The organism is Mycolicibacterium aubagnense (assembly GCF_010730955.1).
Classification (GTDB): Bacteria; Actinomycetota; Actinomycetes; order Mycobacteriales; family Mycobacteriaceae; genus Mycobacterium; species Mycobacterium aubagnense.
In genome coordinates, this window is the sequence record NZ_AP022577.1 from 1,202,372 (window position 1) to 1,258,138 (window position 55,767).

56 protein-coding genes (2 of these 56 only partly in view) are annotated in these 55,767 nt (G+C 66.3%); 25 read left to right on the forward strand and 31 right to left on the reverse strand.

Annotation, left to right across the window (positions count from 1 at the left end):
* A protein-coding gene (locus G6N59_RS05935; RefSeq protein ID WP_170212412.1) for a LysR family substrate-binding domain-containing protein crosses the window boundary here: on the reverse strand, positions 1 to 74 show its beginning. 652 nt of this gene lie to the left of the window's left edge; only the first 74 of its 726 coding nucleotides appear in the window; it begins with the start codon at positions 72 to 74; its stop codon lies beyond the left edge, outside the window.
* 30 nt (positions 75 to 104) lie between these two features.
* On the opposite strand from G6N59_RS05935, the gene G6N59_RS05940 reads away from it, so the two are divergent.
* The 3 genes from G6N59_RS05940 (at position 105) to G6N59_RS05950 (ending at position 1,985) form a co-directional block, all read left to right on the forward strand.
* The gene (locus G6N59_RS05940; RefSeq protein ID WP_138231235.1) at positions 105 to 491 is read left to right on the forward strand and encodes a DUF5997 family protein; all 387 of its coding nucleotides are present in this window, start codon (positions 105 to 107) and stop codon (positions 489 to 491) included.
* 62 nt (positions 492 to 553) lie between these two features.
* A complete protein-coding gene (locus G6N59_RS05945) occupies positions 554 to 1,435 on the forward strand; it encodes an exodeoxyribonuclease III (protein WP_138231236.1) in 882 nt (293 codons plus the stop codon).
* Positions 1,436 to 1,568: 133 nt separating this feature from the next.
* The gene (locus tag G6N59_RS05950) at positions 1,569 to 1,985 is read left to right on the forward strand and encodes a VOC family protein (protein ID WP_138231237.1); all 417 of its coding nucleotides are present in this window, start codon (positions 1,569 to 1,571) and stop codon (positions 1,983 to 1,985) included.
* 24 nt (positions 1,986 to 2,009) lie between these two features.
* Here G6N59_RS05950 and G6N59_RS05955 read toward each other — a convergent pair whose 3' ends face one another.
* The 12 genes from G6N59_RS05955 to G6N59_RS06010 form a co-directional block, all read right to left on the reverse strand.
* On the reverse strand, positions 2,010 to 3,146 hold the full coding sequence (locus G6N59_RS05955; protein ID WP_138231406.1) for a threonine synthase: 1,137 nt from the start codon (positions 3,144 to 3,146) through the stop codon (positions 2,010 to 2,012).
* A gap of 2 nt (positions 3,147 to 3,148) precedes the next feature.
* The gene (locus G6N59_RS05960; RefSeq protein ID WP_138231238.1) at positions 3,149 to 3,904 is read right to left on the reverse strand and encodes an NUMOD3 domain-containing DNA-binding protein; all 756 of its coding nucleotides are present in this window, start codon (positions 3,902 to 3,904) and stop codon (positions 3,149 to 3,151) included.
* Positions 3,905 to 3,929: 25 nt separating this feature from the next.
* Positions 3,930 to 6,098: a class 1b ribonucleoside-diphosphate reductase subunit alpha gene (gene nrdE, locus G6N59_RS05965; protein ID WP_138231239.1), complete on the reverse strand. Its 2,169-nt coding sequence runs from the start codon at positions 6,096 to 6,098 to the stop codon at positions 3,930 to 3,932.
* Complete coding sequence (gene nrdI, locus G6N59_RS05970; protein WP_138231240.1) at positions 6,065 to 6,517, reverse strand: class Ib ribonucleoside-diphosphate reductase assembly flavoprotein NrdI; 453 nt, start codon at positions 6,515 to 6,517, stop codon at positions 6,065 to 6,067. The genes nrdE and nrdI overlap by 34 nt, the downstream gene beginning before the upstream one ends.
* A 31-nt stretch (positions 6,518 to 6,548) precedes the next feature.
* Entirely contained in the window at positions 6,549 to 6,788 is a 240-nt protein-coding gene (gene nrdH / locus G6N59_RS05975) for a glutaredoxin-like protein NrdH (protein ID WP_020104016.1), read from the reverse strand.
* A 527-nt stretch (positions 6,789 to 7,315) separates the two neighbouring features.
* Positions 7,316 to 7,645: a hypothetical protein gene (locus tag G6N59_RS05980; RefSeq protein ID WP_138231407.1), complete on the reverse strand. Its 330-nt coding sequence runs from the start codon at positions 7,643 to 7,645 to the stop codon at positions 7,316 to 7,318.
* A gap of 35 nt (positions 7,646 to 7,680) precedes the next feature.
* A complete protein-coding gene (locus G6N59_RS05985; RefSeq protein ID WP_138231241.1) occupies positions 7,681 to 8,613 on the reverse strand; it encodes a metallophosphoesterase family protein in 933 nt (310 codons plus the stop codon).
* On the reverse strand, positions 8,610 to 9,086 hold the full coding sequence (locus G6N59_RS05990) for a cupredoxin domain-containing protein (RefSeq protein WP_234884295.1): 477 nt from the start codon (positions 9,084 to 9,086) through the stop codon (positions 8,610 to 8,612). The genes G6N59_RS05985 and G6N59_RS05990 overlap by 4 nt, the downstream gene beginning before the upstream one ends.
* 76 nt (positions 9,087 to 9,162) lie before the next feature.
* Positions 9,163 to 9,870 (reverse strand): Rieske (2Fe-2S) protein, encoded by a 708-nt coding sequence (locus G6N59_RS05995; RefSeq protein WP_138231242.1) that lies wholly within the window; start codon positions 9,868 to 9,870, stop codon positions 9,163 to 9,165.
* Positions 9,867 to 10,424, reverse strand: coding sequence for an RNA polymerase sigma factor (locus G6N59_RS06000; RefSeq protein WP_138231243.1), 558 nt, complete (start codon positions 10,422 to 10,424; stop codon positions 9,867 to 9,869). Before G6N59_RS06000 ends, G6N59_RS05995 begins: the two co-directional genes overlap by 4 nt.
* A gap of 95 nt (positions 10,425 to 10,519) precedes the next feature.
* Positions 10,520 to 11,803: a PucR family transcriptional regulator gene (locus G6N59_RS06005; protein ID WP_138231244.1), complete on the reverse strand. Its 1,284-nt coding sequence runs from the start codon at positions 11,801 to 11,803 to the stop codon at positions 10,520 to 10,522.
* A gap of 179 nt (positions 11,804 to 11,982) precedes the next feature.
* A complete protein-coding gene (locus G6N59_RS06010) occupies positions 11,983 to 12,522 on the reverse strand; it encodes an NADPH-dependent FMN reductase (RefSeq protein WP_138231245.1) in 540 nt (179 codons plus the stop codon).
* 149 nt (positions 12,523 to 12,671) lie between these two features.
* Between G6N59_RS06010 and G6N59_RS06015 the strand changes: the two genes are divergently transcribed.
* Genes G6N59_RS06015 through G6N59_RS06025 form a run of 3 tightly spaced genes read left to right on the forward strand, consistent with a single transcriptional unit; the run spans position 12,672 to position 15,452 of the window.
* On the forward strand, positions 12,672 to 13,262 hold the full coding sequence (locus tag G6N59_RS06015; RefSeq protein ID WP_170212416.1) for a TetR/AcrR family transcriptional regulator: 591 nt from the start codon (positions 12,672 to 12,674) through the stop codon (positions 13,260 to 13,262).
* 1 nt (position 13,263) lies between these two features.
* Entirely contained in the window at positions 13,264 to 14,298 is a 1,035-nt protein-coding gene (locus G6N59_RS06020; RefSeq protein WP_138231247.1) for a DNA polymerase IV, read from the forward strand.
* A complete protein-coding gene (locus G6N59_RS06025) occupies positions 14,292 to 15,452 on the forward strand; it encodes an AAA family ATPase (protein ID WP_138231248.1) in 1,161 nt (386 codons plus the stop codon). Before G6N59_RS06020 ends, G6N59_RS06025 begins: the two co-directional genes overlap by 7 nt.
* A gap of 18 nt (positions 15,453 to 15,470) precedes the next feature.
* Here G6N59_RS06025 and G6N59_RS06030 read toward each other — a convergent pair whose 3' ends face one another.
* Positions 15,471 to 16,328, reverse strand: coding sequence for an SDR family oxidoreductase (locus G6N59_RS06030; protein WP_138231249.1), 858 nt, complete (start codon positions 16,326 to 16,328; stop codon positions 15,471 to 15,473).
* Positions 16,329 to 16,355: 27 nt separating this feature from the next.
* Positions 16,356 to 16,988 (reverse strand): TetR/AcrR family transcriptional regulator, encoded by a 633-nt coding sequence (locus G6N59_RS06035; protein WP_138231250.1) that lies wholly within the window; start codon positions 16,986 to 16,988, stop codon positions 16,356 to 16,358.
* Between the two features lie 117 nt (positions 16,989 to 17,105).
* On the opposite strand from G6N59_RS06035, the gene G6N59_RS06040 reads away from it, so the two are divergent.
* Positions 17,106 to 18,587: a cytochrome P450 gene (locus G6N59_RS06040; protein WP_138231251.1), complete on the forward strand. Its 1,482-nt coding sequence runs from the start codon at positions 17,106 to 17,108 to the stop codon at positions 18,585 to 18,587.
* Between the two features lie 66 nt (positions 18,588 to 18,653).
* Here the strand turns inward: G6N59_RS06040 and G6N59_RS06045 are convergent, their stop codons facing one another.
* The 3 genes from G6N59_RS06045 to G6N59_RS06055 all read right to left on the reverse strand — a co-directional run bounded on the left by G6N59_RS06045 (position 18,654) and on the right by G6N59_RS06055 (position 21,074).
* A complete protein-coding gene (locus tag G6N59_RS06045; protein WP_138231252.1) occupies positions 18,654 to 19,136 on the reverse strand; it encodes a 2-isopropylmalate synthase in 483 nt (160 codons plus the stop codon).
* A 154-nt stretch (positions 19,137 to 19,290) separates the two neighbouring features.
* Positions 19,291 to 20,091 carry a Fic/DOC family protein gene (locus G6N59_RS06050; protein WP_138231253.1) on the reverse strand — a complete coding sequence of 267 codons (801 nt, stop codon included), beginning with the start codon at positions 20,089 to 20,091 and terminating at the stop codon, positions 19,291 to 19,293.
* Positions 20,091 to 21,074, reverse strand: coding sequence for a putative nucleotidyltransferase substrate binding domain-containing protein (locus G6N59_RS06055; RefSeq protein WP_138231254.1), 984 nt, complete (start codon positions 21,072 to 21,074; stop codon positions 20,091 to 20,093). Before G6N59_RS06055 ends, G6N59_RS06050 begins: the two co-directional genes overlap by 1 nt.
* A 106-nt stretch (positions 21,075 to 21,180) precedes the next feature.
* Here G6N59_RS06055 and G6N59_RS06060 point away from each other — a divergent pair, with 106 nt between their 5' ends.
* A complete protein-coding gene (locus G6N59_RS06060; protein WP_138231255.1) occupies positions 21,181 to 21,930 on the forward strand; it encodes a sulfite exporter TauE/SafE family protein in 750 nt (249 codons plus the stop codon).
* On the opposite strand, the gene G6N59_RS06065 is transcribed toward G6N59_RS06060, so the two are convergent.
* Complete coding sequence (locus G6N59_RS06065; protein ID WP_138231256.1) at positions 21,921 to 22,973, reverse strand: phosphotransferase family protein; 1,053 nt, start codon at positions 22,971 to 22,973, stop codon at positions 21,921 to 21,923. The genes G6N59_RS06060 and G6N59_RS06065 overlap by 10 nt on opposite strands.
* Positions 22,974 to 23,074: 101 nt before the next feature.
* On the opposite strand from G6N59_RS06065, the gene G6N59_RS06070 reads away from it, so the two are divergent.
* From G6N59_RS06070 to G6N59_RS06090, 5 genes are all read left to right on the forward strand, one after another.
* Positions 23,075 to 24,613, forward strand: coding sequence for a molybdopterin-dependent oxidoreductase (locus G6N59_RS06070; protein ID WP_138231257.1), 1,539 nt, complete (start codon positions 23,075 to 23,077; stop codon positions 24,611 to 24,613).
* 113 nt (positions 24,614 to 24,726) lie between these two features.
* A complete protein-coding gene (locus G6N59_RS06075; RefSeq protein ID WP_138231258.1) occupies positions 24,727 to 26,262 on the forward strand; it encodes an ATP-dependent DNA ligase in 1,536 nt (511 codons plus the stop codon).
* Positions 26,263 to 26,307: 45 nt separating this feature from the next.
* Positions 26,308 to 28,602, forward strand: coding sequence for a carbon starvation CstA family protein (locus G6N59_RS06080; RefSeq protein ID WP_138231259.1), 2,295 nt, complete (start codon positions 26,308 to 26,310; stop codon positions 28,600 to 28,602).
* Positions 28,602 to 28,739, forward strand: a complete 138-nt coding sequence (locus G6N59_RS06085; protein ID WP_138231260.1) for a CstA-like transporter-associated (seleno)protein — start codon at positions 28,602 to 28,604, stop codon at positions 28,737 to 28,739. The genes G6N59_RS06080 and G6N59_RS06085 overlap by 1 nt, the downstream gene beginning before the upstream one ends.
* A gap of 135 nt (positions 28,740 to 28,874) precedes the next feature.
* Positions 28,875 to 30,572 carry a medium-chain acyl-CoA ligase Mig gene (locus G6N59_RS06090; RefSeq protein ID WP_407665823.1) on the forward strand — a complete coding sequence of 566 codons (1,698 nt, stop codon included), beginning with the start codon at positions 28,875 to 28,877 and terminating at the stop codon, positions 30,570 to 30,572.
* A gap of 36 nt (positions 30,573 to 30,608) precedes the next feature.
* On the opposite strand, the gene G6N59_RS06095 is transcribed toward G6N59_RS06090, so the two are convergent.
* Both G6N59_RS06095 and sigI read right to left on the reverse strand, forming a co-directional pair.
* The gene (locus G6N59_RS06095; RefSeq protein WP_138231262.1) at positions 30,609 to 30,977 is read right to left on the reverse strand and encodes a SpoIIAA family protein; all 369 of its coding nucleotides are present in this window, start codon (positions 30,975 to 30,977) and stop codon (positions 30,609 to 30,611) included.
* Between the two features lie 109 nt (positions 30,978 to 31,086).
* The gene (gene sigI, locus G6N59_RS06100) at positions 31,087 to 31,944 is read right to left on the reverse strand and encodes an RNA polymerase sigma factor SigI (RefSeq protein WP_138231263.1); all 858 of its coding nucleotides are present in this window, start codon (positions 31,942 to 31,944) and stop codon (positions 31,087 to 31,089) included.
* 91 nt (positions 31,945 to 32,035) lie between these two features.
* Between sigI and G6N59_RS06105 the strand changes: the two genes are divergently transcribed.
* Together G6N59_RS06105 and G6N59_RS06110 are read left to right on the forward strand one after the other, a co-directional pair.
* Positions 32,036 to 32,887: an NmrA family NAD(P)-binding protein gene (locus G6N59_RS06105; RefSeq protein WP_138231264.1), complete on the forward strand. Its 852-nt coding sequence runs from the start codon at positions 32,036 to 32,038 to the stop codon at positions 32,885 to 32,887.
* The gene (locus G6N59_RS06110) at positions 32,880 to 33,338 is read left to right on the forward strand and encodes a nitroreductase/quinone reductase family protein (RefSeq protein WP_163911019.1); all 459 of its coding nucleotides are present in this window, start codon (positions 32,880 to 32,882) and stop codon (positions 33,336 to 33,338) included. The genes G6N59_RS06105 and G6N59_RS06110 overlap by 8 nt, the downstream gene beginning before the upstream one ends.
* A 38-nt stretch (positions 33,339 to 33,376) precedes the next feature.
* Here G6N59_RS06110 and G6N59_RS06115 read toward each other — a convergent pair whose 3' ends face one another.
* From G6N59_RS06115 to fabG, 5 genes are all read right to left on the reverse strand, one after another.
* A complete protein-coding gene (locus G6N59_RS06115) occupies positions 33,377 to 34,714 on the reverse strand; it encodes an MFS transporter (RefSeq protein WP_138231265.1) in 1,338 nt (445 codons plus the stop codon).
* 153 nt (positions 34,715 to 34,867) lie between these two features.
* Positions 34,868 to 35,551, reverse strand: coding sequence for a GntR family transcriptional regulator (locus G6N59_RS06120; RefSeq protein ID WP_138231266.1), 684 nt, complete (start codon positions 35,549 to 35,551; stop codon positions 34,868 to 34,870).
* Complete coding sequence (locus G6N59_RS06125; protein ID WP_138231267.1) at positions 35,535 to 36,728, reverse strand: acyl-CoA dehydrogenase family protein; 1,194 nt, start codon at positions 36,726 to 36,728, stop codon at positions 35,535 to 35,537. Before G6N59_RS06125 ends, G6N59_RS06120 begins: the two co-directional genes overlap by 17 nt.
* Positions 36,725 to 37,954, reverse strand: a complete 1,230-nt coding sequence (locus G6N59_RS06130; protein WP_138231268.1) for an acetyl-CoA C-acetyltransferase — start codon at positions 37,952 to 37,954, stop codon at positions 36,725 to 36,727. Before G6N59_RS06130 ends, G6N59_RS06125 begins: the two co-directional genes overlap by 4 nt.
* On the reverse strand, positions 37,955 to 38,701 hold the full coding sequence (fabG, locus tag G6N59_RS06135; RefSeq protein WP_163911926.1) for a 3-oxoacyl-ACP reductase FabG: 747 nt from the start codon (positions 38,699 to 38,701) through the stop codon (positions 37,955 to 37,957).
* A 133-nt stretch (positions 38,702 to 38,834) separates the two neighbouring features.
* Here fabG and G6N59_RS06140 point away from each other — a divergent pair, with 133 nt between their 5' ends.
* The gene (locus G6N59_RS06140; RefSeq protein ID WP_138231269.1) at positions 38,835 to 40,037 is read left to right on the forward strand and encodes an acyl-CoA dehydrogenase family protein; all 1,203 of its coding nucleotides are present in this window, start codon (positions 38,835 to 38,837) and stop codon (positions 40,035 to 40,037) included.
* Between the two features lie 40 nt (positions 40,038 to 40,077).
* On the opposite strand, the gene G6N59_RS06145 is transcribed toward G6N59_RS06140, so the two are convergent.
* Positions 40,078 to 40,530, reverse strand: coding sequence for a MaoC family dehydratase (locus tag G6N59_RS06145; protein ID WP_138231270.1), 453 nt, complete (start codon positions 40,528 to 40,530; stop codon positions 40,078 to 40,080).
* 380 nt (positions 40,531 to 40,910) lie between these two features.
* Here G6N59_RS06145 and G6N59_RS06150 point away from each other — a divergent pair, with 380 nt between their 5' ends.
* From G6N59_RS06150 to G6N59_RS06160, 3 genes are read left to right on the forward strand one after another with little or no spacing between them, the layout of a single operon-like run.
* Entirely contained in the window at positions 40,911 to 41,627 is a 717-nt protein-coding gene (locus tag G6N59_RS06150) for a hypothetical protein (protein ID WP_138231271.1), read from the forward strand.
* Positions 41,627 to 43,756: an Rv1355c family protein gene (locus G6N59_RS06155; RefSeq protein WP_138231272.1), complete on the forward strand. Its 2,130-nt coding sequence runs from the start codon at positions 41,627 to 41,629 to the stop codon at positions 43,754 to 43,756. The genes G6N59_RS06150 and G6N59_RS06155 overlap by 1 nt, the downstream gene beginning before the upstream one ends.
* 12 nt (positions 43,757 to 43,768) lie before the next feature.
* Positions 43,769 to 45,658, forward strand: coding sequence for a putative bifunctional diguanylate cyclase/phosphodiesterase (locus G6N59_RS06160; protein WP_138231273.1), 1,890 nt, complete (start codon positions 43,769 to 43,771; stop codon positions 45,656 to 45,658).
* Positions 45,659 to 45,670: 12 nt separating this feature from the next.
* Here the strand turns inward: G6N59_RS06160 and G6N59_RS06165 are convergent, their stop codons facing one another.
* A complete protein-coding gene (locus G6N59_RS06165; RefSeq protein WP_138231274.1) occupies positions 45,671 to 46,582 on the reverse strand; it encodes a hypothetical protein in 912 nt (303 codons plus the stop codon).
* A 187-nt stretch (positions 46,583 to 46,769) separates the two neighbouring features.
* Between G6N59_RS06165 and G6N59_RS06170 the strand changes: the two genes are divergently transcribed.
* The 3 genes from G6N59_RS06170 (at position 46,770) to G6N59_RS06180 (ending at position 49,864) form a co-directional block, all read left to right on the forward strand.
* A complete protein-coding gene (locus G6N59_RS06170) occupies positions 46,770 to 47,435 on the forward strand; it encodes a ScbR family autoregulator-binding transcription factor (RefSeq protein WP_138231275.1) in 666 nt (221 codons plus the stop codon).
* 71 nt (positions 47,436 to 47,506) lie between these two features.
* Complete coding sequence (locus G6N59_RS06175; RefSeq protein WP_138231276.1) at positions 47,507 to 48,739, forward strand: acyl-CoA dehydrogenase family protein; 1,233 nt, start codon at positions 47,507 to 47,509, stop codon at positions 48,737 to 48,739.
* On the forward strand, positions 48,740 to 49,864 hold the full coding sequence (locus G6N59_RS06180; protein WP_138231277.1) for an acyl-CoA dehydrogenase family protein: 1,125 nt from the start codon (positions 48,740 to 48,742) through the stop codon (positions 49,862 to 49,864).
* 53 nt (positions 49,865 to 49,917) lie between these two features.
* Here the strand turns inward: G6N59_RS06180 and G6N59_RS06185 are convergent, their stop codons facing one another.
* Positions 49,918 to 51,180: an amidohydrolase family protein gene (locus G6N59_RS06185; protein ID WP_138231278.1), complete on the reverse strand. Its 1,263-nt coding sequence runs from the start codon at positions 51,178 to 51,180 to the stop codon at positions 49,918 to 49,920.
* A gap of 50 nt (positions 51,181 to 51,230) precedes the next feature.
* On the opposite strand from G6N59_RS06185, the gene G6N59_RS06190 reads away from it, so the two are divergent.
* The gene (locus tag G6N59_RS06190) at positions 51,231 to 52,091 is read left to right on the forward strand and encodes an AraC family transcriptional regulator (protein WP_179970279.1); all 861 of its coding nucleotides are present in this window, start codon (positions 51,231 to 51,233) and stop codon (positions 52,089 to 52,091) included.
* A 9-nt stretch (positions 52,092 to 52,100) separates the two neighbouring features.
* On the opposite strand, the gene G6N59_RS06195 is transcribed toward G6N59_RS06190, so the two are convergent.
* Positions 52,101 to 52,742: a nucleoside/nucleotide kinase family protein gene (locus G6N59_RS06195; protein WP_138231279.1), complete on the reverse strand. Its 642-nt coding sequence runs from the start codon at positions 52,740 to 52,742 to the stop codon at positions 52,101 to 52,103.
* 287 nt (positions 52,743 to 53,029) lie between these two features.
* Here G6N59_RS06195 and G6N59_RS06200 point away from each other — a divergent pair, with 287 nt between their 5' ends.
* Positions 53,030 to 54,472, forward strand: coding sequence for an AMP-binding protein (locus G6N59_RS06200; RefSeq protein WP_163911929.1), 1,443 nt, complete (start codon positions 53,030 to 53,032; stop codon positions 54,470 to 54,472).
* Positions 54,473 to 54,487: 15 nt separating this feature from the next.
* Here G6N59_RS06200 and G6N59_RS06205 read toward each other — a convergent pair whose 3' ends face one another.
* Complete coding sequence (locus tag G6N59_RS06205; RefSeq protein ID WP_138231280.1) at positions 54,488 to 55,255, reverse strand: DUF2127 domain-containing protein; 768 nt, start codon at positions 55,253 to 55,255, stop codon at positions 54,488 to 54,490.
* Positions 55,256 to 55,498: 243 nt separating this feature from the next.
* On the opposite strand from G6N59_RS06205, the gene G6N59_RS06210 reads away from it, so the two are divergent.
* Positions 55,499 to 55,767, forward strand: partial view of a response regulator transcription factor gene (locus G6N59_RS06210; protein WP_138231413.1) — the 5' end (the start) only. Its footprint extends 433 nt past the window's final position; the window shows 269 of its 702 coding nt (coding positions 1–269); its start codon is at positions 55,499 to 55,501; its stop codon lies beyond the right edge, outside the window.

Genomic DNA, 55,767 nt, shown 5'->3' on the forward strand with positions numbered 1-55,767 from the left:
CGCGCCCACTTCGCGGGCGTCCCGCCGGGGACGTAGCCGAGAGTCAGGGAGAGCGTCGAATAGGACGGTGCCACGGCCGTCAGGCTACCGATAGGCTGATGCCCATGAGCAGGCCCAACGCACAGTCCATGAAACCCGCCACCGCGGCGAAGAAGCTGGACGTGTACTTGCCCGCGACGCCTGCGGAGTTCCAGGAGAACGCGATCACCCGCGCCGAGCTCGCCGCGCTGCAGGCCGACCCGCCGGAGTGGCTCAAAGACCTCCGCAAGAACGGGCCGCACCCCAAGAACCTGGTGGCGGCCAAGCTGGGCATCTCGATCGCCGGCCTCGCCCGCGGTGGCGTCGAGAAGGCACTGACCACCGAACAGATCGAGCAGCTGCTCGAAGAATTGCCCGACTGGCTGGTCATCGAACGTGAGAGCTACCAGCAGGTGTTGCGCGAACAGCGGCGTGTCAAAGCGCTGCACGCAGATCAGGCGCGCGAAGCGTGACGGGCCGGTAGCCACGGGTCCGTCACCGAACGACCGTCGACGCCTCTGCTTCGGTAGACCCGATGGCTGACACTCCAAACCCTTCGCTGGGCATCGCCACGTTCAACGTCAACGGGATCCGGGCGGCACGCCGTCGCGGCTTCGACGCCTGGCTCGCCGGGCGGGGGCTCGACGTGGTGGCCCTGCAGGAGTTGCGCTGCCCACCCGAGGAGGTCGGCGCGTTCGACGGTTATCGCGCGGCAATCGACTGCGGCTCGATCCCGGGCCGCAACGGCGTCGCGATCCTGACCCGCGAAGCACCGGCGGACGTGCGGACCTGGGCCTCACACCCGCCGCGCACCCGGGGCCTCGGGGCCCATGCGCACGAGGGACGGTACCTCGAGGTCGACCTCGCGGACCGTCCGCTTACGGTGGCGTGCCTCTACCTGCCAAAGGGCGGCCTGCCCGCGCACCTGCAGCGGCCCGGCACCATGCGCGACACCCCTGACGGCGGCGCCAAGTATGACCGGAAGATGCGCTTCCTCGATGCGTTCGCGCGTGAACTGAGCCGGAACCGCCGGGCGGCGCTCGCGGCCGGCCGCGAGTTCCTGCTGCTCGGCGACCTGAACCTGGCTCATCTTCCGCACGACGTGACCAATTGGCGGCCCGCACAGAAAATGGAGGGCTTCCTCCCCGAGGAACGCGCCTGGCTGGACGCACAGATTGGGCCGCGCACGCTCGTCGACGTGGTCCGGACGCTGCACGGCGATCGCCCTGGGCCGCTGTCCTGGTGGAGTTGGGCCGGCGAGTCGTTCGTCAAAGACGTGGGCTGGCGGATCGATCACCACCTCGCCACGCCGCGGCTCGCGCGGACCGCCGTTTCGGTGACCGTCGACAAGGAACCCGAACCCGGCGCGCGGCTGTCCGACCACGCGCCCGTGGTCGTACGGTATGCGTTCCCCTGAACGCCGGTTGCAGATCCGGAAGGGTCGTCGACATCGGACCCTCTTCACGCCCGCGATGAGTTGTGCGCGGGCCGGCTGTCTACCCCTGTGACGGCACCCGCGTCCGGGCGCCGCGGACCACAGGAGTTGCCCGATGCACCGCATGATCTTCGTGAATCTGCCCGTCGCCAACATCGAACGGTCGCGGAAGTTCTTCGCCGGCCTCGGCTATTCGTTCAACGAGACCTTCAGCAATGACAGTTGCGTGACGCTGGTGCTGGGCGCGAACCAGTTCACGATGCTGACGCAGCGCGACGTCTTCGACTCCCTGCACCCGGCCGAGACCGCCGACGCGTCGAAGACGAAGGAGTGCGTCGTCTGCTTGGGCGTCGAGAGCCGCGAGTGTGTGGACAAGCTTGTCGACGATGCCCTCGCCGCCGGGGCCACGGAGGGCGACACCGACGACGAAGACGTCATGTACGGCCGGAGCTACCACGACCTGGACGGCCACTCCTGGCAGATCTTTTCGTTGGCACCCATCGCGGTCGGAGCCTCCGAAGCACACGGCTGAGCGCGTCTCCACGCCCGACTTTCGTCACACCGTGGCGAGCAGGTGACCGGCTTTCAGCCCCGATCCGGTGAGAACGGCGACGATCGTGTCCGCCGTGTCGATCTCTCCGGCCGTTCGGAGCCGGCGTAGTGCGGGTACAATCTGGGCGCTGGTGGGCTCGACGAACAGCCCGAGGCGGGCGAGTTCACCCACCGCGGGTAGTAACTCGTCCTCCGGCACCGCGACGGCCGCCCCACCGCTGCCCCGGATCGCTTGCAGGACTTCACGATCGCGCACGGGCTTGGCAATGGCCGTCCCCTCGGCCGAAGTCGTCGACCAGCTCTGTTCGAGGACCTCTTGGCGCCCCTGCTCCATGGCCGTGACCAGCGGGCAGCAATTCCGCGGTTGGCTGACGAGGATTCGCGGCACCCGGTCGATCGCGCCGGCTCGGTGCAGCTCGCCGAATCCGATGGCGCAACCGAGGACGAGACTGCCGGCGCCGGCGGGAACGAGAACCGCAGTGGGAGCGCGGAATCCGAGGTCCTCCCAGATTTCGTAGGCGATCAGCTTGACGCCCTGCAGGAAGTGCGGATGCCAGTTATGGCTTGCGTAGAAACAGGTTTCAGCTCGACGCACGGCCTCGTCGGCCACCGCCTGCCGGGTACCGGAGACCAATTCGATATTGGCTCCGTGCAGCCGACTCTGGATGATCTTGTTCGACGAGGTGGCAGCGGGCACCAGGATATTGGCTTCGATCCCCGCCGTCGCGCAGTACGCGGCGACCGAGGATCCGCCGTTGCCGCTGGAATCCTCGAGTACCCGGTCTATCCCCTGGTGACGTACGGCGGTCACCATCACGGACACGCCGCGATCCTTGAAACTGCCGGTCGGGTTCATCGACTCAACCTTCAGGCCGACGTCGATGCCGTCGAAGGTCCGGGTGATCAGCGGTGTCCGGCCCTCACCGAGGGTCACCGGGTCGATGTGCGCCAAGGGATTGGGCAGGGCCGAGCGGTACCGCCACTGGGAGTTGATGGCGGTGTCAATCTGCTGCCGACCGATGCCGGAAAGCGGTTCGAAGACCAGCGGGGTGCCGTCGTCACCACGCCATCGGGGTTGGTCAGCGGGATACCGCCGGCCGGTGCGGTCGATCAGGATCGGTCCGTGCGAGCTCGCGGGCACACTCAACTCGAGTCTTCAATGCAGTACTGGCAGGTGTCTTTCTTGATTCCCCGATTTGTGTGATAGCGCGTATGTGCACTACGTCGACTCGACGGCATAGGCCGGCCTTTTCGAACCGCTGACATCTTGGCGCGTGTTTCGTCGCTAGCAGTGCGGCCGAAGTTGGGGTTTCCAGCTCCCTTCCGCTTTTCAGAGAGCTTGGCCTTGGCCTCTTCCGACATCACATGGCCGAAACTCGGATGGTCAGCACCAAACTTCCCGTAATTCGGATTGGCAGCACCAACGTTCCTGCCCTTGCGTTCAACTGACCACTTCGCCCGTTGTTCGGTGGAGTGTTCCCTCTGATAGAACGGGTTCTCGTCGCCGAATCGGCTGGGAACCTTGCGACCGGTCGATCGGATCCTCGCTGCCTCCCGCATCTCCGCGGTCCACACAACACCCGTCGGTCCGAGTCCACCGTCCGCGAGGTTCAGCAGTGGATGCCCCTCCTGGCGAAGAAGAGATATCCACGCAATCTCGGCCTCGCCAAGCTCGTCGAGTCCATCGGTCCAGTCCAGCGGGTCCACAGCCACATCGTCGCGCTGCTGCTTACGCAACCAGTCATAGAACGGCGTCTTTGTCCCGGCGTCAGCAACTTTCAGATGCTGCCGCAGCCGCACCTGTGCGGTTTTCGTCGTGAGGCCGACATAGCGATAAACGGACTCCGACCGGAGCCTGACCCCATAGATCAGGCCTCCGGTCGGAGTTCTGGCAGTCATGAATCCCGCTATCAGCAACCAAGTATCACAACATGCAGCTGACGCAATTCTCCACGGCCGTGCCTTCCAAGGCCATCTGCCGCAGGCGGATGTAGTACAGCGTCTTGATACCCTTGCGCCAGGCGTAGATCTGCGCCTTGTTGACGTCACGCGTGCTGGCGGTGTCCTTGAAGAACAGCGTCAACGAAAGCCCCTGGTCCACATGCTGAGTGGCCGCGGCGTACGTGTCGATGATCTTTTCGTAGCCGATCTCGTACGCGTCCTGGTAGTACTCCAGGTTGTCGTTGGTGAGATACGGCGCCGGGTAGTAAACCCGGCCGATCTTGCCTTCCTTGCGGATCTCGATCTTCGACGCCACCGGGTGGATCGAGCTGGTCGAGTGGTTGATGTACGAGATCGAGCCCGTCGGCGGGACCGCCTGCAGGTTCTGGTTGTAGATGCCGTGGGCCTGCACCGACTCCTTCAGCGAACGCCAATCGTCCTGCGTCGGAATGTGAATGCCGGCATCGGCGAAGATCTGACGGACCTTGTCGGTCTTCGGCTCCCACACCTGGTCGGTGTACTTGTCGAAGAACTCACCCGAGGCGTACTTCGACTTCTCGAACCCACCGAACTTCGTACCGCGTTCGATCGCAATGAGATTCGATGCGCGCAGCGCGTGGAAAAGCACCGTGTAGAAGTAGATGTTGGTGAAGTCGATGCCCTCGTCCGAGCCGTAGTAAATCTGCTCCCGGGCCAGGTAGCCGTGCAGGTTCATCTGGCCTAGGCCGATGGCGTGCGAGTCGTTGTTGCCCTGCTCGATCGACGGCACCGACCAGATGTGCGTCTGGTCCGACACCGCGGTCAGCGCCCGGATCGACACCTCGATGGTCTGCGCGAAGTCGGGCGAATCCATGGCCTTCGCGATGTTCAGCGAGCCCAGGTTGCACGAAATGTCCTTGCCGACCTTGGCGTAGGACAGGTCGTCGTTGTACAGCGACGGCGTCGAGACCTGCAAGATTTCCGAGCACAGGTTCGAGTGGGTGATCTTGCCATCAATGGGATTAGCTCTGTTGACGGTATCCTCGTACATGATGTACGGGTAGCCCGACTCGAACTGCAGCTCGGCGAGGGTCTGGAAGAACTCGCGGGCCTTGATCTTGGTCTTGCGGATGGCACCGTTGTCGACCATCTCGTAGTACTTTTCGGTGACGTTGATGTCGGCGAACGGCAGCCCGTAGACCTTCTCCACGTCGTACGGCGAGAAGAGGTACATGTCCTCGTTCTTCTTCGCCAGTTCGAACGTGATGTCCGGGATCACGACACCGAGCGAGAGGGTCTTGATCCGGATCTTCTCGTCGGCGTTCTCGCGCTTGGTGTCGAGGAAGCGGTAGATGTCGGGGTGGTGCGCGTGCAGGTACACCGCGCCGGCGCCCTGGCGAGCACCGAGCTGGTTGGCGTAGGAGAACGAGTCCTCCAGCAGCTTCATGATCGGGATGACGCCGGAGGACTGGTTCTCGATGTTCTTGATCGGCGCGCCGTGCTCGCGAATGTTGCTGAGCAGCAACGCAACTCCACCGCCGCGCTTGGACAGCTGCAGCGCCGAGTTGATGGAGCGGCCGATGGACTCCATGTTGTCCTCGATGCGCAGCAGGAAGCACGACACGGGTTCGCCGCGCTGCTTCTTGCCCGAGTTGAGGAACGTCGGGGTGGCCGGCTGGAAGCGGCCGTCGATGATCTCGTCGACCAGCTTCTCGGCCAGCTCGGTGTCACCGGCGGCCAGGGTGAGGGCCACCATGACGACGCGGTCCTCGAACCGCTCCAGGTAGCGCTTACCGTCGAAGGTCTTCAGCGTGTAGCTGGTGTAGTACTTGAACGCGCCCAAAAACGTTGGGAACCGAAACTTCTTGGCGAAGGCCCGGTCCAGCAGCTGCTTGACGAAGTTGCGGCTGTACTGGTCGAGCACCTCGCGCTCGTAGTAATCCTTCTCGATCAGGTAATCGAGCTTCTCGTCCTGAGAGTGGAAGAACACCGTGTTCTGGTTTACGTGCTGCAGGAAGTACTCCCGCGCCGCGAGCACGTCCTTGTCGAACTGGATCTTGCCGTCCGCGTCGTACAAGTTGAGCATCGCGTTGAGAGCGTGGTAGTCGCTCTCACCGGGCAGCGCGTGTGCCGTGGCGGCTACCGGTTCTGCAGCTGTGACGGTTGGTGGCACGAGAGTTCCTCCCAGAAGTGTTCCAAACCCTCGCGGACGGCAGCGACGTCGTCAGGGGTTCCCATAAGTTCGAAGCGGTAAAGGTACGGAACGCCGCACTTGCGGGAGACCACATTGCCCGCGTAGGCGAATTCAGCACCAAAGTTGTTGTTGCCCGCAGCGATAACGCCACGGATCAACGACCTGTTGTGTTCGTTGTTGAGAAAGGCGATGACCTGCTTCGGTACGTAGCCACCGTCGTCGACGTCCGGGGTGGCCCGTCCGCCGCCGTAGGTCGGCAACACGAGGACGTAGGGCTCATCGATGAGCCCGTCCTCGATACGTCCATGAACCGGGATGCGAATAGCCGGGATACCCAGCTTCTGAACGAAGCGGTGGGTGTTCTCCGACACGCTGGAGAAGTAGACGAGATTGCTCACTGTTCCTTCTCCTCCCCCGGTTGGTTGGTTTCTAGGCGGTGACCGCCACGGTGCTGAGCGCCTTGATCCGGTCCGGGCGGAAGCCCGACCAGTGCTCGCTGTCGGTCACGACGACCGGGGCCTGCAGGTAGCCGAGCGCCAGCACGTACTCACGAGCTTCGTCGTCGATGCTGATGTCGACCTTCTCGTAAGCGATGCCCGCCTTGTCCAGCGCCTTGTAGGTGGCGTTGCACTGCACACATGCCGGCTTGGTGTACACGGTGACGGTCATCTCGGTGCGACTCCTCTTTGAAGGCCTGGAAGCTGAACTGAACATGGCTGGCAACTGACGGGGTATCGCTTTCCGCTGATGTCCCCATCCGGATCAGCGGCCCGGCAATCCCTGAAATTCCCGCATCTCCGGTCGTCCTGAGCCGCGCGGTCAGTGCGTCGGAGAAACCCTGAGAATTCCCGTCCGACCGACTTTTCCGGCCCCGGCCGACCCTCGATGTGTTGGGGCCTGTCGGTCCGTCAAACACTACACCTAGTGGGCGACAAACCGAACAGATACAAGATGTTCTGAACAACATTCGTGAAATTCCCAGGTCGTAAGGCCGATACCGAGACACTCGCTCGGCGTGTCGCACATCACACCCGGGGGCGTGTCGCGCTTCAACTACCGGTTTAGCACCAGCCACCGACAAGTTGCGGCGACGCGCCGTCGGCACCTGACCGGCGAAAGTCCGCAGCTACGCTGATTTCCGCGTGAGGAAACCGGCAGCCGTGGTAGCCGTGTGACGGACGTGACAGATGCGACCTTCACCCCCGCGCGGCCCGCACCGTCCAGACCCCCGCAGTCAGCACGGCCACCGCTTCGGCGACCACGCTGAGGACTGCATACGGTACCGGTTCCCAGCCCGTCTCCACGAATCCGAACAACCCGACCGTTCGCGACAGCGCGAACGCCACCAGCGCGCCCGCCGACAGCAGCCCGGACGCCCACCCGAACCACGGCGGAGCCCCCACTGCCAACAGCACGCCGACGGCACAGAACACCGACGCCTGCACCAGGAAGCCGGTGCCGACCGATGGGATATGCCCATACCCGTGGACGTACAGGTACGCGTGCAGCAGGCCGCTCGACAGCATGGCGGCCGCGATCACCAGGCGGTAGACGATGTTCGTCACAGCAGGGTCCGTTCCTTGAGCGCGAGGGTGTGCTGGCCGGTCTGGTAACTGACCTCACGGATACCGAGCGCGTCGTGCAGCTTGCCGGCCGGCAGCGTCAGTGGCTTCGGCGCGGGACCGTCACCGGGATGTGGCAGCGGATACGCGGTCGTGGTCCCGCTATGGAACGTGACGTTGCCTTCGGTCTTGGAAAACACCTGGTGCACATGGCCGTTGAGGCAGGTCACCGATGCGAACCGCTTCAAATAACTCAAGGCCTGCGCAGAGTCGTCGGTCCCCCAGCCCCAGTCGGGGTACATCGCGAACAGCGGGATGTGGCTGAACACCACGATCGGCGTATCGCTGGGTAGCGAGGCGACGTCCTTCTCCACGAACTCGAGCTGATCGACGCCGAGGTGACCGAGCTTCTTGAGGTTCAGCGTGTTCACCAGCGCGATGACGTGCACCCCCGCGATATCGAAGCTGTACCAACCGTCACCGCGAGTGCCCGACCCGAATGCCTGGCGGTACTTGGCGCCACCGTCGTCGGCCGAATCATGTTCGCCCGGAACCGTGAACACGTGCGGGGTACGCATCCCCGTCATCATCTGCCGAACCTGATCGAACTGCGCCGGGGTGGCCAGATGCGTCAGGTCACCGGTGTGGATGACGAAATCCGGCGTGTAGCCCAGGTTGTTGATGGTGTCGATGGCGTGGGTGAACGAGCCGGCCACATCCGTGTTGGCGGCCCCGGTGAAACCGATGTGACTGTCACTGACCTGGGCGAAGCGCAGAGTGGGCTGCGACGCCGGACCGGACGAGCTGCCCGCGACGTGCGACAGCACTTCCCCACCGACCACGGACAGTCCGACGGCGGCGCCGAACCACGCGGTGTGCCGGAGCAACTGGCGACGGTTCATCTGCTGCGGGTCACCTTGTGAGTCACTCATTTGACGACCACCGTTCCGTGCATGAAGGGATGAATCCCGCAGACGTAGGCGTACGTACCAGGCGTCGCAAACGTGTAGCTGAACGTGGCACCGGAACCCATTGTCGGAGAACGGAACTGCCCGCCTTCGGCGACGATGTTGTGCGGGTCTTCATCGTGGTTGGTCCACGTCACCGTCGTGCCGGCGGGCACCGTCAACTCAGCCGGCGCGAACGCGAAGTTGTCGACGTTGATCGCGTTCGGCCCGGCCGGAGCCGGCGCCTGGTGGCCGGGCTCAGGCGGGGACATGGTCATGGACCCCATCGAGCCCATCGCGGGTCCGGAACCGGCACCGGGTCCGCTCATACCGGGTGTCCCGCTGACATCGGAGCTGAAAATAGGTGTGGGAGAAGCTTTTTGCTGCGGTGCCGTCGAGGTGCAGGCGGTCAGCAGCAGGGCGGCGCAGGTAAGCACCACCAGAGATCGTCGCGACACGACGGGAACCTCCGTAGTCGTCGGGCGGGGTGCGCTGCGCACCCTCACCAACAGATACGGTGGCGGGTTACACGCCTCAGGCCGGCCGGCTCGGAGGAACCGGCGCGAACACCTCGATCACGCCGCCCACCTCGCGAACATCGAGTTTCGGCAAGGATTTTGGCGCAATCGGCAATTGATGGGTCAGGACGTGACCGTCGGTGGCGAACGACGTGGAGTGGCACGGGCAGCGCAGCCGGTCGTCCGGTCCGTCGAACCACAGCCGGCAGCCCTGGTGTGTGCAGACACCCGAGATGCCCTGCACATTGCCGTCGACCCTGCGCACGAACCCCACGACCGAGCCCAGGTCGAACGGATGCACCGCGCCCTCCGTCAGATCGGCGCTGTCGGCGACCTTCTGCCAGCTTCCCGCGGACGGGACCAGTTCCCCGCTCGCGGTGTCCTGCTTCGGCGGTTCACTGCGGCCATTCATCAACGCCCGGTCAACGGCTACCGCGGCGACCGCTGCGCTGGCCGCCGCCGACGTCCCGACGATCACCTGACGACGATTCGCGCGCAGCCACCCCGGCTGCGCCGCCGGTTCGTCGCCGTCGAACTGTGCGGCGAGCCTGCTCTGCAGATCGGACAGGAACTCCGGACGCGGCTCGTCGGCGCCGGGGCGGGCCGCCTGCAGGTCGATCGCCGTACGCATCTGGGCGGCATCGAAGTCGTCGGGCTTGAACCCGGACGGTTTGCGCCCACGCAGCAGATCGTCGAGGTACCGACGCAAGCCCCGCGCGTTCATGGCTCGCCCTTCTCATTGATCTGTGCAGCCAACCGTAATGCCCGGTGTTGCAACACCTTTGCGTTGGCGACGCTGACACCGAGTTCTGTCGCGGACTCCTTGATGGACCGGGTCTGGAGAAATCGCAGCTCCAGTATGCGTCGATAGTTGTCCGGCAGGGCCGCCAACACCGCGGCGACCCGGTCGGGCGCGGTACTGATGGACTGTTCGACTTCCGGCGGCGCCGCCGGCTCACCATCGGCGGCAACATCGATACAGGTGATCTCCCGCCCCATCGTCTCGCGCCAATGCGCGGCGAGCACCGTGCGCGCCGTGCTCCGCAGGTAGGACCGGACCTCGGCGGCACTCGCCGTCAGCCGCAGCGGCCGCAGCGCGGCCAGGAACACCTCGGCGGTGAGGTCCTCGGCGTCGGCCTGGTTGCCGACCCGCGCGTAGATCGTGCGGTACACCCACTTCGCATTGTCCTGATAGACGGACTCCCAGTCGGGATACCGGGAATCCGACGAGACCACGCGCAGCGGGGGTCGGTGCACAGGATCACGCTGCGCTGACACATCGACCCCGTCTCATCGGTGCGGCCCGGCACACCCCGAGGCCACTTCACGACATAGATAGCCATCGGGGTTACACGCTGTCCTCGCGGATGCCATCACGACCCGCCGTCGTCCGCCTGATCGAGCAGCTGGTCACCGAACAGACTGCACAACAGCAGCGCGACCTCCACATCCAGTCGGTCGTCCTCGATGGGCCGGCCCCGGCGTTCGATCGCCCGCTGGACCCGGTACTTCACCGAATTGGTGTGCAGGTGCAGTTCCTCGGCCGCGGCCTTGTTGCTGCCACCGGCCTTCAGGAAGGCCTGCAGCGTCTCCCGGAGGCGCTGGTCGCTGTCGGTCGAACAGGACAGCGGACCAAGGACTTCCGCCGCCCAGGCCGACAACGCGTCGACATTCGACCCCAACAGCGCCGCGAGCGCGATGCCGCGGTGGCTGAATGCGGTGAACCGGCGTTGCGGGGCCGACGCCACGGCGACCATGCGGGCGTCTTCGGCCTGCCGGTACGAGAGCCGAAACCCGGCCACGCCGCACTGCGGGGTACCGACGGCGACATATGGGCCGTCGGCCGGCACCAGGCTGCCCAGGCACGTCACCGCCTCGTCCACAACCGCCGCGGGCACCGCGACCCAGGCCCATGCCGTGGCACGATCCACCGAGATGAACAGCGGAGAATCCGCCGCGCCGATCGATGCGGCGAACTGCCGCACGAGGCGCTCCATCTCGGCCAACCGGTCCTCGGCGTCCCCGCACCACAGCACCACCGCGAGATGGGTGCGCTGCAGTGGGTATCGGATTGCCAGGGTCGCAGCGTCGACGTCGACGTCGCCGCCGGCGAGCAGCTCGCGAATCTCCGTGATGCGCACGCTGTTTCGGTTCTCCAGCCAGCTCTCGCGGGCTTGCTGGTACACCTCGACGACTTCTTGGGAGATCCTGTCGATGTAGTTGAACGAAATCGTCGACATCACGTCGAAGACGTCCAGCCCCAGTCCCGGACCGAGGTCCGCGGCCCTGATCTCCTCGAGCACCTCTTTCAGCACCGCCTGATGGCCGAGCCGGTACGACCGGACCAGCACATTGGCCGAGATGTCCCGCTGGGCCAGCCGGCGCGCGTGTTCGAGCGCGGCCGCGGGGGCATGCAACAGGTCGATCGAGATCCCGTGCCGGACCGCGGCAAAGAACGCATCGATGTTCGCCGTGACCGAATCGTCCAGGACCTGCTGAAGTTGCTCTTCACCGCGCAGTTCGGCGATGTCGGACACCAGCTGCTCGGCGACCGAGCGCGTGATGTCGGTGAGCCGAGCGTCCAGGCGCGTGCCGATCCCGGCCACCGCGTGCGTCAACGCGTCATTCGCTCCGCCCCGGTCCCCGCCACCGGCCATGTTAGCTGCCTGTTTTCCCGGACACCCCCAAACCGTAGTTCGTTGTCAGTCCTTTTGTCCCCAAAGGACGCGAGCCATCGGAGATTTGGGCGTGCGCACCCGCCACACGACCACATAGCTCAGGGCCGTCGCCATCCGTTCCCGGATGGCGACGGCCCTGATGCTCTTCCCAGTTCTGGTCAGCCGACCTCGGCGGCCAGCTTGGCGATCACGCCACGCACTCCGTCGACCACCTCGGCAGCCTCGCGCGGATGCTTGCCGTCGAACGCCGACGCCGGCAGGGACAGCTTGACGTCCACGACATCCGCACCGGCGATGCCGAATGACTTACGGCTCTCGTCGTGCGCCCACACACCGCCGTACTGCCCCAGCGCGGTGCCGATGACCGCCAGCGGCTTGCCGACGACGGCGCCGGCACCGTAGGGGCGGGACAGCCAGTCGATCGCGTTCTTCAGGACAGCCGGGATGGTGCCGTTGTACTCGGGGGTGACAGCCAGGATGGCATCCGCGTCGCCGGCGATCTGACGCAGCGCCACGACCGCTTCGGATACCGACTCGTTGTCCAGGTCTTCGTTGTAGAAGGGCAGCTCGCCCAGTCCGTCCGCCACCCGTACCGTCACGCCTTCGGGCGCCGATTCGACCGCCACCTCGGCGAGCTGCCGGTTCAGCGAGGCCGCACGCAGGCTGCCGACCAGGACCAGGACCTTGGTATCTGCCATTTTTCTTTCCCCTTAGCTTGTGTGTGTGGCCGGCTCCGTCGAACCGATCCTCGCATGAGTCAACCGGACTGTGGTCCGATTAATTCCGGCTGAGCTAAAGTTCGATCATGAGCGACGGGTTGGCGCAGCTGCAGCCGACGAAACTGCCCATGCCAGGCCTGCCCATGACCCCCGCGGCGCCGGTCGAGCGCGGTGATGCAGCGCGCAACCGGCTTCTGCTGCTCGACGCGGCCCGGCGCCTCATCGCCGAGCACGGCGCCGACGCCGTCACCATGGACGACATCGCGGTCGAGGCCGGTGTCGGCAAGGGCACCTTGTTCCGCCGGTTCGGCAGCCGCTCCGGCCTGATGCTCGTGCTCCTCGACGAGGACGAGCAGGTCGAGCAGAAAGCCATGATGTTCGGCCCGCCTCCCCTGGGTCCCGGCGCACCGCCGCTGGAGCGACTACTCGCCTATGGCCGCGACCGACTCCAGTTCGTCTGGCAGCACCGCGCCCTGCTGTCCGACGCGGGCCGCGATCCGCAGAGCCGCTTCGGGGCCGCTGCCGCCGTCCACCGCACCCACATCCGGATGCTGCTGCACTCGGCGGGCACCACAGGGAACCTGGACGCCCAGACCGATGCCCTGCTGGCCCTTCTCGAAGCCGACTACGTCAGCCACCAGCACGACGATCTCGGCCGCAGCCTGCAGGCGCAGGGCGACGCATGGGAAAGCGTGGCGCACAAGCTTTGTGGACGCTGACGTGACGTGGGTACTGCACGTCGACCTGGACCAGTTCCTGGCTTCCGTCGAACTGCGCCGTCACCCAGAGCTGGTCGGGCAGCCGGTCATCGTCGGCGGGAGCGGCGATCCCACCGAACCCCGCAAAGTGGTCACCTGCGCCTCCTACGAGGCACGGGAATTCGGCGTCCACGCCGGGATGCCGCTGCGCACCGCCGCCCGTAAATGCCCCGAGGCCGTCTTCCTCCCTTCCGATGCGGCCGCCTACGATGAAGCCTCCGACCAAGTGATGGGCCTGCTCCGCGACCTCGGACATCCGGTCGAGGTGTGGGGCTGGGACGAGGCGTACGTCGGTGCGACCGTGGATGATCCGTTCGAGCTGGCCGAGAAGATTCGGGCCGTGATCGCCGCCGGGACCGGTCTGTCGTGCAGCGTCGGCATCAGTGACAACAAGCAGCGCGCCAAGGTCGCCACCGGATTCGGCAAGCCGGCCGGGGTTTTCGCGCTCACCGCCGAGAACTGGATGACGGTCATGGGCGACCGGCCGGTCGACGCGCTCTGGGGCGTGGGCCCCAAGACCGCCAAAAAGCTTGCCGAGCTGGATATCACGACTGTCGCGAAGCTGGCCCGCACCGATGCCGAGCTGCTCACCTCGACCTTCGGCCCGACCACCGGATTGTGGATTCTGTTGCTGGCCAAGGGCGGCGGCGACAGCAACGTGACGGCCGAACCGTGGGTGCCGCGGTCGCGCAGTCATGTGGTGACGTTCCCGGAAGACCTCACCGACACCGCCGACATGGAAGGCGCGGTGATCGAGCTGGCGCGCCGGACTCTGGATGAGATCGTCGAGCAGGGCCGTGTCGTCACCAGAGTCGCCGTGACGCTGCGCACCAAAACGTTCTTCACCCGCACCAAGATTCGCAAGCTGCCGGTGGCCGGTACTGACCTGGAGTCCATCACCAGGACCGCAATCGATCTGCTGCACGACTTCGAACTGGACCGGCCGGTGCGTCTGCTCGGGGTCCGGCTGGAATTGGAGATGCCCGACAGGTGCTGACCACCATCGCCATCCGGGGCTACCGGTCGCTGCGCGAGATCGTCCTGCCCCTATCGGAACTGACCGTGGTGACCGGAGCCAACGGCACCGGCAAGTCCTCGGTGTACCGGGCGCTGGGCCTGCTCGCCGACTGCGGGCGCGGGGAGGTCATCGGGTCTCTGGCCCGCGAAGGCGGATTGCAGTCCGTGCTGTGGGCCGGCCCGGAGAACACCAGCGGCGCCCGCCGGACCGGTACCACGGAGGGCACCACCCGGACCCGGCCGGTGTCACTCGAACTCGGCTTTGCGGCAACTGATTTCGGCTACTTCATCGACCTCGGCCTGCCGCAGGACCCGGGCCACAACTCGATGTTCGGCCAGGACCCCGAGATCAAGCGGGAGACGGTGTTCGCCGGGCCGTCTCCCCGGCCCAGCAGCACCCTGGTGCGTCGCACCCGGACCTACGCCGAAGTGGCCTCCGACTCGGGCCGCGGCTTCGACGAACTGACCCGAGCCCTGCCCAGCTACCGCAGCGTGCTGGCCGAGTACGCCAATCCCGAGGCGCTGCCCGAGCTCGCCGCGGTCCGGGATCGGTTGCGTGACTGGCGCTTCTACGACGGCTTCCGGGCCGACCGGGAGGCGCCGGCCCGCCGCCGCCAGGTGGGTACCCGGACCCCGGTGCTCAGCGACGATGGCAGCGATCTGGCCGCCGCCGTACAGACGATCCTCGAAGCCGGGTTCGACGATCTCGCGCGTGCGGTCGCAGATGCGTTCGACGGCGCCGAGATATCGGTGAGCTCCGACGGCGGGTTGTTCGAATTGCAGCTGCACCAACGCGGCATGCTCCGGCCGCTGCGGTCGGCCGAATTGTCCGACGGCACACTGCGATTCCTCCTCTGGGGTGCGGCCCTGCTGTCCCCGGAGCCGCCTGCGCTGATGGTGCTCAACGAGCCGGAGACGTCGCTGCATCCCGACCTGGTGGGCCCACTCGCGGACATGATCGCCGCCGCCGCGCGCAAGACGCAGCTTGTCGTGGTCACGCACTCGGCCCGGCTGCGCGAGCGGCTGGCCGCATGCGACGCGAGCGAAGTCGAGCTGGTCAAGCAATGGGGCGAAACCGAGATCGACGGCCAGACCATGATCAGCGCGCCGCCGTGGGACTGGGGAAAGCGCTGAAGTTCAGAAGCTGTGGACTCAGCGCGGCTTCGGCCGCAGCGCCCGCGTGAACAGCACGTTCACCTGACGCATGGACACACTGTAGGGCCACCACGCGAGCCGCTTGAACAGGTACAGCGCCCGGATGTCCGGCGACGTGTAGATCATGAACTTGTTCTTGGCCACTCCCGCGAGGAGTTTGTCCGCGGCCTGCTCCGGCGACACCGCGTGTCCGGCGAACCTGGCCACCCAGCGCTGCACCTGTGGATGGTCGCGGTCTACGCCGGCGATCTGAACCGTTTGCACCAGAGGTGTTTTCACCGCGCCGGGCACCACGACCGACACCCCGATGCGGTGCCGGGCCAGATCGAAGCGCAGTACCTCGCTGACGCCGCGCAGGCCGTACTTGCTGGCGCTGTAGGCAGCGTGCCACGGCAGCGCGACGATGCCCGCGGCCGACGACACATTGGCCAAGCGTCCGCCGCGGCCCGCGGCCACCATGGGCGGGACCATGGTCTCGATGACGTGGATGGGACCCATCAGGTTGACATCGACCATCGAGCGCCAGTGCTGATGGGTCAGGGTGCTGACAGTGCCCCAGGCCGAGATTCCGGCGATGTTGAGCACGACATCCATGGCCTCGTGCCCGTTGTGGATGTCGGCGGCGAAGGCCGCGACCGCGTCGTAGTCGGAGATGTCCAGCGCGCGGTATGCGGCCACTTCACCGCCGAGCGCGCGAACGTCGGCGACGGCCTGTTCCAGCCCCGTGGCATCACGGTCGGTGAGATACAGGACTGCCCCCTGCTGGGCCAGCTTGAGCGCGGTCGCCCGGCCGATGCCGCTGGCCGCCCCCGTCACGAAACACCGCTTGCCCGCGTAGCCGCTCCATCGCGTCATGGCCCGAACCCTACACACGCCCCGTCCTTATCCGGGGAGTTGGCCGCCACCCCATAACGCGCTGAGCCACAGCCGCTCCACGATGTCGACGGCGCGCTGCGGGTCTCCGCCGCGCCCGATGAAAGCGCTGTCGCGCGACAACGTATAGGCCGTCGTCGACACCAAGGTGCGAACCAGAGCCGGCAGATCGTCTGAGATCGGGCGCCTGCCGCTGTCTTGCTGAACAAGGCCGACGATCTTGTCGATGACGCCGTCCTCGAAGTCGGCCATCAAATCGCGGATTTCGGCGTCCGTGTTCTGAGCTGCGGTGCATGCCGCCATGATCGGGTCGTTGATGGCGTAGACCGCGGCCGCGCTGCCGACCATCCGTTTGGCGAAGGATGCCGGCGACTCGTCGGGCTCGCGCGGCGCGAAGTTGTGGGTGAGTTCGTCGAGTTCCTCCATTGCCTCGGACACGATCCGGGCCAGCACGGAGTACTTGGAGTCGAAGTAGAAGTAGAAACCTGACCGCGCCACTCCGGCCCGGGCGCTGATGGTGCTGACGGACAGGTCGGCGAAGGGTCGTTCCTCCAGCAGTTCCCGGACCGCCGTGATGATGGCGTCGCGTTGTTTGTCGCCGCGACTGCGGCCCTTGTCGGCCGTCTCGACTTCAGCGCTCATGGCGCTCACGATGTCATCGTCGACACGCCAAATCAAAACTTGACACGCGTCAAGTGTGCCAGCCAAGATGACACCGGTGGTGACTTTCACCACAAACATCGCATTCAGGAGTGGTACATGGCGACCATCAGCACCCCCCGCTACCTGCTCGATCAGGCCTGGCGCCGGCTCAAGCCGACGCCGGTCACCGTGCCCGGAATGGGGATCGTCGAACAGCGACTTCGGGCCAAGCAATGGAATGAATTCGTGTTCGCCGAGCCGCCGGCAGGCAGCGGCCTCAAGGCGATCATGGGCGACTCGGGTCTACCGGTCATCGGCCACCTGATCGAGACCTTCCGGGGCGGCCCTGACTACATCCTGGAGCAGTACCGCAAACACGGTCCGCTGTATTTCGCCGATTCACCCGCGCTGTCGGCCGTGATGGCGGTCGGACCGGACGCCACCCAGGCCGTCTTCTCCAACCGCAACAAGGACTTTTCTCAGCGGGCATGGGATCCGGTCATCGGCCCGTTCTTCGAAGGTGGGTTGATGCTGCTCGATTTCGACGAGCACATGTTCCACCGCCGCATCATGCAAGAGGCGTTCACTCGCACCAAGCTGTCCGGCTACGTCTCGCACATCGACTCGGTGGCCACCTCGGTGCTGGCCAAGGACTGGGTTGCCAACGACTCCCGGTTCCTGTTCCACCCCTCGGTCAAGGAGCTGACCCTGGACATCGCCGCGGAGGTCTTCATGGGCATCCCGGCAGGAACCGACCACAAGCTGGTCACCACCATCAACCAGGCCTTCACCACCACCACCCGGGCCGGCAATGCCATCGTCCGGACCTCGGTACCGCCGCTGACCTGGTGGCGCGGCATTCAGGCCCGCAAGACGCTGGTCGACTACTTCTCCCGTTCGATCGCAGAGAAGCGCCGCAGCGAGAGCACCGACATGTTCAGCGTGCTGTGTCACGCCCAGGACGAGGACGGCGGGAGCTTCACCGACGACCAGATCGTCAGCCACATGATCTTCCTCATGATGGCCGCTCACGACACCTCGACGTCGACCATGACCACCATGGCCTATCACCTGGCCGCCAACCCCGAGTGGCAGGACAAGCTGCGGGCGGATTCGGCCCGCATCGGCGATGGGCCGCTGGACATCGAAGCGCTGGAGAAGCTCGAGACCTACGACCTGGTGATCAACGAAGCGCTGCGGATGATGACGCCGCTGCCGTTCAACTTCCGGCGCGCCGTGCGGGACACCGACCTGTTGGGCTACTTCATTCCGGCCGGCACAGACGTGGTCACCTGGCCGTCGGTCAACCACCGACTCCCCGAGTTGTGGACAGACCCGGAAAAGTTCGACCCGGACCGTTTCGCCGAGCCACGCAACGAACACAAGAGACACCGGTACGCGTTCGCACCGTTCGGCGGCGGTGCGCACAAGTGCATCGGCATGGTGTTCGGTCAGCTCGAGATCAAGACCGTGATGCACCGGCTGCTGCGCCGCTACCGGCTGGAGTTGCCGCACCCCGGTTACCAGCCCTGGTACGACTACGGCGGCATGCCGGTACCCGTGGACGGCATGCCGATCGTCTTGCGACCACTCACCTAGGACGCCGAGAGGCCAGTTGCCGCACGATTTGTTCGTAAACCTGTGCGGCAGCCGGCCTTTCAGCGCTCACGCGTGCAGCCGGTTGGCGCAGGCGATCATCGCCCGCAGCGCTGACTGGACCGGGTCTCGCGCCCAGCCCATGGCCCACTCCGAGCAGACGCCGTCGGTGCCGTGGATGAACGTCGCGATTCCGCCGCCGACGGCCGGCAGTTGATGGAACTTGATCATCTCGACGGCCATGCCACGCTCGTGCAGCATGGCGGTGAGGGCGGCGACGGGGCCTGTCGCCGCTGCGGTGGAGGTTGCGATGCGGTCGCCGACGGCGATGCTGGCCCGGTACCGCCGGACGGCAGTGACGCCACGGCGGCTGCCGTCGTCGCCCGCGGTGCCCCAGCTGCCCAGACGGATGGGCCCACGTTGCTGCCCGTAGTGGTCGATGAAGGTGTCGTGGGACATCGTTTCTGCGTGTTCACGCAGGTCACGAGGCACGGGACGGTCAAACAGATCCGCGAAGCGCGAGGTGGTGGAGATGGCGGTGGAGGTGAACATGCGTCAGTCTTTTCTGCTCGAAAGAGGTGACCGACAGGTAGTAGCGTCCGACCCACAGCGAGGGGTCGGTCAGGATCAGACCCCGCTGTGGGTACTGGCTACTACGAGCATGTGAAGCATGGTCGCCGAGGTTAGTCCGCGACCCCGTCTCGGGTCAAGGCGATTTCACCGCGCGGTTCAGCAGCCACAGGAACGGCCGGTGGCTGGGGTGTCCATCGCGGTGCAGCGGCATGCTGTCCCGGGCGGCCGCATACCAGGCGGCACGGGTGACGTCGGTGAAGTCCAGTTGCCGCCCGCACCGGCCGGCGACCGCGTGCAGCAGCAGCATCCCGGTGCGCCCGTTGCCTTCCCGGAATGGGTGAATCTGGTTGTACCGGGCGTACAGCCTGGACAGTTCCCACGCCAGCCTGGCGTTGTCGTACCCGGCTCCGATGTCTGCCAATACCGTTGCCGCAAGCTCGATTTCGCCTATTGCTGCGGCGACGTCCACCTGCCAGGTGAAGGCAGAGCCCCCGCGGCGAAGGTCGACGGTGCGCAGCTTTCCGGCCCACGGGTACACGTCACCGAAGAGCTCGCCGTGCAATGCGCGGACGTCCAGGCCCGCCTCCGTCGCCCCCTGTCGAACGTGCCACAACACCATGCGGCCCGCCGTCACCTCATATTCCGCTGCCGCCAGATCCGGTCCGTCCTGAATCCCGAAGTTGTTGCGCAGTACCGATGTGCCGGGGATCAGGTACGGCACCCGGCGCCGGAGGAGCCGGCGTCGCGTCGGCGCCGACGGGTACCGCTCGCGACACCGCGCGAGATAGTCGCCGAACTCCATTGCCCGGGAAGCCAAGGCACCCAACTCGACGATGTGGGCGCGTTGGGGCTCCCAGCCTTCGATGCGCTGCGCGGCGAGCGTCTGCTGCACCGCGTGGTCGGCCGCGATCGCGGCCGCGGTGGACTCTCTCATCAGCGGAACGCCGACGTCGAGGCGAGGAAGGTCAGTTTGCGGCTGATGCCGGCCACCTCCCGCGCCGCACTGCGCAGCATGGCCCGCTCCTGCGGTGGCAGCTCCGACAAGACCACCTGATCGCCCACTGCGCGCGACATCCACCGAAATCTCAACATCGCGGTGAAACACTCGCGCAGGGTCGAAACATCATCGGCATCAAGCACTTTCGCGGCGCCGGCCGCGTCGAGCCGACTCGGCGTGGACAGGTCCGTAGCGCCGGCCGACAACGCCGCCCACCGCGCGATCTTCACCAGCGGATCGATCGCCGCGAATTTGAGGTCGACGGCGTCGGACTGGTTGGCCAGCATGCGCAGCCGAGAGGGGAACGTGGCCCGGAACGTGGTGGCGTCCTGCAGCAGGTACTGACGGGCCGGGTAGTGATCGCCGGCGGCGCGCACCACCTGGGCACGTAGGAAATCTTCGGCCAGGCTCGGGTCGGCCAGATGAACAGCGCGCGAGTCGGCCAGCACGCCCGTCATCACCACGCCACGGTCCGCCCGCGGGTCGGCTGTCCAGTGTGCGATGCCGTCGGACCACGCGCCCGCCGACCGGCAGAACCTGGATCGGCTGGCCAGCACCCCGTTGGCGTCGGCACGCACCCCGCACCGTTCCAGCACGGCATGCACCACCGCCGCGGCTTCCAGCGCCTCGTCGCGCGCGGTGTAGCCGTCCAACACGATCAGCGTCTCGACGTCGGACCCGGCCACCGCCTCACCCCGGGCGACACTGCCGGAGACGAACCACGACCACGGCCGGCTGATGGGTGTCAACCGGACGGCCGCTGCGACGCCGCATCGGAGCACCGCTGACCACGCGGCCGCCACTTCGACGGCCGGCGCAGAAGCCCGTGCCGCGGCCCGCACCGCCTGCAGGCCCGCCTCGATTCCCGACCTCAGCGCGGCCTCGTGTTCCGCCGCACGGATTGCGGCGATGGCGTCCATACCGATGTTTCTATCGGACGACAGTTAATTTCGCGATTCGTGCACGATTTTCCGCGCTCAGCGCGGATTTTCGTGCACAAATTGCGAGGTTGTAGGGTGTGCCGCGATGAGCTGGCAGCACGCACTACTTCTGCTCGCCGCCGGTGTCGCAGGCGGCCTGACCGGAAGCATCGCGGGTCTGGCTTCCGTCGCGACCTACCCGGCGCTGCTGATGGTCGGGCTGCCGCCGGTGGCGGCGAACGTGACCAACACCGTCGCGCTCACGTTCAACACCGTCGGATCGGTCTGGGGCTCGCTCCCCGAACTCGACGGCATGGGTCCCTGGCTGCGCCGGGTCCTGCCGGTCGCCGCGCTCGGCGGGGCGGCCGGGGCCGCACTGCTGCTGGCTCTGCCCGCGGAGGGCTTCGAGGTCGTGGTTCCGCTACTGCTCGGGCTCTCGTCGGTCACCATCGCCATCCCGCAACGGCCGGGGGCCGACACCGAGCCCGGCCGGGGACGGGAGCTGCTCATCGCGGTCGCGATCTTCGTGATCTGTTTGTACGGAGGGTATTTCGGTGCTGCCGCCGGTGTGGTGCTGCTTGCCCTGATGCTGCACAGCGGCAGCGAGTCGATGGCCCATGCGAACGCCGCCAAGAACGTCATCCTCGGTGCGGCCAATGGCGTGGCCGCCGTGGGCTTCATCGCACTGGCGCCGGTGAACTGGGTCGCCGTGGTACCGCTGGGCATCGGGTGCCTGGTGGGCTCCCGACTGGGGCCGGTCGTGGTGCGGCACACGCCGGCGACGCCGCTGCGTATGACCATCGCGATGGCCGGCCTGGCGTTGGCCGTCAAACTGGGCTGGGATACCTACCGATAGGCGAACGGGTTGTCGCCCTTGGCAACCCGCACACCGAGCTGGATCAACTCGGTGGCCGAGGCATGCAGCTTCTCCCCCGCCTCGCGGTCGGCCAATCCTGCCAGGAACCGCGACCAGGTGCCTTCGATGACGATGCCCAATTTGAAGCAGGCCATCGCGAGGTACCAGTCCAGATGTTCGGTGCGTCGGCCACCCGCGCTGAGATAGGCGTCCAGCAGTTCGTCCCGTCCCGCCAAGCCACCGGCCTCGGCCAGCGCGGCACCGACCACGATGGCGTTGGGCGCGGTCGGCCAGCACACCAGCATCCAGCCCAGGTCCAGCAACGGATCACCGACGGTGCACATCTCCCAGTCGACGAATGCGGCCAGCTCCGGCCGGTCATGCCGCAGCATCACGTTGTTCAGGTGGCAGTCGCCGTGCATGATCCCGGGCTCGCCATCAGGTGGCCGGTTGTCCGTCAGCCAGGTCGCCAGTGCCGCTACCCCGTCCAGCGATTCGGGGTCGTAGTGGTCATGCCGATAGCTCTGCAGCAGTCCGACGAACTGCGGAACCTGCCGCGCCACAAATGATCCCGACTTGCGGATGGCCGCCAGCGGGCTGCCGTCCCAAGCCACGTTGCCCAGCTGTGCCAGGCTCGCCGCGTACGACAGTCCGACGTCGTGCCGCAGCGTCGCATCGGCGGCGTACGCGGGCGACAACTCCTCGCCGGGATTGAAGCCGTCGACCTCGGCCATCAGATAGAAGACGACGCCGAGCGCCGACGGGTCCTCGCAGCCGGCGATGAACGCGGGATGCGGCACGGCTGTTCCGGCCAGGGTCCGCAGCACGGCGATCTCGCGCTGCATGGTCTTGTCGCTGGTCGGCCGCGGATGCAGCGGCGGTCGGCGCAGCACCACCGGCCGGCCGTCGATGCGCAACCGCACCACGATGTTCTGGGTGCCGCCGGTCAGCGGCTCGACGTCGGTGAGGTGCTCACCCAGCCCCTCCGCGCGGATCCAGTTCTGGACGATGTCTCGGTCACGGTCGGTCAAGGTCGGCTGCATGATGCAGTGATTCTGGCCCGGAATCCGCCAATCGGACAGCCAATTCTTACGATCCGCTTACATGCGGGCTTGCCCACCGGTTGCGCCCGTACTGTGGCGGTGTGGCACCCCGACTGGACCCGCACCGCTCACTCGCCGGCCTGGCAGCCGCGGCCGTCGCGCTCGGTGTGGCTGCGCTCCTGGCGATCCCCTTCGGGCCGCACGCCGATTCCCGCACCGCGGTCGGGTCGGTGGTCATCGACCTGACCCCGGGACCGGTCAAAGAGTGGGCCATCCAGACCTTCGCCACCGACGACAAGCTGTTCCTGACCGTCGCGGTACTCGTGGCCATCGCGGTGATCGCCATGGCGACAGCACAATTCGAGGACCGGAAGATCGGCAGCATCGCCCTCGGGCTGGCCGGGGTGCTGGGCAGCGCCGCGGTGCTGTCCCGCACCGGAGCTCGTCCCATCGACATCGTCCCGTCACTCGTCGGCGCTGCGGCGGGCATCGCGGTACTGCGCCTGCTGGTCTCTGAGCGTCTCGGCCACCCGACGCCGGCCACCAGCCCGGACACCGATGCCGCGGCCGATCCCGGGCGGCGCCGATCGCTGGCAGCACTGAGCTTCCTGGCGGCCGGCACGCTGGCCGGCGTCATCGGGGCGGTGCTGGGCCGCGCGGCGTCGTCGGTCTCGAGCGACCGCAGCGCCTATGCCCCGCCGGCCCCCAAGGTCCCCGGGCCGCCGGTACCGCCGGACGTGCAACCCGCTGGAGTGGACCTGCCGCCGTTCATCACCCCGACGGCCGACTTCTACCGGATCGACACGGCGCTGTCCGTCCCCCAGGTGCAGCGGCAGGATTGGCGGCTGCGGATCCACGGCATGGTCGATCGCGAGGTGACGTTTCGGTTCGATGAGCTGGCCCAGTTCGAGGCGATCAACAAGGTCGTCACGCTCACCTGCGTGTCAAACCCCGTGGGCGGCAACCTGATATCGAACGCCACCTGGACGGGCTACCGCGTGCGCGACCTGCTGGCACGGGCCGGCGTGCACGCTGATGCCGACATGGTGTTGTCCACGTCCGTGGACGGCTTCACCGCAGGCACCCCCGTCGAGGCACTGACCGACAACCGCGATGCCCTGCTTGCTGTCGCCATGAACGGCGATCCGCTCCCCACCGAGCACGGCTACCCTGCGCGGCTGGTGGTGCCCGGTCTGTACGGCTACGTGTCCGCGACCAAATGGCTCGTCGACCTCGAACTCACCAGATTCGATCGGGCGCAGGCGTATTGGACGAAGTTGGGGTGGTCGGCTCACGGCCCGATCAAGACGGAGTCACGCATCGACGTGCCCCGCGCGGGAGCCGGTGTGCCGGTGGGTACCGCGACCTTCGGCGGCGTCGCCTGGGCACAGCACCGCGGGGTCAAATCGGTGGAAGTCCGCATCGACGACGGCCCGTGGCGGCCCGCGGCGCTGGGCGCCGCGTATTCGAACGACGCCTGGCGGTTGTGGAGCTACACCTGGCAGGCCGAGGAACCCGGGCGCCACACCATCACCGTCCGGGCCACCGACGGCACCGGCGCGGTGCAGACCGCCGACGTCGCCGACGTCGTTCCCGATGGGGCCACCGGCTGGCACTCGGTGTCCTTCACCGTCGCGTGACCGGAGCCCGGCCACGACGACCGCGCTGAGCAGATCGAGGCCGAAGCCGCGGTCCTGGATGGATTACTCAGCGCCGACTGAAGATTGTCGGTCCCCCGTGCCAAGCTGGATTCGTGCTTCTCACCGACGTCGCCGTGGCCTCAACAGAGGTCGGAGCGGTGTCTGCGCGGTCGGCGAAGATCAGCCGGATCGCGGCTCTGCTCGGCGCCGCGGCCGGCGATCAGGCCGGCGATCAGGCCACTGTCGCCATCGTCGTCGATTGGCTGTCCGGTGAGTTGCCGCAGCGGCAGATCGGGGTCGGCTGGGCGGCGCTGCGCTCGCTGCCGCCACCCGCCGACAACCCGACACTGACCGTCATCGAGGTCGACGCCGCCCTGTCGGCCATCAAGGCCGTCGCCGGCCGAGGTTCGGCTGCCACCCGCACCGAATTGCTCCACGGCCTCTTCGGAGCAGGCACCGCGGCCGAGCAGACGTTCCTGCGCGGGCTGCTCAGCGGCGGGCTCCGGCAGGGCGCGTTGGCCGGGGTGATGGCGGACGCGGTGGCCACGGCGGCGGGTATCCCGGCCGCCGACGTGCGACGCGCCGCGATGCTCAGTGGCGATCTGGCCACAGTGGCAGCCGCCGCGATGTCCGACGGCGCCGACAGCCTGCGGCGCTTCACCCTCACCGTCGGCAAGCCGGTGAGTCCGATGCTCGCCCAGACGGCGACCGGTGTCGGCGACGCACTCGAAAAGCTGGATGGCGCGGCAATATTCGAGACGAAGCTCGACGGGGTTCGGCTGCAGATCCACCGGGCCGGTACCGAGGTGTCGGTCTTCACCCGCAGCCTGGATGACATCACGGCCCGCGTGCCCGACGTGGTGAACGCAGTGCTGGCCCTGCCCGTCACCGACCTGATCGCGGACGCAGAAGCCCTCGCCCTACGGGCCGACGGTCGTCCGCACCGGTTCCAGGTCACGTCCTCCCGGATCGGCAGACGCTCCGATGATGGGGCGCAACCGCTTTCGGTGTTCTTCTTCGACATCCTGCACCGCGACGGCACCGACCTGCTGGATGAGCCGGCCACCCAGCGCCGTGACGCACTCGAGGAGGTCGTTCCCGAGCCGCTCCGGGTCCGCCGCTGCGTCACCTCCGATTCGGTTGTCGCCCAACAGTTCCTCGACGAGACACTCGCCGCCGGTCACGAAGGCGTCATGGCCAAGCACCCCGCATCGCCCTACGAGGCGGGCCGGCGCGGCGCCGGCTGGCTCAAGGTCAAGCCGGTACACACCCTGGATCTGGTGGTGCTGGCCGTCGAATGGGGTTCCGGCCGGCGCACGGGCAAGCTGTCGAACATCCATCTTGGCGCCCGCGACCCGGACACCGGCGGATACGTCATGTTGGGCAAGACCTTCAAAGGGATGACCGACGCGATGCTGGACTGGCAGACCGCACGGTTCACCGAACTGGCCGACGGCCCGATGGACAGTTATGTGGTCCGGCTGCGGCCCGAGCAGGTGGTGGAGATCGCGTTCGACGGCGTGCAGGGCTCGAGCCGCTACCCGGGCAAGATGGCGCTGCGATTCGCTCGGGTGCTGCGCTACCGCGACGACAAGCGACCGGAAGAGGCCGACACCATCGACACCGTCCGGTCGCTGTACGAACGCTGAGTGTTACCCCGCGATTCGGAGCCACCGGATGACAGGATGTGAGGCATGTCGCCAGCCACCGCCGTCCCCGACGAGTCCGTCGGGGACGTCACCTATGTGCGTACCGACCCGGACCTGCCCCCGGTCGCGATCATCGACCGCTCGCCCATCACTGCCCGGCATCGGGTGGCCTTCGGCGTCATCGCAGTCCTCGCCGCCGTGGCGTGGGCCGTCATCGCCTTCGCCCGCGGCGAGACCGTCAACGCGGTGTGGTTCGTCATCGCCGCCATCTGCACCTATGTCATCGGATACCGGTTCTATGCGCGGCTGATCGAGATGAAGATCGTCAAACCGCGCGACGATCACGCCACCCCGGCCGAGCTTCTCGACAACGGCACCGACTACATGCCGACCGACCGCCGGGTGCTCTTCGGGCATCACTTCGCCGCCATCGCCGGCGCAGGCCCACTGGTCGGGCCCGTGCTGGCCATGCAGATGGGTTACCTGCCCGGCACCATCTGGATCATCGTCGGCGCCGTCGTCGCCGGCTGCGTACAGGACTACCTGGTGCTGGTCATCTCGACACGGCGCCGCGGCCGCTCCCTCGGCCAGATGGCGCGCGACGAACTCGGGCCCATCGGCGGCGTCGCCGCCATCGTCGCCGTACTGGTGATCATGGTGATCCTGCTGGCGGTGCTGGCGCTCGTCGTGGTCAACGCCCTCGCCGAGAGCCCGTGGGGCGTGTTCTCCATCGCGATGACCATTCCGATCGCCATCTTCATGGGTCTGTACCTGCGGTTCCTGCGGCCCGGCCGGGTGTCCGAGGTGTCCCTGATCGGCGTCGCACTGCTGCTGCTGGCGGTGATCTCCGGCGGCTGGGTCGCCGAAACATCCTGGGGCGCAGACTGGTTCACGCTGTCGAAGGTGACGTTGTCGTGGTGCATCATCGGCTACGGACTGGCCGCCTCGGTACTGCCGGTGTGGTTCCTGCTCGCGCCGCGCGACTACCTGTCGACGTTCATGAAGGTCGGCACCATCTCACTGCTCGCGGTCGGCATCCTGGTCGCCCAGCCGGTCATGTCTGCTCCCGCGGTGTCCCAGTTCGCCACCCGGGCCGACGGCCCGGTGTTCGCCGGTGCGCTGTTCCCGTTCCTGTTCATCACCATCGCGTGCGGTGCGCTGTCCGGCTTCCATTCCTTGATCTCGTCGGGCACCACACCCAAGCTCCTGGAGAAGGAAGGGCAGACGCGGCTGATCGGCTACGGCGGCATGCTGACCGAGTCGTTCGTCGCCATCATGGCGCTGATCACGGCGGCGATCCTCAACCAGCACCTGTACTTCGTGATCAACTCGCCCGGAGCCGCGACGGGCACCAGCGCCGCGACCGCAGCCACCTACGCCAACGGGCTCGGCCTGTCCGGCGCCCCGATCACCCCGGGCCAGATCACGTCGGCCGCGACGGAAGTCGGTGAGCACTCGGTGATTTCGCGGACCGGAGGCGCACCCACGTTGGCGCTGGGCATGTCCGAAGTCCTGCACCAGGTCTTCGGCGGCTCGAACATGAAGGCCTTCTGGTACCACTTCGCGATCATGTTCGAGGCGCTGTTCATCCTCACCACCGTGGATGCCGGCACCCGGGTCGCCCGCTTCATGTTGTCCGACGCCGTCGGCAATCTCGGTGGACCGCTACGCAAGCTGCGCGACCCCAGCTGGCGCATCGGCGCGTGGGCCTGCAGCCTGATCGTCGTCGCGGGTTGGGGCAGCATCCTGCTCATGGGCGTCACCGATCCCCTCGGTGGCATCAATACGCTGTTCCCGTTGTTCGGCATCGCCAACCAGTTGCTCGCGGCCATCGCGCTGACCGTCGTCACCGTCGTGGTGATCAAGAAGGGCCTCCTGAAATGGGCCTGGATTCCGGGTCTGCCACTGTTCTGGGACGCCCTCGTGACCCTCACCGCGTCGTGGCAGAAGATCTTCTCCCACGACCCCAAGATCGGCTACTGGCAACAGCATTCGCAGTATCTGGCGGCCAAGGCCGCCGGCAAGACGACGTTCGGCTCCGCCAAGAACCCTGACCAGATCGACGCCGTCATCCGGAATACGTTCATCCAGGGCACGCTGTCCATCGTCTTCGCGGTGCTGGTGGTCATCGTTGTCCTGATGGGAATCATCGTTGCCGTGCAAGCCATCGGCGGCGGCGGCCGGCCACTGACCGACGACGAGGCGGTGCCGTCCCGGCGGTTCGCCCCGCGCGGCCTCTTCCCCACCGACGCCGAGAAGGAGGTGCAGAAGCAGTGGGACGATTACTCGTCGACGCACACGGGATCGTCGCAAAAATCAGTTGGTACTGGTCATCATTGATGGGCGACAACCACTACGCCCGGTACCTGGAACACCACCGTCGCACCCATGCCGGTGAGCCGGCGTTGAGCGAGCGTGACTACTGGAAGGCCCGGCACCGCACCGCCGACCTCAACCCCCAGGGCCGCTGCTGCTGAGGCCCGCGTAATGGGCGATCCTCAGGCAGCCGGCCAACCGCCTCCCACCCGACCGTCCGCACAGTGGACGCATACGGCTGTTGCTTCCGCACAAGGGTGGTACCACAGGAGACGACCCGCACTCCGTGGTACTAAATGAGTGTATGGACAGATGTCCAGTTGTTGCCGACCAGCCTTAGGAGAAATGTGCTGTTCACGGTTTCCGACGTCACCGACGCCGTCGCTGCAGCCATCCCGGACCGGACCCTCATCATTCAAGGCGATCGCCGCTTCACCTACGCCGAGGTCGTCGCCCGGGCGAACCGGCTGGCCGCGTACCTGCACGCGCAGGGCCTGGGCATGCACACCGAGCGCGACCAGCTGGCCGGCCACGAAGTCGGTCAGGACCTCGTGGGCATCTACGCCTACAACGGCCCCGAGTTCGTCGAGTCGCTGCTCGGCGCGTTCCGGGCTCGCGTGGCGCCGTTCAACGTCAACTACCGCTACGTCAAGGCCGAACTGCAGTACCTGCTGAACGACGCCGGCGCCTCCGCCCTGATCTACCACGCCGCGTTCGCGCCGACCCTGGCCGAGGTGCTGCCGGACCTGCCGAACCTCAAGGTGCTGATCCAGATCGCCGACAGCTCGGGCAACGAGCTGCTGCCGGGGGCCGTCGACTACGAAACCGTCGTGAACGCCGACGTCGCGCCACCGCCGGTGACGCCGTCGCCCGACGACCTCTACGTGCTGTACACGGGCGGCACCACCGGCATGCCCAAGGGTGTGCTGTGGCGCCAGCACGACATCTTCATGGCCTCCTTCGGCGGCCGCAACGCGATGACGGGCGAGCCCGCCCAATCGGCCCAGGAGATCGTCGACCGGGCCTCGGCCGCCGCCGAGATGCGCATGATGATCCTGCCGCCGCTCATGCACGGTGCCGCCCAGTGGGCCGTGATGACCGGCATCAACAACGGCCAGACCATCGTGTTCGCCAAGGACGTCGAGGTCTTCAACGCCAAGGAGATCGTCGAGACCGTCGCCCGCGAGAAGATCGCGATCGCGACGGTCGTCGGGGACGCCATGGCCCGGCCGCTGGTCACCGCCATCGAGGAAGCCATGGCCGACGGCAGCCACGACCCGACCTCCCTGGTCGTCGTCGCCAACGGCGGTGCGCTGTTCACGCCGGGCGTGAAGGGTCGCCTGGTGGCGGCACTGCCGAACGCCATGGTGATCGACGGTGTCGGCTCATCCGAGACCGGCGCGCAGATGTCGCACGTGTCGACCGCCTCGAACGTGTCCAGCGGCACCTTCACCGCCGGGCCCGCCACCCGGATCGTCTCTGAGGACTTCACCGCGCTGCTGGCGCCCGGGCACGAGGGCAACGGCTGGCTGGCCCAGGAGGGCCACGTGCCGCTCGGCTACAAGGGCGATGCGGCCAAGACGGCCAAGACGTTCCCGGTGATCGACGACGTCCGGTACGCCGTGCCGGGAGACCGCGCCCGACTGCTGGAGGGCGGCACCGTCGAGCTGCTCGGCCGCGACTCGGTGACCATCAACTCCGGCGGCGAGAAGATCTTCGCCGAAGAGGTCGAGTCCGCCATCGCCTCACATCCGGCCGTGGTCGACGTGGTCGTCGCCGGCCGACCGAGCGAGCGCTGGGGCAACGAGGTCGTCGCGGTCGTGGCGCTGGTCGATGGCGCCGCAGTCGATGCCACCGAACTCATCGAGCACGCGTCGGAGTCGATCGCCCGCTACAAGCTGCCGAAGGCCATCGTGTTCCGGCCGACCATCGTGCGCAGCCCTGCCGGCAAGGCCGACTACCGGTGGGCCAAGGAGCAGGCGCTCCAGGACTGAGTTCCGCGAGCTGGGTATCTCCCGTCTGGGGGAACGTCAGCCCGCAGCCCACTCCTTGGCACGGTCGAGTTCGTCGATCCCGAAGATCTGGAGCTCGCCCGGGATCATCCAGGCGACGGCGTGCAGCGTGTGCGCCACCCAGGCCTTGTCGGACACCACCGCGATGCGTTTGAACGCCGAGTGGTGCTTGAACAGCGCACCGAACCCCACCTTGAGGTCCTCGGCCAGGCCACCCGGCCCGAAGCCCTCGTAGTCGGGCGCGATGACCTCGACGATCCGGATTTCACCACCGACGACGAGATTGTCCATGGTGGGCTCGAATTCGCGGATATCGTCACCGCTCACTCGCCCAGAGACGCGAATGCCCGTCACCCCTTCGGGCATGTCTGACAGCACTTCGATCATGTCGCCAGCGTACGGCGTCGGTCCATGCCGCGAACAGACGTGACGCTCCAACTTTCGATGGATTCAAGGGTTTTCACGCGCCCCGCAACCCCCGGCTCGAGGCAAGAGATCACGCCCCGAACCGGGCCAACGGATCGGCAGTCGCCTCGATCTTGGCGACGAGTCCATCGCGAATCGTCAGAACCACCACCGCGAAAAGCTGTCGGTGGGCGAATGCCAGCAGGACGGGCTGGCCGAGCGGACCGGCGACCACGGTGGTACCCGGTCCGAGGTACAGCATCAGGTTCTCGGCGACCCGCTGCGGTCCGTGGTTGACGATCGGCGGGATCGGCGGATCGCTCAGCACCGTACCGACGCCCCAGACGGTCGGGTCCAGCACCGCGGCCAGTGCCTGCACGTCGCCGCCGGCGCAGGCCGTGATGAACTTTTCGGTGACGAGCTGATGTTCGGTCACCTCGACGTCCTCGGCGCGCGGGTCCGTGCTGGCCACCTTGGCCCGCGCCCGCCGGGCCAGTTGCCGACAGGTGCCGACGGGCCTGCCGACGGTCTCCGCGATCGAAGCGAACGGCACCTGGAACACGTCGTGCAGGATGAACGCCACGCGCTCGCCGGGACTCAGCTGCCGCAGCACCCGCAGCAGCGCGCCCGAGACCTGGTCGTCGAGCGTGATCCGATCGGCGGGGTCCGGCTCGCTCGAAGCCAGTGGCGGCATCTCGTCCTGCTCGGTCGGTTGTTCCCGCCGCGCCCGTGCCGACCGCACCACGTCGAGGCACAATCGGCCCGCCACGGTGGTCAGCCAGGCCCGGACATCTTCGACCTCACCGGGCTCCGTCCGGGACAACCGCAGAAAGGCTTCCTGCGCAATATCTTCGGCGTCACCGACGTCACCGAGCATCTGGTACGCAAGATTGACCAGATACGGGTGGTGGTGGCGCCACGCCACAGTGAATTCAGTGGTTTCTGTCATCAGTTGAAGACGATCCAGGGTGGTGAAAAGTTACCGCACTGCCTCATCCCGCGGATCGTAACTTTTTTGGGCGGACTTCCGTCCTTGGTTCATGACCATTCTCATCACTGGGGCCACCGGCAATGTCGGTCGCCCGCTCGTCGAACAGTTGCACGCCACAGGCGCGAAAGTCCGTGCCGTCACCCGTAATCCGTCCCCGCACTTCCCGCCCGGCGTCGAGGTCGTCGCGTCCGTATGCGACGGCCTGGCCGGAGCCGGCGCGGTGTTTCTCAACTCCCGCGCCCTCGGGCCGGACCTGGCGTGGACGGTCGAGGCCGCCATGGACTCCGGAGCCAAACTGGTGGCGCTGTCCGCGATGAACGTCGACGAAGACTTCACCCGCCAGCCATCGCGCCTGCGGGGCGACCGCAACAAGGAGGTCGAACAACTGGCTGTCGACTCTGGGCTGCCGTGGGTGAGTCTGCGGCCGGCGTTGTTCGCCACCAACTTCATCGGGATGTGGGCCGGGCAGCTGCAGGCCGGCGATGTCGTGGCCGGCCCATTCGCGTCCGCCTCCAGCGCCCCGATCATCGAGTCGGACATCGCAGCCGTCGCCGCGCACGCGCTGTTGACCGACGATCTGAACGGCCGCAAGATTCCGTTGACCGGGCCGCAGTCGCTCACCAACGTCGAGCTGCTGGCCGTCGTCGGCGAGGTGCTGGGGCGCGATCTGCGCTACCGCGAAATCCCGGTCGAGCAGGTCCGTGAGCGGTTCGTCGCCATCGGCTTCCCCGCCGAGTTCGGCACCGCCTATACCGCGCTGCTGGCCGAAACAGTCGACAGCCCCGCACCGGTGAGCGGCGAGGTCGAGCGCATCCTCGGCCGCCCGGCACAGACGTTTGCCGAATGGGTGGGTCAGCACCGCGGCGCCTTCTCACGCACAGTGGAGACCAGCCATGTCTGAGCCGCGCACCTCGAATCCGCGACCCCCGCGTTACCTCAAGCAGATGAACAAGGTCGTCGTCGCCGTCGGGAAGCTCGGCATTCCGGTCGGCCCCGCGATGGTGTTGACCGTGCCCGGCCGCAAGACGGGTGCGCCACGCAGCACCCCGATGACGCCGTTTGTCGTTCACGGCGCGATGTATGCCGTGGCCGGCTATCCGGGCGCGCACTGGGCTCTGAACGCACGTGCCGCCGGTTCCGGCACCTTGACGCGGGGGCGTAAGTCCCAGCCGGTGAAGATCACCGAGCTGACGGTCGACGAGGCGCGGCCGGTGCTGCGCGAGTTCCCGGTGCAGGTGCCCGTCGGCGTGAAATTCGCGAAGAGCTCCGGCATGGTCACCGAGGGCACGCCCGACGAATTCGAGTCGCTGGCAGGCAGACTCGCCGTCTTCCGGTTCGACCCGTTGGGCTGATCTGGACGCGCGTTCCGATCGCGCAACCCGTGAAACCCTCAGCGGTAAGCGCTGCCCTGCTCATGGTCGAGGTAGGTGTCGGACTTGTTCTTCAAGCAGAACAGATAGACCAGCAGCGACAGTGCGATACAGACGGTGACGTAGACGATGAACAGCAGCACGTCGCCTCGGGCCTTGAGGGCCTGGTAGATCAGGGGCGCAGTGCCGCCGAATATCGAGTTGGCCAGCGCATAGCCGACGCCGACGCCGAGCGCCCGCACGTGGGCGGGGAACAGTTCGGACTTCACCAGCGCATTGATCGATGTGTATCCGGTGAGAATGACGTACGCGATGGCCACGAGCAAGAACGACAGGATCGGCGAGTGCGTCTGCGGCAGGTAGGTGATGAGGACGTACGTGTAGACCAGCCCGCCGAAGCCGAACCACAATAGCAGCGGTTTGCGACCCACCCGGTCGCTGATCATTCCGCCGATCGGCTGGATCAGCATCAGGAAAATCAGCCCGAGCAGGTTGACCCATGTCGCGGTCATGGGTTGGTTCTTGTAGGTCGCCTTGACCATCGCCGGCGCATTCACGCTGTACGTGTAGAACGCGACGGTGCCGCCGAGCGTGATCAGGAAGCACAGCAACAGTGGCTTCCAGTAACGCGTGAACAGTTCACGTATCGAACCGGCCTGCGGCTCCTTGCCTTCCTGGACCGCCTTGAGGGTCTCCTCGGGAAGCGACTCGTCCATGCTGCGCCGCAGCCAGAACACCACTACCGCCGCGACACCGCCGACTGCAAAGCCTATGCGCCAACCGAATTCACCCACCTGCGCGGTGCTGAGTGCCGTGAGGATGATGAGCAAGGTGAATTGGGCAAGCACGTGCCCACCGACCAGGGTCACGTACTGGAACGAGGAAAAGAACCCGCGGCGTTCCCTGGTCGCCGCCTCCGACATATATGTCGCGGAGGTGCCGTACTCACCGCCGGTGGCGAACCCCTGCACCAACCGACAGATGATCAGGATGATCGGCGCCGCGACGCCGATACTGGCCCGCGAAGGAACCACGGCGATCACCATCGAGCAGGCGGCCATCAGCGAAACACTGACCAACAGTGCGGTGCGGCGGCCCCGGCGGTCGGCGTAGCGGCCGAAGAACCACGACCCGATCGGCCGGGTGATGAACGTGACCGCGAAGATCGCGTACACGTAGATCGTCGAATTCTGGTCGGCCTTGTCGAAGAACTGATTTTCGAAGTAGGTGGCGAAGACGGTGTAGACGTAGACGTCGTACCACTCGACGAGGTTTCCCGACGACCCCCGGATGGTGTTCCAGATCGCGCGACGGGTCGCTGCGCGGTCCGACGGCGTGTCCTCGATTGCTACGGTCATGCGGCTCTCCAACGGTGGGCAACAAATTGGTCGTGGGCACATCATCGCGGCGGGCTGCCGGCAAAGGACGGGATCTGGCCGCAGCGTCGATTTCCTCGCGCGATTCACAGATCCACACAGACCGTACCCTCGGGCGTTACCGGCTCGGTGGGTTTAGTCCTCGCGGATCACACCGCGTTCGCACAGGTGCTCGGTGAGCGGCTCGACACCGACCTCGAAGTGTTCGGCCATCGCCGTTCGGGCCGCATCGCCGTCGCCGGCCTGCAGCGCGGCGATCACGCGGCGGTGGTCCCGGATCGACAGATCCGGCCAGCCCTCGAGCGTCGGGAACACGGCCTCTGGTGCGTAACGCGTTATGCCGGACATGAATTGGGTCAGCTTGGGCGAATCGGCGACGACGTTGATCAGCCGGTGGAACTCGTGGTTGAGCCGCACCATGCGGTCGACATCGGTGTGCTGGTAGGCCTGTTCCAGCGCCTCCTGGATTCGGGTCAAGTCGGCGACCTGGTCGGCGGTGATGTTCGCTGCGGCGCGGGCCGCCAGCTCTCCACCGACGAACGCCTGCACCATGGCCACATCCGACACGTCGCGGGCGGTCACCTCCAGCACCATGAAGCCGCGCCGCGGATGCTGCACCAACAGTCCCTCGGCCCGCAGATTCAACAACGCCTCCCGAACCGGGGTGACGCTGACACCCAGTTCGGTGGCCAGCTGGTCCAGCCGCAGGTACTCCCCGGCCCGATAGGTGCCGTTGAAGATGCGCCGGCGCACGTACCGCGCCACATCATGAGAAAGCTGTGCGGGCGCGGCGAATTCGGGTTCAGATGCGGTATTCATGGAGCAGGTTCTTGCTGATGATGGTCTTCTGGATTTCGCTGGTGCCCTCGCCGATCAACAGGAAGGGCGCGTCCCGCATCAGGCGTTCGATCTCGTATTCCTTGGAGTAACCGTAGCCACCGTGGATCCGGAAACTCTGCTGGGTGACTTCCGAACAGAACTCACTGGCAAGGTATTTCGCCATCCCGGCCGCGACGTCGTTGCGCTCTCCCGAGTCCTTGAGCCGGGCGGCATTGACCATCATCAGATGTGCCGCTTCGACTTTGGTGGCCATCTCGGCGAGTTGGAAGGCGATGGCCTGGTGGTCGGCGATCGGCTTGCCGAACGTCTCCCGCTGCTGGGCGTAGCGCACCGCCAGTTCGAAGGCCCGGATGCCGACACCGCAAGCCCGCGCGGAGACGTTCACCCGCCCGACCTCGATACCGTCCATCATCTGGAAAAAGCCCTCGCCGGGCTTGCCGCCGAGCACGTCGTCGGCGCCCGCGCGGTACCCGTCGAAGACGAGCTCGGTGGTGTCGATGCCCTTGTAGCCCAATTTGTCGATCTTGCCCGGGATGGTCAGGCCGGGTTTGACCTCGCCGAAACCGGTCGGTTTCTCGACCAGGAAGGCCGTCAGGTTGCGATGCGGTTTGTCTGCGCCCTCATCGGTTTTCACCAGCGCCGCAATCAGAGTCGAGCTGCCGCCGTTGGTCAGCCACATCTTCTGCCCGGTGATGGTGTAGCCACCGGCGGCGTCGCGCACGCCTCTGGTACGGATCGCGGCAACGTCGGAACCCAGCTCCGGCTCGGACATCGAGAAGGCGCCGCGCACCTCGCCGGTCGCCATTCGGGGCAGGTAGCGCTGCTTCTGCTCGTCGGTGCCGTGCTGACGGAGCATGTAGGCGACGATGAAGTGGGTATTGAGAACACCTGAAACGCTCATCCAGCCCCGGGCGAGTTCCTCGACACACAGCGCGTACGTCAGCAGTGACTCCCCGAGCCCGCCATACTCCTCGGGAACCATCAGGCCGAACAGGCCCATCTCTTTCATCTGATCGACGATGGCCTGCGGGTAGGAGTCCGAGTGCTCCAGTTCCTGGGCCGCCGGAATGACCTCTCGATCAACGAACTGCCGCACCGTGGCGACGATTTCGCGCTGTACCTCGGTGAGGCCGGCGGTCTGCGCCAGACGTGTCATGGGGTGATCCGTTCAAATACGGCAGCCAACCCCTGGCCGCCTCCGATGCACATGGTTTCCAGTCCGTAGCGCGCGTCCCGCAGGTGCAGTTCGCGCGCCAGGGTCGCGAGCATCCGGCCGCCGGTCGCGCCGACGGGATGGCCGAGGGAGATGCCCGACCCACGCACATTCGTGCGCTCCCAGTCCGCGTCGGTGAACTTCCATTCCCGGGTGCACGCCAGCGCCTGTGCGGCGAAGGCCTCGTTGAGCTCGATCAGATCGATATCGGCAAGGGCCAGATGGGCTTTGGCCAACGCGACCTCGGTGGCCGGAACCGGGCCGATGCCCATCACCTTCGGCGGCACCCCGGCCACGCCCCAGGACACCAGCCGCACCAGTGGCTGCAGCCCGAGGTCGGCCGCCCGCTCCGGAGTGGTCACGACGCACATCGAGGCCGCATCGTTCTGCCCGCTGGAGTTGCCCGCCGTCACCGTGGCCTCCGGATCACTCTTGCCCAGAACGGGTTTGAGCTTCGCCAACGCCTCGACGGTGGTGTCGGCCCGCGGATGTTCGTCGGTATCGACAACGGTGTCCCCCGTCCGCGACGACGAGGAAGGCACTGACACGGGGACAATTTCCTCTCTCAGCACGCCACTGCGCTGTGCCGCAACGGCTTTCTGATGGGACCGCACGGCCAACGCATCCTGCTCCACGCGAGAGATCGCGTACTGCCGGCGCAGATTCTCCGCGGTCTCGAGCATGCCGCCCGGCACCGGGTAGTTCTTGCCACCGGCGGTGGTCCGCCCACGGGCCAGTCCGTCATGCACCGTGATGCCGCCCCGCGAGCCACCCCACCGCATGTCGGTGGAGTGGAAGGCGACGTTGCTCATCGACTCCACACCACCGGCGATCACGAGATCGTTGGCGCCGCTGGCCACCTGCATGCAGGCCTGGATGACGGCCTGCAGACCCGACCCGCAGCGCCGATCGACCTGCATGCCCGGCACCGTGACGGGTAGTCCGGCGTCGAGCGCTACCACGCGGCCGATCGCCGGGGCCTCACTGGACGGGTAGCAGTGCCCGAGAACGACGTCCTGCACCGCGTCGACCGGAATCCCGGTGCGCTGCAACAGACCCTGCAATGCGGCGACGCCGAGCTCGACCGCGGTGAGGGACTTGAACACGCCACCGTAGCGGCCGATGGGGGTACGCACCGGCGCGCAGATGACAGGACTGGTCGCGGCCATCTAGATGTGCCGTCCCCCGGTGATTTCCAGGACACAGCCCGTCATGTACGACGACATGTCCGACGCCAGGAACGTGACCACCGACGCCACCTCACTGGGTTCGGCGGCCCGTCCCATCGGGATCTCTGCCAGCTTCTGGTCCCAAATCCGTTGCGGCATGGCCTCGGTCATCGCGGACCGGATCAACCCCGGCTGCACAGCGTTGATCCGCACTCCGAGGTGGGCGACCTCCTTGGCGGCCGCCTTGGTCAGGCCCACGATGCCCGCCTTGGCCGCCGAGTAGTTGGTCTGGCCGATCAGGCCGACCTTGCCCGAGATCGACGAGATATTGATGATGGCACCGCGTTTCGCTTCCCGCATGACATTGGCGGCCAGCCGGGTGCCGTTCCAACAGCCTTTCAGATGGACGTCGATGACCTGGTCGAACTGCTCCTCGGTCATCTTGCGCATGGTGGCGTCGCGGGTGATGCCGGCGTTGTTGACCATGACATCGATGGCGCCAAGGCCTCCGAACTCGATGGCGGCATCGATCAGTGCCTGCACGTCGGCAGCCGATGTGACGTCGCACCGGACGGCCTTGGCCACGTCGGAGCCGCCGAGCGTGGCGACAGCCGCTTCGGTGGCGTCGAGATTCAGGTCACCGATCACCACGCGGGCGCCTTCGGCGATGAAACGCTCCGCGATCGCATAACCGATCCCCTGAGCACCACCGGTGATCACCGCGATACGTCCGTCCAGCAGCGGCATGGTCGTCCATTCCCTCTCGATCGTCGGAGCCGGCCACGACCCTCGCGGCACCGTGGACAGCTCCATACATAAAATATGATATTTCTTGCATCAAACCAGAACCCCGCTCGTGTCGCGCAAGGAGACCCCCGAGATGGCCGAACCCACCGGTGCGCCCACCGCCCCGCAGTCAGTCAGTGAGCAGGATTTCCGCGACATCCTCGACGCGACCCGCCAGTTCGTCCGCACCGCGGTGGTGCCACGCGAGCTGGAGATCATGAACGACAACCGCGTACCCGACGACATCCGCGACCAGGCCAAGAACATGGGGCTGTTCGGCTACGCGATCCCCCAGGAATGGGGCGGCCTGGGACTGCACCTGGTCCAGGACGTCGAGATGGCGATGGAACTGGGTTACACCACCCTCGCCGTGCGCTCGATGTTCGGCACCAACAACGGCATTGCCGGGCAGGTGCTGGTCGGGTTCGGCACCGACACGCAGAAGCAGCGGTGGCTGGAGCCGATCGCCAGTGGCGACTGCGTCGCATCCTTCGCATTGACCGAATCCGGGGCCGGCTCCAACCCCGCAGGTCTGCGCACCAAGGCCGTCCGCGAGGGGGACGGCTGGATCATCAGCGGCCACAAGCGATTCATCACCAACGCTCCCACCGCGAACCTCTTCGTCGTGTTCGCCCGGACTCGGCCCGCCGACATCGACGGACCCGGCATCGCCGTCTTCCTGGTACCCGCCGACGCGCCCGGCGTCGTGGTCGGACCCAAAGACGCGAAGATGGGCCAGGAAGGGGCATGGACCTCCGACATCACGTTCGACGACGTCCGCGTCGGTCCGGATGCCCTCATCGGCGGCAACGAGGACATCGGTTACCGTGCCGCGCTGACCTCGCTGGCCCGCGGCCGGGTGCACATCGCCGCGGTGGCGGTGGGGGCGGCACAACGCGCCCTCGACGAGTCGGTCGCGTACGCCGCGACCGCCACCCAGGGCGGGACCGCGATCGGCGAATTCCAGCTGGTGCAGGCCATGCTGGCCGATATGCAGACCGGCGTGATGGCCGGCCGGGCCCTCGTCCGCGACGCGGCACGGCTGTGGGTCAGCGGCGCGGACCGCCGCATCGCGCCGTCCGCGGCCAAGCTGTTCTGCACCGAGATGGTCGGCAAGGTCGCCGACCTGGCCGTGCAGGTGCACGGCGGCAGCGGCTATATGCGCGATGTGCCCGTCGAACGGATCTACCGCGACGTCCGACTGCTGCGCCTGTACGAGGGCACCAGCGAGATTCAGCGTCTGATCATCGGCGGCGGACTGGTGAAGGCCGCGCAGCGCGCAGGCTCGGGCCGCTGACCGGAGCCCGCGGCCCCGAAATCAGCGGCCCGTCCAGCAATCAACCGATGATTCGCACGATCGACTCGACCACCGCAGCCGGCTTTTCCGATCCTTCGATCTCGACGGTCACCGTCACGGTCGCTTGAACGGCACCATCGAGCTCATCGACTTTCGAAATGATGGCACTGGCGCGCACATTTGCTCCGACCTTGACCGGTGTGATGAATCGCACCTTGTTATAACCGTAATTGACTGCCAACGCGACGTTGTCGACGCGATACAGCTGGTGCATGAAATGTGGTAGCAGTGAAAGCGTCAGCAAACCATGAGCAATTGTGCCGCCGAACGGCCCCGCGGCGGCGCGCTCAGGATCGACGTGAATCCACTGGTGGTCATCAGTGGCTTCGGCGAACAGATTCACCCGGTCCTGGGTGATTTCCATCCACTCGGTCGGCCCAAGCTGACTACCTGCTGCTGCGACGAACTCGGACAGATTGTCGAAGACCTTCACGCTTACTCCTCTCGGGCTCGGCCGCTTCCCGGGCCACACCGCTATTACTTCTAACGCCTCCGCCAGGCCGGCACAATGCCCAGATTTTTGGCCGATGTCTCGTACTTAGCCGCTCAAAGTTCGCCCTCTTCGCGCACCATCTGGGTTAACCTGCAAATATAGAGATATCCGGGATTGCCGTGGTCCTCACCACCAGCACACTTGTTTTGGCCAATTCTTCGGCACTCCGAAGGTCGACAGACAACGTTTCACCGCTAGCTGGCTGAAGGACCCCAACAACCCCGATACTGAATTAGGGAATGCAGTCCGCGCGAGATGCGTTTACCGCATCCGACTGCCAACTGACGTTGCAGTGACCGCTGGGAACGAATGGGGCAACAATGTCGGTGGAGTATGTCGAATACGAATCCAACGTCGATATTCGCTTTGCCGAAAACATCGCCTGGTCCGATCCTGACACCGATTGCAGCGTGGTGCTGTCGCAGCCCGAAACCGACCCCGAACTCTGGAACCGCTACCTCGATGCGGCTGAGCAAAGTTATCGCCGGCACGGCGTCGAAGCGGTGGTCGGCGCTGCCGCGATCCGCGACGGTGCGGACACCGCGCTCTTCTGGACGGTCTTCGACCGCCGGGGCAACATGGTCGGCGGACTGCGCGCCAAAGCCCCACTCAGCTGCGCCGACGACTCCCACGCCGTGGTCGAGTGGGACGGTTGGCCCGGGCTGGCCATGGTGCGCAAGATGATCAACGACCGAGTGCCATTCGGCGTCATGGAGATGAAGACCGCCTGGGTATCCGACAGCCGCGCGAGCCAGCACGCCATCACCAATCTCCTGGCCCGCACCGCCTACCACGCGACCAGTGTCATGGGCGTGCAGTTCGTGATGGCCACGGCCGCCCAGCACGTCCTGGAGTTGTGGAAATCCGGTGGTGGCGTGGTGGCGCCCATTCCGGCCACGCCGTACCCGGACGAGCGCTACCGCACCAAGATGATGTGGTGGGATCGAAGGACCATGGTCAATCATTCTCAGCCGGAGCAGATTACGAAGGCGCTGCACGAGATCGACGCGATATCAACCAGGCTGGTCGCCGGTTGATGCCAGCTTTGGACGCTAACCGCATCTCCGTCCTCGATCCACAGCTCACAGCTGACGCGGAATCGCTCGATGTGCTGCTGCGCGATCCGGCGGTGAACGTTGTCGACACCTGGGCCGAGCAGTTCGCCGCGCTGGCCGAACTCCGGCCGGCGCCCACGCCCGACCTTCTCGACGAACCCGCCCGCTGGGTCTACTACCCGTGGCGCGCAGCGGTGCTGAAGCTGCTGGGACCTCGGTCCTACCGCCGCCTGCGCCTGGACCGCAATCGCCAGCTGGCCACGACGGACGAACAGGACCGCCTGGGCCGGCTTCGCATCGGCATCGTCGGGCTCAGCTCGGGCCACCTCATCGCTCATTCCCTCGCCGTGGCCGGTTTCTGCGGGGAACTGCGGCTCACCGATTTCGACACCCTCGGGGTGTCCAACCTCAACCGCATTCCCGCAACGGTTTTCGACATCGGTCTCAACAAAGCGACAGCCGCCATGCGCCGGATCGCTGAACTCGATCCCTATCTCCCGGTCCAGTATTCGACCGCCGGGTTGAGCGTCGAGTCCCTCGCGCCGTTCCTCGACGGACTCGACGTCCTGGTCGAGCAGTGCGACTCGCTGGAGATGAAACTGCACCTACGCCACGCTGCCAAGACCCGCGGCATCCCGGTGCTGATGGCCACCAGCGACCGCGGCCTGATCGATGTCGAACGCTTCGATCTGGAGCCCACGCGGCCCGTTTTCCACGGCCTGCTCGGGGACGTTGCCCCGGACACGATGGCCGGCCTGTCGATCGCCGAAAAGCTGCCCTACCTCATGCAGATCTTCGATCCGGCCCGGGTGTCGCCGCGGATGGGCGCGTCCCTACTCGAGGTGGGCCGAACCCTGTCGGCATGGCCGCAACTCGTCGGCGACGTAACCGTCGGGGCGGCAACCGTTTTGGAGGCCATCCGCCGGATCGGACTCGACGAACCCCTGGCATCGGGCCGTACCCAGGTCGACATCGGCGGTCTTCTCGACGAGTTGGCCGAACCAACCGTCGCGGCCCGGCCGACCGACGTCGCCCCACCGGCAGCCGGTGCCGTGTCCACCGGCCTTGGTGAGGTGATCGACGCCGCCGTCGTCGCCGCGATCCGCGCCCCGTCCGGCGGTAATTCCCAGCCTTGGCGCATCGCGGCGACGGCCGACAACATCGTGGTCAGCATCGATCCGGCACGGACGTCGACCATGGACGTCGGTTTCCGGGGCAGCGCCGTGGCTGTCGGGGCCGCGGCGTTCAACGCCCGAGTTGCCGCCGCCGCCAAAGGTTTCGCCACCGACGTGACCTACCCCGACGCGGGCGCGGAGCACCCACTGCAGATCGCCTTGCGACTGCGGCCGGGCGATGCCCCCGAGCTTGCCGACTGGTACCCCGCGGTTTTCGAGCGTGAGACCAACCGCCACCGCGGCACCGCCGCGCCGCTGACACCAGAGGTGGTCGAGACGTTGTCGCGGGTGGCGCAGCATCACGACGCACGGCTGCACCTCATGGTCGACCGCGACGAGATTTCACGCGCGGCAACGGTCTTCGCCGACGCTGACCGGATCCGCTATCTCACCCCCGCCCTGCACCGCGAGATGATCGCGGAGCTGCGCTGGCCGGGTGATGACGACATGGACTTCGGCATCGACATCGGTTCCCTCGCGCTCGATGCCGCTGATCTGGCTGTGCTACCCCTGTTGCGCCGGACGGACGTTGTTGCGACGCTCGACAACTGGGATGCCGGAACAGTCCTCGGGGACGACACACTTGATCGGATGCGTTCCAGCAGTGCGGTCGCCACCGTGTTCACCCGAGGTTCCGCGCTGAGCGATTTCGCCCGAGGCGGCGCGGCCGTGGTTGCCGTGTGGATGGCCGCACAGGCCTCCGGACTGGCCGTGCAGCCGATGTCGCCGCCGTTTCTCTACGCGCACACCGACACCGAGCTCGGCGAACTCTCCAGCAAGTACGCCGACGAACTCCGCCGACTCCAGGGCGCATTCAACGCATTGACCAGCAAAGCGCAAGACGAGTCGATGGTGCTCACGCTCCGAATATCGGCTGCGCCACCGGCTTCGGTATCGAGCCGCAGGTGCACAGCCTTTGAGGTCAGCGCGGGTTAAGCTGATCGTCTCATGTCCATCGACGAGTCTCCCCCTTCACTGGATCGCGTGGTGACAGAGGTTGCGACGCGGCTGATGGCGGCGGACTCCACCAACCACACCGAGGTGTACACGGACGTCCTGGAGATCCTCGTCGACTACTTCGGGGTCGACGTCAGCTTTCTCCGCCGCAACGATCATGAGATCGGAGCCTCGATACTCGTGGCGGAATGGCCACGGCGACCGGAGATTCCGGACCCCGATCCCCTGCGCGTCGTGTACTTTGCCGACGCGGACCCGGTTTTCGCGGAAACCGAACATCGCAAGACACCGCTGATCGTGCACCCCGACCCGGAGCCCGACGACTATCAGCGCCGCATCGAGGCGGACCGCAACGTCCCCCAGATATCACTGGCAGCAACACCTTTGGTGTCGGGCGAGCGCACCACCGGCGCGCTCGGCTTCGTCAAGTACGGCAACCGTGAATGGCTCACCGAAGAGATCAATGCGCTGCAGGCCATCGCTTCGCTGTTGACCCAGGCGCAATCTCGGGTCCTCGCCGAGGAGCAGCTTCGCTACCTGGCCGAACACGATGACCTCACCGGACTGAACAACCGGCGCGCGCTCATCGCCCACCTCGATGCCCGGTTGCAGCCGGAACAGCCCGGTCCGGTGACCGCCCTCTTCTTCGACCTCGATCGACTCAAGGCCATCAACGACTATCTGGGGCACAGCGCCGGCGATTCGTTCATCCGCGTCTTCGCCCAGCGGCTCACCGAGGGGGTCGACGACAAGACAGTGATCGCCCGCCTCGGCGGTGACGAATTCGTCGTCGTCCCGGCTGAACCGATATCCGAGAGCAAGGCCGAGGCTCTCGCCTATCAGCTCCAGGACTCGTTGCGGCGCCGAGTGTGGATCGATGGTGAACGGCTCACGCGGGCAGTGAGTGTCGGCGTCGCCTCCGGCATTCCCGGCTCAGACAGTTCGTCCGATCTGCTGCGCCGGGCCGACCAGGCTGTCCTGAGCGCGAAGTCTGGCGGCGGCGACCGCGTCGCGGTGTTCACCAACGCGATGTCGCTGGAAACGGCCTACCGCAACGACATCGAGCTGCATCTGCAGGACGTCATCGAGAACGGTGCGCTGCTGCTCAACTATCTACCCGAGATCGACATGCGCACCGGCAAGCTACTCGCCACCGAAGCACTCGTGCGCTGGGACCACCCCACCCGCGGGCTGCTCCCCCCGGCCGCCTTCATCGGCATCGCCGAATCGATCAACCTGGCGGGCGAATTGGGCCGCTGGGTGCTGCGCACCGCCTGCCGCGAATTCGCACGATGGCGTGAGGACTTCCAGGCGCACAAGGCCGGCCCCGGCGACTCCGACGATCGCGACGATTTCGAATTGCGCGTCAACGTCTCCCCCGTGCAATTGGTCACCGACGGCTTCGCCGAGTCCGTGGCCGACATCCTCGACGAATTCCGTCTCGACCGCGGATCCGTGTGTCTGGAGATCACCGAGAACGTCGTCGTCCAGGACAGCGAGGCGTCCCGAGCGACCCTGGCCGACCTCCGGAGAACCGGCGTCCGGTTGGCGATCGACGACTTCGGCACCGGGTACAGCGTGCTGTCCCACCTCAAGTCGCTGCCGGTCGACATCCTCAAGATTGATCGCAGCTTCGTGACCGACCTCGGCTCCAACCCCGGCGATCTGGCGATCGTCCGGGCCATCATCGCCCTGGCCGACTCATTCGGTCTGCAGATCGTCGCCGAGGGTGTCGAAACCAAGGCCGCCGCAACGACATTGCTGCGTCATGGCTGCCACCGGGCACAGGGGTTCCTGCTGTCGCGGCCGCTACCGAGCGATCAGATGGCGACGCTGTATCGCAAGGGCCGCGTTCCGGTCCGGTTCACCAGCGAGATGTGACGCCGAACAGCGTTACCGTGCAACAAGTTCCACTCGGGCGAACCTACTGGCGGGGCGGCCCACGATGCAGACCTCAACGGTCCCGGCAGGCGGGGCGTCATCGACGGCCGGTGCGCCCACATCAACGAAATCGGGCGAAATCACCACACTGTGGCGGGCCCGAACGAAGTACAGCCCATCGGGCGTGTTCAGTTCCGCACCGATGATTCGACGGTTCTCGAAGAGCAGCGACTGAAGTGTGCTGGCCGAGCTGACTGCGATGTCACGTTCGGCGGCAGCCGCCGCCAGCCAGTCGAACAGTTCGCCGAGCCCGCCGGCGTTCCAGTCGATGGCGCCGAGCGAAGAGATCCGCAGCGTGTTGTCGGCCGAGTCTCGCACCGTCTCCGACGACCAGCCGCGAACCGTGCTGTAGAGCGCACCGGTGGTGGAGCCAAGACACACCCGGGCCCAGTCGAGGAGTCTCGCACCGAAGAAGGTCTCGATGCCCCGGGCGTGTGTTTCTGACTCCGTCAGCTCGCGCACGGTGCGAGTCGGCACCGACCAACCGCTCGATGGTTCCGCGCTCCCCTCGACGTCTACTTCGGCGGTCACCGCCGCGAAATAGACGGCGGTGGCATCGAGCCGCTCATCCGTTCGCAGGTCGCCTGATCCGGCTTCGCCCAGCTCGCCGGTCTCCTCGGATTCCGGCTCGGGCGCGTCGTCGGCGGGTCCCCGTGGCACCCCGAACTCGTCGATCCGGGCATCGAGGACGGCGCCCAAAGTGGCGCAGCGCACTTCGCCGCCGCGCACCCAGCGCCCGTCGTCGGCATGCAGCGCTCCGGCAACCATCACATCTGCGGCGGCGTCGACCGCGGCAATGGCCGTCGCCAGGCCACCGATACCGGCGCCGACGCACAGCACGTCAACTTCTGCGTCCCAATCCAACCTGAATTCCCTGAGTTAAGCGGCAGCGAACTGCAACAATCCGACAGCCAGGGATCGATATCGCCGTTCGGCTACTGTACATACTCTCCGAATGAACGACACCACCAACGGCCTACGTTATGGCACCCTTAGGATGATCCCGGGGGGCTAGCCACTGAACGCGCGCTGACGGAAGGTGTATCGACGAATGGGGCGCCAGCCGCGATCCGTAGTGACCCGACGCAAAATCATTGACTCTGCCGTCGATTTGATCAACGAGATCGGTTATCCCGCCGCCGGATTGGCTGACATCATCGAACGCGCCGAGCTGACCAAAGGCGCGCTCTACTACCACTTCGACTCCAAAGAAGCACTGGCCACTGTCATCATCGAAGAGGCAATGGCGCTGCTGCACAACGTGTTCCAGTCTGCACGGGACTCGGAGCACAACGCGATGGAGTCACTGATCGTCGGCACCTTCACCACCAGTGATCTGCTGGCGACCAACCGGACCGCCCAGGCGGGTACCAAACTGCTGCGCACGTTCGCGGGGTTCAACCCAACGGCACGACACAGCTACGTCAACTTTGTCGACCAGTTCACCTCAGACATCAAACGGGCCGAAACGGACGGCGACCTGCGCCCCGGCGCGAACCCCGCGGATGTCGCCAACACCCTGGTGGCCTGGATCCTGGGCGCCGAGCTGATGTCCAGCGCGGCGTCCGACGGTCAAGACCTACGGGACCGGTTCACCCAGCAATGGCGTGTTCTGATGCCGGCAATCGTCACCGCGGAATCACTCGACCATCACCTCACCTTCATGGTCGCCGCGTCCACGCGACAGCTGAACACCGCGGAGCGCACCACCAGCTGAGCCCACATCGCTAACTAAGTTCACTTCTTTGTTGCTAGGCTGCCATCAGCCCAAGCGACAGAGGAGTCTGTATGGACCTCAATTGGTCGGCCAGCGATCTGGCATTCCGCGATGAAGTACGCACGTTTCTGCAGGAGAACCTGACACCGGAGATTCAAGCAGCCGGCCGTCTGATGACCAGCGTCTACAGCGATCACGACGCGAGCCTGGCCTGGCAGCGCATCCTGCACGAGCGCGGCTGGGCGGCGCCCGCGTGGCCGGTCGAATACGGCGGCTGCGATTGGAGCCTGACCCAGCACTACATCTTCAGCCGGGAATCGATCCTGGCCGGAGCGCCGTCCCTGTCCCCGATGGGCATCCGGATGGTGGCCCACGCGATCGTCCGGTTCGGCACCACCGAACAGAAGGACTACTTTCTGCCCCGCATCCTGACCGGGGAGGTTTTCTTCTGCCAGGGCTATTCCGAGCCCGAAGCCGGATCCGACCTGGCCGCCCTGACCATGGCGGCCGTGTCCGACGGCGACGACCTGGTGTGCACCGGCAGCAAGATTTGGACCACCCACGCCAGCGAAGCCAACTGGATGTTCGCGCTGGTGCGCACCACCCGTACGGCAAAGAAGCAGCAGGGCATCACCTTCGTGCTGATCGACATGAGCACGCCGGGCATAGAGATCCGGCCACTGGTGATGACCTCCGGCGAGGAGGTCCAGAACCAGGTGTTCTTCGATGAGGTCCGGGTTCCCAAGAGCAACGTCATCGGCCAGATCGACGACGGCTGGACCGTCGCAAAGTATCTGCTCGAGTTCGAACGCGGCGGCGGTGCCGCTGCCCCGGGCCTGCAGGTGCTGGCCGACGAGATCGCCACCGCGGCGGCGCACGCACCCGGCCCCGACGGCGGCCTGCTGGTCGACGACGCCGCGTTCTCCCGCAAGCTGGCCGACGCGCGCATCCGTACCGAGGTGCTCGAAATCCTCGAATACCGCGTGCTGGCCGCGCTGGCCGGAGGCGGACATCCCGGCGCAGCGTCGTCGATGCTGAAGGTGCTCTCCACCGAGTTGAGCCAGACCTTGACCGAACTCGCCATGGAAGCTGCCGGGCCCCGCGGCCGCGCGTACCAACCGCACGCCACCCGCCCCGGCGGGCCGGTGGCCGAATTCACCCCTCCCCCAGACGGTTACGTCAGTGGCGAGCCATGGCAGGCGGTCGCGCCACTGCGATACTTCAACGACCGCGCCGGGTCGATATACGCCGGCAGCAACGAAATTCAGCGCAATATCCTCGCCAAAGCAGAATTGGGGCTGTAGATGGACTTCACCTTCTCCGCGGAACAGGAACTTCTCCGGGACGGCCTGTCCAGGTTCCTGTCCAGCCGTTATGACCTCGAAAGCAGCCGGGCGGCAGCCAAATCCGGCCCTGGCTGGCAGCCCGACATCTGGCAGTCGTTCGCCGAGGAACTCGGTATTCTCGGCGCCTCGCTGCCGGAGGACGTCGGCGGCATCGGCGGTGGCCCGGTCGAGGTCATGCTGATCGCCGAAGCGCTGGGCCATGCGCTGGTCATCGAACCGTACGTGGATACCGCGGTCGTGGCCGCCGGCCTGCTGCTGCGTTCAGGCAGTGCCGCTGCCGGTCCGATCCTGGAGGAAATCGCCTCCGGCACAGCGGTTGTCGCACTTGCCGCAGCCGAGGCCCACAGCGGCGACCGGTGGCAGGACGTCCAGACCGCCGCCGTACGCGACGGCGACGCCTGGGTACTCACCGGCGGCAAGATCATGGCCGTGAACGCACCGGTGGCGACGCACCTGCTGATCACCGCCCGGACGGACAACGGCATCTCGCTGTTCCTGGTCGACATCTCCGAGCCCCGCGAGGGACTGGCCATACACGGCTATCGCACGGTCGACGATCGTCGCGCAGCCGATCTGGAGCTACGCGGACTCCGACTGCCGGTCGCCGCACTACTCGGCGCCGAAGGCGGGGCCTGGCCGTCGCTCGCCCAGGCCCGTGACGAAGGCGCCGCCGCCGTGTGCGCCGAGGCCGTCGGCAACATGCGAAAGGTACTGACCGACACCGTCGAATACGCCAAGCAGCGTCAACAGTTCGGCCGGCCCATCGGGAGTTTCCAGGCCCTGCAGCATCGCATGGTCGACATGCACATGGAGCTCGAGCAGTCCGTGTCCGCGGTCTATCTGGCCGTGCTCAACCTGGAGGCCGACGCGCACATCCGGGCGCGTTCGGTGTCCGCGGCCAAGGCCACGATCGGGCGGGCGGCGCGGTTCATCGGCCAGAACGCAGTGCAGCTGCACGGCGGCATGGGCATGACCGAAGAGCTCGCCATCGGCCATTACTTCAAGCGGCTCACCGCCGTGCAGTACGAATACGGCTCGACCGACCACCACGTGGCTCGCTACGCCGAACTGACCCGCGGCTGAGTTCGGCGCCGCCCGACTCGGCACGCGTCCGCATCTGATCCGGCCGGGTCGGATCAGATGCGGGTCATCTGCTTCTGCGCGTACAGCTTTGCCCACTCGGCGCGCGGCCGGATCGACACGTCGACATCAGCACCCTTGGCCCGCAGGGCGCCTGCCGTCGCCTGGTCCTTCGGGGTCAGCTTGAAGGGATCCCAGCCGAAGAACCGGCAGGAGTTCTGCCAGGTGATCTTGTTGATGTCGGAATCCGAGGCGCCGGCCGCGTTGAGTTCGGCCAGAACCTGCTCAGGGGCGTCGGGCCAAAAGCAGTCCGAATGCGGGTAGTCGCACTCCCACGCGATGATGTCGATACCGATCTCGTGGCGCAGCTTCAGCGACGTCTTGTCGGTGACGTAGCAGGCCAGCGAGTGCTCGCGAAAGACGTCGCTGGGTAGCTTGTTTCCGAAGTCGCGGCGCAGCCACTTCTGATTGGTGTAGTGCCGGTCGCTGCGATCCAGATAGAACGGGATCCAGCCGATACCGCCCTCGGAGAACGCGAATTTCAGGTCCGGATAGTTGCGCATCGCCGGACCCCACAACAAGTCCTGGGCACACATCGCCGAGACCTGCGTGGCCAGGATGATCAGGTTATCGATGGGCGCATTCGGGGCCATACTTATCGCGCCGAAGCCGGTGCCGATATGCAGACACATCACCACGTTCTCCTCGGACAGGGTCTGGAACACCGGGCCCCAGTAGTCCTCGTCGAAGTAGCTGGGCAGGCCTTCCAGGTGCGGCAGCTCGGGCATCGTGACAGCCCGGCAGCCCTTGGCGGCCACCCGGCGGATCTCACGGCACATCGCCTCGGGGTTCCACGTCGGCAGGATCGCGATGGGGATGAACCGGTCCGGGTACGCCCCGGCCCATTCATCGATGTGCCAGTCGTTGTAGGCCGAGACCATCACCAGGGTGGCCTCTTCGCGGTGCATGTTGAGGTGTCGGGCGGAGAAACCGGTGAAGGTCGGGAAGCACATCGAGGCCAGGATGCCGTTACGGTTCATGTCTCGCACCCGCTCATGCACGTCATAGACGCCGGGGCGCATTTCGGCGAAGCCGGCGGGATCGCGGCCCCACTCCTCGGCCGGCCAGGACACGACGGCGTTGAGTCCGCTCACCCCCTGGGGACGGCCCTGATACATCCACTGGTCGACGCCCTTGTCGTCGGTGACGACGATCGGCGCCTCAGGCTTGTACTTGTCCGGGACATGGTTGACGAACATGTCGGGCGGCTCCACGACATGGTCATCGATGCTCACCAGAATCAGGTCGTCGGTATTCACATTGCTCCTCACGTCCGCGCCCGCTCACCTCAGTAGTACCGTCTGGAGGCGTGACCGTCTCTGCACTTTCGGACAAGGGTTTATCCCAAACGGCCAAGATGGCTGAGCGGCCGGTAATCGAGCTGCGCCGCGGCGGTCGCGCCCTCGGCGGCAGCTACCTCTACGAAGGCGACGCGCTGATCACCGGCTGGCACTCGCACGAGGTGCACCAGATCGAATACGCACTGCACGGTCTGGTCGAGGTGGAAACCGATGTCGCGCACTACCTGCTGCCGCCGCAGCAGGCCGCCTGGATACCGGCGGGCCTGCCACATCAGGCGGTGATGAACCCGGACGTCAAGACCGTTGCCGTGATGTTCGATCCCGGCCTGATCTCGGACCGGTCGGATCGGGCACGCATCATCGCCGTCTCCCCGCTGATCCGCGAGATGATGATCTACGCGTTGCGGTGGCCCATCAACCGGCCCCACGGCGACGCCGTCTCGGACGGCTTTTTTCGCACCCTGGCACATCTCGTGTCCGAAGCGTTGGACCACGAAGCGCCGCTGAGCCTGCCGACGTCCGAGCACCCGATCGTTGCCGCAGCCATGGCTTACACAAAAGAACATCTGGCTTCGGCAACGGCCGAGCAGGTGAGCCGGGCGGTCTCGGTGTCCGAGCGGACGCTGCGCCGGCTGTTCCAGGATTCCATCGGATTATCTTGGCGCACTTATCTTCTCAACGCCCGGATGCTGCGGGCGATGGCGTTGCTGACAGAGCCGGAACAGTCGGTGCAAGCCACTGCCACCGCGGTGGGCTTCGAGAGCCTCAGCGCGTTCACCCGCTGCTTCACCCAGTTCAGCGGGCAATCGCCGTCGGGTTACCGCCGCCAGACTGCGGAGACGGCGCGATCGCTGCACGAGTCCAGGTAGGGGTCGCGATCACGGCCACTCGCCGTCATCCATCTCCCACGTGCGATCACATCGCTCCTCGGTCTCGGCGATCAGCCGCGCGTTCGGTTCGTCGACCGCACGTACCCAACGCTCGGCGGCGATCAGGCTCCGCCCTCCGGCGATATGGCGCGCGAGCAGCCGTTTCCGCCGCACGTCGTCCGCGGCGCTGAGGTAGTACAGCCGGTCGATCAACTCGCGCGCACCGGAGAAGCCGTTGCCGGGCAGCGCAAGGTAGTTGCCCTCCGTGACCACCAACCGAGCCGATGCCGGCACAACCAGGCCGGCGGCGATGGACTCTTCGAGCGCCCGATCGAACTGTGGCACATAGACATCAGCGGTCTGGTAGGCGTCCCGCGCCCGAGTCAGCGATACCAGAAAGCCGGCAGCATCGAACGTATCCGGGGCACCTTTACGACCTTTCCGACCGAGTCGCGCCAGCTGCGCATTGGCGAGGTGGAATCCGTCCATCGGCAGCAGGGCAGCGAAATCGCGCCGGGCGGAGTTGAATTCGTCGACGAGCAACGCAGCCACCGTCGACTTGCCGACGCCTGGTGGCCCGGTCAGACCGACGACGACACGCCCCGACCGCTCATCGAGCAGTCGGGTGACATCGTCTGTCAATGCGGCCATTCCGCGGACACTAGCCGCTCGGCGCGCCCAAGTCGAAGTCGTGCGGCAGCTGGATCCGATATTGTCACCGGCGCCGAGGCTCGGTCGCGCATGCCGTCAACAGCTCCTTGCCGTTTTGCCGGCCACGTGCGTGGGAAAGTCATCCTCGCAACACATACCGACTGAAGACCTCCCAGCCAAAACCCTTGGGACGGAGAAGTATCCGCTCACCGAGGCTGGTAGCGTGATGCGGACGTTCAGGCGGAGACACGGGAGGCGTTGTGGGGCGCGGTGAATTGCTCTATCGCATGGTGTCCGACGCGGCTGCCGTCGTGCCCGACCGCCCGGCTGTCATCTCCGAAGACGGCACCATCACGACGTTCGCGCAATTCGACCAATCGATCACGGCGGCTGCCGGTTGGATCGCATCCCGAACCACCCGCGGCGACCGCGTCGCGGTCATCGCCGACAACAGCCCCGACTACGCGACGCTCTACTACGCGGTGCCTCGCGCCGGACGCATCCTCGTACTGGTCAATCAACGGCTCAGTGCCGACGAACATGTCGCGCAACTGGCCGCCGCGTCACCCACCCTGGTCCTGGGCGATGCCCACTATGTGGCGCCACTGAACCGGCCTGACGCGATCTCGTTCGACGACGACCAATGGACTGCGGCAACGCAATCGACGGAGTGGCCGCTGCCCGACGAGCCGGACCCGGACGACCCGGTCTGGCTGCTCTTCACCAGCGGGTCGACCGGGACACCGAAAGGTGTTGTGCACACCCATCGTTCGATCGCCGCGGCGGTGCGCGGCAGCATCGCCGGCAGGTCGGTCCGTTCCGGCGGCGTCTATCTACTGCCATTCCCCATGTGCCACATCGCCGGGTACAACATGCTGGTGCACCACGCCGCACAGTCGACAGTGTTGCCGGTAGCGGCGTTCCGGCCGGATGCCTTTGCCGCCGCGGTAAACCGGTACCAGGTGACCTCGTGTTCCCTGGCCCCGACCATGCTGCACAGCCTGCTGGCCCATCTCGACGAGACCGGCACCGATCTGCCGTCACTGCGAGACATCGCCTACGGCTCGTCGGCCATCCCGGCCGACCTGCTTCGGCGCGCGCTCGACCGCCTCGACGTCGGCTTCCACCAGGGCTATGGAATGACCGAAACCGGCGGCAACGTCACGTTTCTCGGCCCCGACGACCATCGTGCGGGTGCCGCGGGTGACACCGACGTGCTCGCGACGGCCGGCCGGCCGCACGCCGACGTGCAGATCCGGATTGCCCCGAACGGCGAAATCCTGGTTCGCGGGGACCAAGTGGCCGTCCGGTACTGGCCCGACACGACTACGACCGACGACGGCTGGCTGCGCACCGGCGACGTCGGATACCTCGACGACGAAGGTCGGCTCGTGGTGTCCGACCGGCTGAAGGACATCATCATCACCGGCGGCGAGAACGTGTCCTCACGGGAAGTCGAAGACGTACTGTCATCTCATCCCGACGTGGATCAGGTTGCGGTCGTGGGGGTTCCCGATCCGTACTGGGGCGAGGCGATCTGCGCGGTCGTCGTGCCCACCGCCAACGGCCGGCCCGACGCCGACGCCCTCGTCGCGCACGTGCGCGAGCGCATCGCGGCCTTCAAACGACCCCGCCATGTCGTGTTCGTCGACGCGCTACCCCTGACGACCAATGGCAAGATCGCCAAACAGGTACTGCGCGAACAACTCCGGGGGCGCTTCGCCGGCTAGCTCAGGTCGACGGCCTCACGACGCGGCGGTCGCCAGGCCCGCCCGCTCGACGCTCATCAGACTCTCGGTCTCGTGTTCCCGCCGGTAGGCCGCGCCACCACCGTTGAGCCCGAACAGCCGCTTGCTCCACAACAACCAGAGCACCGCAATGATGTTCACCAACAGCATCGCCAACCGCAGCGCGGTGACCTTCTCGGTCAGCTCGTAGATCTCCAGCGGCAGAAAGACGCTGGTGGCCACCACCGCGAAATACTCGCCCCAGCGCCACATCCCCCACAGCCCGACGGCTTCCACCAACTCGATCAACGCATATACGGCAATGCCGATCGCGATCAGCAACAACGTCGCGCTCGACATCGTGAAGGCGTCGTTGATGTGGCGGACGATCTTGGAGCTGTCAAGGTTCCAGCCGATCTGGTCGGCCAGTGGCCGGAGCAGCGGCAGATCCTTCTCGAACATGTCCTGTAGATGGACTCGCGCCGCCCGCACCCGGAAGACGCCATAGGACATCAGAGCCAGCAACAGGAATCGGAAGAACCGCTCCACGGCCAGCACACGCATCAGCACGCGGTCGCGCAACAGCCGGCCGCGGGGAACTTCAGGCGCTGATTCCGCCGGTCCCTTCCCTCGCGGCGGACCGACCACGAATGTCTCGCACCGCAGGCACCGCCACGCCTCGCCGACCGGCGTCTGCACGTGCAAGCGAGCAGCCAGCTCCGGTTCGTCGGGGGCGAACGTTGCGTGACCGCGGAGTCCACAGGAACGCAGGGCGAAATCCACCATGTTCGTACCGTAGTGGCAGCTCTTGACCGTCGGCACTCAATTCGGTCGGCGCGCCTGAAACGCCCTGAATCACGCCGCAAATACAGCGCTCACCAGCGGGAACACCTCGTTCATAGGTTATCCATAGGTCAACCACAGATCGTCGCTAACCCGGTTCGCAACAATGTCGCGATGCGATACGCGCCAGACGCCCACGAGGCGGCTCGTCGGCCGCAAGCCGCCGGCCCTGCGGTTCCGGCCCCGATGACTCGCCACGACGGTAGCCCCATCGAGGTCCTCGTGGTCGACGACGAACCGGCGCTCGGCGACCTGGTAGCCATGGTGTTGCGGTACGAGGGCTGGCGGGTCACGGCTGCGCGCGACGGTGCGTCGGCCATCAAGAAGGCCGCTGCCGAGAAGCCCGACATCGTGGTGCTCGACGTCATGTTGCCGGACATGAGTGGGCTCGATGTGCTCCACGAATTGCACCGGATCCGCCCCGAACTACCAGTACTGCTACTCACTGCCAAAGA

What these genes read in the sequence shown, in the direction of transcription:
- nrdH (WP_020104016.1), bottom strand. Translation starts at nt 6,788, where the DNA reads ATGACCGTCACCGTGTACACCAAGCCGGCATGTGTGCAGTGCAACGCC.
- G6N59_RS06055 (WP_138231254.1), bottom strand. Translation starts at nt 21,074, where the DNA reads ATGGACGCCATCGCCGCAATCCGTGCGGCGGAACACGAGGCCGCGCTG.
- G6N59_RS06160 (WP_138231273.1), top strand. Translation starts at nt 43,769, where the DNA reads ATGTCCATCGACGAGTCTCCCCCTTCACTGGATCGCGTGGTGACAGAG.
- G6N59_RS05940 (WP_138231235.1), top strand. Translation starts at nt 105, where the DNA reads ATGAGCAGGCCCAACGCACAGTCCATGAAACCCGCCACCGCGGCGAAG.
- G6N59_RS06200 (WP_163911929.1), top strand. Translation starts at nt 53,030, where the DNA reads ATGGTGTCCGACGCGGCTGCCGTCGTGCCCGACCGCCCGGCTGTCATC.
- G6N59_RS06030 (WP_138231249.1), bottom strand. Translation starts at nt 16,328, where the DNA reads ATGACGCGATGGAGCGGCTACGCGGGCAAGCGGTGTTTCGTGACGGGG.
- G6N59_RS06080 (WP_138231259.1), top strand. Translation starts at nt 26,308, where the DNA reads ATGTCGCCAGCCACCGCCGTCCCCGACGAGTCCGTCGGGGACGTCACC.
- G6N59_RS05960 (WP_138231238.1), bottom strand. Translation starts at nt 3,904, where the DNA reads ATGACTGCCAGAACTCCGACCGGAGGCCTGATCTATGGGGTCAGGCTC.
- G6N59_RS06050 (WP_138231253.1), bottom strand. Translation starts at nt 20,091, where the DNA reads ATGAGAGAGTCCACCGCGGCCGCGATCGCGGCCGACCACGCGGTGCAG.
- fabG (WP_163911926.1), bottom strand. Translation starts at nt 38,701, where the DNA reads ATGCCGCTGCTGGACGGACGTATCGCGGTGATCACCGGTGGTGCTCAG.
- G6N59_RS06035 (WP_138231250.1), bottom strand. Translation starts at nt 16,988, where the DNA reads ATGAGCGCTGAAGTCGAGACGGCCGACAAGGGCCGCAGTCGCGGCGAC.
- G6N59_RS06130 (WP_138231268.1), bottom strand. Translation starts at nt 37,954, where the DNA reads ATGGCCGCGACCAGTCCTGTCATCTGCGCGCCGGTGCGTACCCCCATC.
- G6N59_RS06010 (WP_138231245.1), bottom strand. Translation starts at nt 12,522, where the DNA reads ATGGCAGATACCAAGGTCCTGGTCCTGGTCGGCAGCCTGCGTGCGGCC.
- G6N59_RS06180 (WP_138231277.1), top strand. Translation starts at nt 48,740, where the DNA reads ATGGACTTCACCTTCTCCGCGGAACAGGAACTTCTCCGGGACGGCCTG.
- G6N59_RS05950 (WP_138231237.1), top strand. Translation starts at nt 1,569, where the DNA reads ATGCACCGCATGATCTTCGTGAATCTGCCCGTCGCCAACATCGAACGG.
- G6N59_RS06150 (WP_138231271.1), top strand. Translation starts at nt 40,911, where the DNA reads ATGTCGGTGGAGTATGTCGAATACGAATCCAACGTCGATATTCGCTTT.
- G6N59_RS06120 (WP_138231266.1), bottom strand. Translation starts at nt 35,551, where the DNA reads ATGAATACCGCATCTGAACCCGAATTCGCCGCGCCCGCACAGCTTTCT.
- G6N59_RS06040 (WP_138231251.1), top strand. Translation starts at nt 17,106, where the DNA reads ATGGCGACCATCAGCACCCCCCGCTACCTGCTCGATCAGGCCTGGCGC.
- G6N59_RS06175 (WP_138231276.1), top strand. Translation starts at nt 47,507, where the DNA reads ATGGACCTCAATTGGTCGGCCAGCGATCTGGCATTCCGCGATGAAGTA.
- G6N59_RS06085 (WP_138231260.1), top strand. Translation starts at nt 28,602, where the DNA reads ATGGGCGACAACCACTACGCCCGGTACCTGGAACACCACCGTCGCACC.
- G6N59_RS06105 (WP_138231264.1), top strand. Translation starts at nt 32,036, where the DNA reads ATGACCATTCTCATCACTGGGGCCACCGGCAATGTCGGTCGCCCGCTC.
- G6N59_RS05995 (WP_138231242.1), bottom strand. Translation starts at nt 9,870, where the DNA reads ATGAACGCGCGGGGCTTGCGTCGGTACCTCGACGATCTGCTGCGTGGG.
- G6N59_RS06065 (WP_138231256.1), bottom strand. Translation starts at nt 22,973, where the DNA reads ATGCAGCCGACCTTGACCGACCGTGACCGAGACATCGTCCAGAACTGG.
- sigI (WP_138231263.1), bottom strand. Translation starts at nt 31,944, where the DNA reads ATGACAGAAACCACTGAATTCACTGTGGCGTGGCGCCACCACCACCCG.
- G6N59_RS06170 (WP_138231275.1), top strand. Translation starts at nt 46,770, where the DNA reads ATGGGGCGCCAGCCGCGATCCGTAGTGACCCGACGCAAAATCATTGAC.
- G6N59_RS06125 (WP_138231267.1), bottom strand. Translation starts at nt 36,728, where the DNA reads ATGACACGTCTGGCGCAGACCGCCGGCCTCACCGAGGTACAGCGCGAA.
- G6N59_RS06060 (WP_138231255.1), top strand. Translation starts at nt 21,181, where the DNA reads ATGAGCTGGCAGCACGCACTACTTCTGCTCGCCGCCGGTGTCGCAGGC.
- G6N59_RS06005 (WP_138231244.1), bottom strand. Translation starts at nt 11,803, where the DNA reads ATGGCCGGTGGCGGGGACCGGGGCGGAGCGAATGACGCGTTGACGCAC.
- G6N59_RS06045 (WP_138231252.1), bottom strand. Translation starts at nt 19,136, where the DNA reads ATGTTCACCTCCACCGCCATCTCCACCACCTCGCGCTTCGCGGATCTG.
- G6N59_RS06205 (WP_138231280.1), bottom strand. Translation starts at nt 55,255, where the DNA reads ATGGTGGATTTCGCCCTGCGTTCCTGTGGACTCCGCGGTCACGCAACG.
- G6N59_RS05980 (WP_138231407.1), bottom strand. Translation starts at nt 7,645, where the DNA reads ATGCTGTCGAGCGGCCTGCTGCACGCGTACCTGTACGTCCACGGGTAT.
- G6N59_RS05945 (WP_138231236.1), top strand. Translation starts at nt 554, where the DNA reads ATGGCTGACACTCCAAACCCTTCGCTGGGCATCGCCACGTTCAACGTC.
- G6N59_RS06110 (WP_163911019.1), top strand. Translation starts at nt 32,880, where the DNA reads ATGTCTGAGCCGCGCACCTCGAATCCGCGACCCCCGCGTTACCTCAAG.
- G6N59_RS06115 (WP_138231265.1), bottom strand. Translation starts at nt 34,714, where the DNA reads ATGACCGTAGCAATCGAGGACACGCCGTCGGACCGCGCAGCGACCCGT.
- G6N59_RS05985 (WP_138231241.1), bottom strand. Translation starts at nt 8,613, where the DNA reads ATGAGTGACTCACAAGGTGACCCGCAGCAGATGAACCGTCGCCAGTTG.
- G6N59_RS06140 (WP_138231269.1), top strand. Translation starts at nt 38,835, where the DNA reads ATGGCCGAACCCACCGGTGCGCCCACCGCCCCGCAGTCAGTCAGTGAG.
- G6N59_RS06015 (WP_170212416.1), top strand. Translation starts at nt 12,672, where the DNA reads ATGCCAGGCCTGCCCATGACCCCCGCGGCGCCGGTCGAGCGCGGTGAT.
- G6N59_RS06155 (WP_138231272.1), top strand. Translation starts at nt 41,627, where the DNA reads ATGCCAGCTTTGGACGCTAACCGCATCTCCGTCCTCGATCCACAGCTC.
- G6N59_RS06195 (WP_138231279.1), bottom strand. Translation starts at nt 52,742, where the DNA reads ATGGCCGCATTGACAGACGATGTCACCCGACTGCTCGATGAGCGGTCG.
- G6N59_RS06090 (WP_407665823.1), top strand. Translation starts at nt 28,875, where the DNA reads ATGAGTGTATGGACAGATGTCCAGTTGTTGCCGACCAGCCTTAGGAGA.
- G6N59_RS06095 (WP_138231262.1), bottom strand. Translation starts at nt 30,977, where the DNA reads ATGATCGAAGTGCTGTCAGACATGCCCGAAGGGGTGACGGGCATTCGC.